Origin of the sequence: Sedimentibacter sp., from assembly GCF_033447055.1 — a bacterium.
Taxonomy (GTDB): domain Bacteria; phylum Bacillota; class Clostridia; order Tissierellales; family Sedimentibacteraceae; genus Sedimentibacter.
In genome coordinates this window covers 1-42,981 of record NZ_JAWQJF010000153.1, presented here as the reverse complement: position 1 = coordinate 42,981, position 42,981 = coordinate 1, and the positions used below count along the sequence as shown (strand labels likewise).

Sequence of the window (42,981 nt, the reverse complement as noted above, 5' to 3'; positions counted from 1 at the left end):
CAACTTTGCAAATGGCAAATTATATAGCAACTATTGCTAACGGCGGTTACAGAAACAATGTAAGCATAGTAAAGAATATAACAACTTATGATGGAAAAGAAACAGATTATGTACCATTAAGAGAATCTGAGCGTATTGAACTTTCTGATTATAGTTATTTAGATGTAGTTAAGGAAGGAATGAGACTTGTTTCATCAGATGACAGTGCAAAGCCCTATGTTAATTTTCCTGTGGAAGTAGGAAGTAAAACAGGAACAGCACAAAAGGAAGGTATAAATCCGGATACAGGTGAACAATATGATGATTTTGCGTGGTATGTGGCATTTGCGCCATATGATGACCCTCAGATTGCAGTTGCGTGTGTATTGTTTGAAGGTGGTTCCGGACGTTATCCAACGCCTATAGTGAGAGAAGTTATTGGTGAATATTTGAAAATAAACGGAATATCCCAGGATAATTAATTTCTTATTAAACATAAACAAATGGAGGGAATATGGGTAGTGTTGTATTAGTAAGTTCACAAAAACGTGATATAGGAAAGACCGTTTTAGCCACTAAGATGAGCATTGAAATGTCAAAAATCGGTAAAAATGTGCTGCTGATGGATTTATCTACCGGCAAAAAGAAAATTTCCGAATATCTTGGTGTCAATGAAGATATAATTTATGATATTAAGGATGTTTTAGATATGACTTGCTCATTAGAACAAGCAGTTATAGAAATTAATGATAAATTAAGCATACTTCCCAACCCAAGAATTGCTGGCAAATTAGGAGTAATAAAAAGTGAATTGTTTTTAAAAATGCTTGATGAAGCAAAGAGCAAATATGATGTGATTGTCGCTGATATTGATAAAATATCCTTAAGTTATATTGATTTCAAAAGTGTCCAGAGTGCTATAATAATGAATAATAATGATTTTTCATGCATTAAGGAATTGAACAACGAAAAAGATATTGCTAATAAATTTGGATTGAATAATATAATTGCTGTTATTAACAAATTTAATAAAAAAAATGCATCTAGTGGTACAATGATGAAGCTGAAGGATATACAAAAATTGACGGAAATTCAAAATATGAATATAATTGAAGATAATGCAATATATTTAAATGCTAACTGCGATGTTTTATTCAGCAATCAAGATAATTCTTTTAATATGGTCGTAAAAAAGATTATAAATAAAATATAACAATAAAGTTATAATAAAATAAAAAACTTTTGCTTTTTTAGCAAAAGTTTTTTATTTTGTAATAAAGCTTGTAATATTTTAATAAAATGTATAGAAGGGGTGGTGAAATGAATAAAACAACAAAAAAAAGGATTAACATAAGAAGGAAGGAATATTTTAATAAAAAATTAGCTTTGCAGGTAATTTTTAGCATAGTCTTAGTTTCAGCCGTAATAATTACAAAAAATATTAACTCAGGTGCGTCAATGCAGTTTATTAATGCGGCTGATGAAAAAATCAGTGAGAGCTTAAAACTTTCAGAAATAAAAAACTCAATTTTTGAATTTGCGTCAGAAGTAGAAGATAAAATACCATTTTTATCGAAAAAAACTGCTGAGTTTGAAGCTCCTGTAAATGGGAGCATATATCAGGAGTATGGTTTGAATAAAACTAAAAATAGTTCTTTTTACAACCATGGCTTAGATATAATATCTAATACGCAGTCAGTGAAATCCATATCAAATGGAAAAGTTGTTCAGGTTGGAAATAATGAAAAATTGTCAGATTATGTTGTTATTGAAAGTGGCGATAAAACAATTATTTATGGGAAAATAAAAGAGAGTTTAGTAAGTGAAGGAGATAGTATAGATGCAGGGGATGTTATTGCAGCTTTAAGTGAAGAAAATAAACTTTTACATATTGAGGTTTGGGAAGATGGAGAATCGGTTAATCCTTCCAAATTGTTTGAAATGAATGAATAACCCTGAGGGGAAATGCTTATACTAATTGCTTTATCAGCTCATGAGGCAGCTCACTTATTTTCTGCATTACTTTTAAATATTAAATTTGATAAAGTGAAAATTACATTATTTGGTTTTAATTTAAATGCTGATTTGGACAATACATATTTTATAAAAAAAATTATTTTATTTGTTTCAGGACCAGTATGTAATGCATTCCTTTATCTGGGATTTCGAAATACAGAATACAGTGATTTTGCGGATATCAATATTTTTTTGGCGTGTATTAATATGATTCCAATTGTACCATTAGATGGAGGAAATATTTGTAAAACTGTACTGGAAATTTTTTTGAATTTGAAATCTGTTTGCAGATATATTATTATGACAAATACATTTTTTGTTGTATGTTTTTTGATAATAATTTACATATATAGAAATTACTTATACTTTCTATTGATAATAATGGCATTAAAAGGTATAATTGAAGAAAATAAAAATTTGTTGGAAAAGAGCATTACAAACAACTACAGCAAATTGAAAATTTAAAGATACAATTGACTGTAAGGAGAATTATGAAAGACAATAAATATTTTGATTTACATCTAATGTCTATTCTAAAGGAAGATTATACAAATTAAATTTTTAAAAAAACAAAAAAGTAATTGAAAAAAATAAATTATAGGTTATAATAGAAGTACATTTGTAAATGAGAATTTATAAATGCCTCTTAAATTTTTTGCCTCAAGCCGTGGATATTTTCACGGCTTGCCCTTTTTTGTTTTATTATTTTAAAAATGAGAAAATTGCAATGATAATACAAAAAATAAATATAAAAACAAGAATATGATTTATTAATAATATAAATATTTTATTTATCATTTTAATCCCCCCATACAGTATATGTTTAAGTAATAATAAATTGCATTTTCATTTATGTGGAACAGCACAGTTTATTCAATAAGAGTGACAAAAAACAGAGAGAACAATAAGTTCTCTCTGTTTTTTGTCGTATATTTGGTGCGCTCGGAGGGATTTGAACCCCCACGAATATACATTCGCTAGCCCCTCAAGCTAGTGCGTCTGCCGTTCCGCCACAACCGCAAGCTGCTTTATAATTATAGTGGATGATTCGCATTTTGTAAAGAGTTATTTAGGAGTAAAATAATGGAAATCATATAGTTAATTGTTCTTGTAATAAAAACTTTATTATATTATAATTATGCTGATAAAATAAATACGAGGTGAGGTATGCAAGGTGCAGTTTTAAAATCCTTTACATATGAAAACAAAGGAGGAAATGGAGCTGGTGTAATTATACTTAACAGATATTTACCAACTAATGAAAAGCAAAAGATTGCAGAAAAAATTGGATTGTCTGAAACAGCTTTTGTTACGCAAATTAATGATGATAACTTTGACGTAAGCTTTTTCACACCCTTATGTGAAGTAAATTTGTGCGGTCATGCAACGATTGCTGCTTTTTATTATTTGGGAGTAATTGGACGGATTAAAGGATTAAATGAAACTAAAAAAGTTTATCAGAATACAAAAGTCGGAAAACTTGAAATTGAAATAACATTTAATGATGCAAATGAAAATAACGTCGAATATGTACTTATGCAACAAGGAAGTCCTAAAATTTATGATAAACTTGAAGGTATAGATAAAATTAAACTAGCAGATTCATTAAATATTAATAAAAATGACATTGGACTATACAATTATGAAATGTCGCCAACCATAGTATCTACTGGTTTGAAGGATATTTTGATTCCTGTTAAATCAAGGAAAATACTTAATAACATCAATCCAAATTTAAATATGATTAAAGAAATTTCTTTAGAAAAGAATGTAGTAGGTTATCATGTTTATGCAATTGATGAAAATAAATTATTTACAAGAAATTTTGCTCCTGCGGTTGGTATAGATGAAGAATGCGCAACAGGTACATCTAACGGAGCGCTTGGTTGTTTACTCTTTGAAAATGGAATAGTTTCAAATCAGATGGAAATTGTACAAGGCGAGTCGATGAATGAAAGAAGTCTTATTTTCGTAAAGGTTAATAATATAAATAATACAATTGATGTACGAGTCGGAGGAAAGTCTTTGATAAAGAGCAATATTTATCTATAAAAAGTCGCATTCGCGACTTTTTAGCTTTAATTTATTGATTTTTTTTAAAACACTTACAACGAGATTATTGATTTAAATACTTAATAAATTTTGCGAGATTATTTATGATTTGACAATATTATCAATGGAAAACATATCCTTTGCTTGTAATTTCACAAAATAAATAATAAATTTAATAAAAATAAGAAAAAATGTGTTTAAAAGTTTAATGTAATCTGTTATAATCGATGTGTTTGAGAATTAAATATCCTTTTATATAATTTTTTATATAAAACAATTAAAACAAGAGGTGATAGTTATGAGCACAAAATTGTTCACATTTAAAGGTGGAATTCATCCTCCTCAAAACAAAACGCTAACCCAAAATGTGCCGATAGAAGATGCAGTTGATCCTAAGATTGTTGTTATCCCATTATCACAGCACATAGGAGCACCATGTGATCCATTGGTGGCTGTAGGAGATACAGTGAAAGTTGGACAAAAAATAGGCGAATCAAAAGCCTTTGTTTCTGCACCGGTACATTCAAGTGTATCTGGAACAGTAAAGAAAATCGAACAACGTCAAGTACCAGGAGGTTCTAAAGTCAATAGCATTATTATAGAATCTGACGGAAAATTTGAAGTTGATTCTTCTGTTCAGCCAAAAGGAAATATTGAAGATCTGACAAAAGAACAAATTTTAGCAATTATTAAAGAAGCTGGTATGGCAGGTATGGGCGGAGCAGCATTCCCGACACATGTTAAATTAAGTCCTCCAAAAGATAAAACTATGGATGTTTTATTGGTAAATGGAGCTGAATGCGAACCTTTCTTGACAGCAGATCACAGAATCATGCTTGAAAAGCCAGAACTTGTAATTTTGGGAGTTAAAGCAATAAAAAAAGCTCTGGGCGTTGACAAATGTTATATTGCAATTGAAAAAAATAAGCCGGATGCAATTGAAACTTTACAAAAATTAGTTGCTGATGAAGAAGGTATTGAAGTAGCACCTATGGAAGTTAAATATCCGCAAGGTGATGAAAAAAGAATTATCAATGCAATTACTGGACGAATAGTTCCTTCAGGTGGACTTCCTATGGAAGTAGGTTGTGTAGTTGAAAATGTTGGTACAGTTGCTACAATCGGTAACGTACTTAAAACTGGAATGCCTTTAATTCAAAGGGTTGTTACTGTATCGGGAAGTGCAGTTAAAGAGCCTAAAAATGTTTATGTAAGAATTGGTACATTGTTTAAAGACGTTATTGAACAATGTGGCGGTTATTCAGAGGAACCAGGAAAAATATTAAATGGCGGTCCTATGATGGGAATTGCCCAATTTACTGATGAAGTTCCGGTTGTAAAAGGAACATCAGGTATATTAGTACTAAACAAGAAAGATGCAGAAATCCCTGAGCCATCTAATTGTATTTTATGCGGCAGATGCATCGAAGCATGTCCTGTTAATTTGCAGCCATATAAAATCAGCAGATTTTCAATATTGAAAAATTTTGATGAAACTGATAATCTTCATGCAGCAGATTGTATTGAATGCGGTGCTTGTTCTTTTGTGTGCCCTGCTAAGAGGCCGTTGAAAGAAACAATTAGTATTGCAAAAAAAGAAATTTTAGCAAGACGCAAAAAGGCAAAATAGGAGGAAAAAACAGATGGAAAATAAATTGATTGGTTCATCGTCACCTCATATTAGATCCGATGAAACAACTCAAAAGTTAATGTTAGATGTTATTATTGCATTAACACCTGCATTAGCGGCAAGTATATTTTATTTTGGATTTAATTCACTAGTACTAGTGGTGGCTTCTGTTATATCTGCAGTTGTAACAGAATATTTATGTGAAAGAGCAATGAACAGACCTAGTTCGGTCACTGATTTAAGTGCAGTAGTTACAGGAATATTGTTAGCTTTTAATTTACCATCAACTGCACCATGGTGGATAGCTGTTGTTGGTTCTGTATTTGCTATAGCAGTTGTAAAACAGGTATTTGGAGGACTCGGTTTTAACTTTTTAAATCCAGCCTTAGCCGGAAGAGCATTTTTAGTAGCATCATGGTCATCACACATGACTAGCGGATTTATTAATCCAGCAACAGATGCAGTTGCTTCAGCAACACCGTTAGCAATAGTTAAAGGTTCAGCTACAGGAACTCTCCCTTCAATAATGGACATGTTTCTTGGAAATATACCTGGAGTTATTGGTGAAACTTCATCAATACTTCTCATTTTAGGTGGTATTTATTTAATATACAGAGGGACAATTAAATGGATAATCCTTATAGTTTATATTGGTACAGTTGCAGTTTTAGCTCTTGTTGTTGATGGAGGAAGCATGCTTTTATACCATGTGTTTGGTGGCGGACTAATACTTGGAGCGTTTTTTATGGCTACAGATTATGCAACAAGCCCAATTACTGATAAGGGTAAAATAATTTATGCTGTTGGGGCAGGTATACTAACAATGCTAATCAGAAAAGTTGGTGGTTATCCAGAAGGAGTAAGTTATTCAATACTTCTTATGAATATTATGACTCCTTTAATAGATAAATATGTTACACCTAAAGTTTTTGGGGTAGCAGGAGGTGTTAAAAATGAAAAATAGTTATGTTCGTCTAGGTGGTATTTTATTTTTAATTGCTGCAATATCAGCTGGTTCATTGGCATTTTTAAATGATGCAACTAAAGATTTAATCGCTAAGAATGAAGCAATGGCAAGTACTACTCCGGAAGTTTTAGAATCAGTAATGCCAGGATCAGTAATGTTCATTGATATAGAAGATACTGCATTAATTGATACTATAAAAGCTGAAAATGAAAAATTTGTAAATTTACAGGTGGCTGTAGATGCTTCAAACAATGAACTTGGACATGTCGTAAGAACATTTAGTACAGTTGCTGGTTATGGCGGAGATATGGAATTGTTTGTAGGTATTTCACCTGATGGAAAAATTACCGGAGTAAATGTTGTGTCGCACTCTGAAACTTCAGGACTTGGTTCAAGAACTACAGAACCCGAATTTATTTCTCAGTTCATAGGGAAAGATGCAAGTGAAGAAATTGTTGAATTTGACGCATTAGCAGGAGTTACAAAATCTTCAAATTCTTTTTTAAGCGCTGTTAATAATGCAATAAGCATTTATAATCAATATTTAAAATAGGAGGAAGAAATGAAAAAAATAGATATATTTAGAAATGGTATCACGAAAGAGAATCCTATTTTAGTTCAACAGGTTGGAATATGTGCAACTCTTGCAGTTACAACATCACTTTTAAATGGAATAGGAATGGGAATTGCCGTTATAGCAGTTTTGACAGGTTCAAATATTGTTATATCTCTTTTGAGAAAATATATACCAGATGAAGTTCGTATACCGGCTTTTGTCATAATAATAGCTGCATTTACAACAATAATTGATTTATTAATGCATGCATATACTTTTGCATTGTATCAAGCACTTGGTGTGTTTATACCTTTAATAGTTGTTAATTGTCTCATACTTGCCAGAGCGGAAGCTTTTGCTTTTAAAAACGGGTTAGTGGATTCAATTGTTGACGGTTTAGGTATGGGAGCAGGATATCTTGTGGCTATGGTATTGTTAAGTTCAGTGAGAGAAGTTTTAGGTAATGGAACTATTTTAGGTTTGAGTATTTTACCTGAAGCATATGAGCCGATGATGATAGCGATACAACCACCAGGAGCTTTCATTATCCTTGGATTATTAATAGGTCTTGTGAATTACCTATCTAGAAGAAAGAAAGCATAGGAGGTAAGCAGAATGGAATTAATTAGTTTATTTATCACAGCGTTTATAGTTAATAATATTATATTTTCTCAATTTTTAGGAACATGTCCATTTCTTGGGGTATCAAAAAAAATTGATACGGCTGCAGGTATGGGAGTTGCAGTAATTTTTGTCATAACATTAGCTTCTATAATAACTTACATTGTTCAGATAGCTATTTTGAATACTTTTGGGTTAGAATATTTGCAGACAATAGTATTTATCTTAATTATTGCAGCATTGGTACAATTTGTTGAAATGTTCTTGAAAAAATCAGCACCTGGATTGTATCAGGCGTTAGGAATCTATTTGCCTTTGATTACTACAAACTGTGCAGTTCTTGGTGTTGCCATAATAAATATAACAAAAGAATATAGCTTTATAAAGGCAATGGTTAACTCTGTTGGAACATCTGTAGGTTTCTTGCTTGCGATTGTATTGTTCGCAGGAGTAAGAGATAAAGTTGATAATGCTGATTTGCCAGAATCATTGAAGGGTTCACCTATTTCATTGGTTGCGGCTGGTCTTATGTCTATTGCATTCCTGGGTTTTGCTGGATTGCAATTATAGGGAGGTATAAATAATGGTTATAGTTAGTGCAGCGGCGGTAACTGGCGGTATCGGCATTGTATGCGGAGTTTTACTGGCAGTTGCAGCTAAGCTATTTGAAGTGGAAGTTGATCAAAAGGTAATAGACATTAGAAACGCTTTGCCGGGAGCAAATTGCGGTGCATGCGGATTTGCAGGATGTGATGCTATGGCTAATGCAATAGCAAGTGGAAAGGCACCTGCAAATGGATGTCCTGTTGCAAATAAAGAAGCTCATGAAAAAATTGCTGCGATTATGGGTGTTAAGGCAGAGACATCAGAGAAGAAAGTTGCACATGTTATGTGTCAAGGCTGCGATAGTCTAGCAACTAAAAAATATGATTTCAGTGGAGTTCATGATTGTAAAGCTGCGGCAGCAATTGCAGGCGGAGACAAATCTTGTCAATGGGGATGTCTGGGCTATGGAAATTGCGTTGCAGTATGTGCTTTTGATGCAATTAAAATTGTTGACGGAGTAGCTGTAATAGACAAAGAAAAATGTACAGCTTGCGGAAAGTGTATTGAAGAATGTCCAAAAGGTGTAATTGAACTTGTTCCATATAAAAATAGTGTAATAGTTGGATGCCACAATAAAGATTTTGGTAAAGCTGTTAAAGATGTATGCTCAGTAGGTTGCATCGGATGTAAAATATGTGAAAAGAACTGTGCTTTTGATGCAATACATGTAATAGATAATTTGGCAAGAATTGATTATGACAAATGTACTCATTGCATGGTTTGCGTAGAAAAATGTCCTACAAAAGCAATTCAAGGAGATTTATCTATTATAGAAAAATCAGATAAATAAAATTTTTCAAATATTAAAAACTGTGTTATAAAGGCACAGTTTTTTTTAATTTTGACAAATATTGAAATTAACATTATAATAGATATAATAATTTTGTGTCAAAATAAATATAAAGGAATGTAATTATGGATGTGTTAGAAACAATAGAAAATGAGTTAAAAGGAAATACAATTGGACTGTTATCGCTAGATAAAGAAAAAACAGCTTTATTTATTGTTGATATGGTAAATGGATTCGTTTACTCAGGACCGTTGTCATCTCCAAGAGTTGCAGCTATTTCGAAGAATGTTGCAGAATTAAATAATAGAACTTCGGATTATAAAAAAGTGTTTTTTTTAGACAGTCATGGTAAACAATCAATAGAATTCAGCAGTTTTCCATTGCATTGCATAAAGGGCAGTATGGAAGCAGAATTAATTCCGGAGTTAAAAACAATAGCTTCAAATGGACCAGAAATGTTTTATATTGAAAAAAACAGTACGAATGGTTTTTTTAGCAAGGAATTTCATAAATGGCTAGTTAAATATGAAGATGAGGTTGACAATTATATTATAACCGGTTGTGTAACTGATATTTGTGTACTTCAATTTGCTTTAAGCTTAAAAGCATATTTTAATGAAACGAATAAAAGCAAGAGGATTATTGTACCTAAGAACTGTGTTGAAACGTATGATGGTGGTTCTCACGACGGATATCTCATGAATTTATTTGCGCTTTATAACATGCATATAAGCGGCATAGAGATAGTAGACAAAATAAACTAATAGGAGAATATTAATGTATTATAATAATTTTGGTGACAGAAAATTATCTATGCTTATGGACTTTTATGAGCTTACTATGGCAAATGGATATTTTTCAAATGGAATGAAAGATGATATAGTTTATTTTGATATGTTTTTTAGAAAAAATCCTGATGGAGCAGGTTTTTCCATAGTTGCAGGTTTAGAGCAAGTTATACAATACATAAAAGAGTTGAAATTTACGGATGAAGATATAGAATATCTTAAAGGCAAAAAAATATTTAATGAAGAATTTTTAAAATATCTTAAGCATTTTAAATTTACAGGGGACATTTATGCCATTCCTGAAGGAACACCGGTTTTTCCAAATGAGCCATTAATAACCGTAAGAGCAAAATCAATTGATGCACAGCTTATAGAAACAATGCTTTTATTAACTATAAATCATCAAAGTTTAATTGCAACAAAGGCTAACAGAATTGTAAGAGCAGCTAAGGGAAAACCAATAATGGAATTTGGAGCAAGAAGAAGTCAAGGATATGATGGCGCAATATATGGGGCAAGAGCAGCTTATATAGGTGGAGTTGTTGGGACTGCAACAACATTGGCTGATGAGTTATTTGGAGTTCCTGCGCTTGGGACAATGGCTCATTCCTGGGTACAAATGTTTGAAAGCGAATATGAAGCATTTAAAGTATATGCAAAAAATTATCCTGACAGCTGTACATTGCTTATTGACACATATAATGTAATAAAAAGCGGAATACCTAATGCAATAAGAATTTCAAAAGAAATTTTAGAACCTATGGGTAAGAGGCTTAAAGGTGTAAGAATTGATAGTGGAGATATTGCATATCTAAGCAAAAAATGCAGAAAAATGTTGAATGAAGCAGGACTTCATGATTGCTCCATAGTTGCATCAAATAGTTTGGATGAATTTATTATTACCGATTTGTTAGATCAAGGGGCTAAATTAGATTCTTTTGGTGTTGGGGAGAGACTTATTACGGCTAAATCAGAACCTGTATTTGGCTGTGTATACAAGCTTGCAGCTATTGAAAAGAACGGTGAAATTATTCCAAAAATAAAAATATCAGAAAACGAAGAAAAAATAACAAATCCTGGCTATAAAAAAGTATGGCGCCTTTATGACAAAAAAGCTGATAACCCTATTGCAGATGTTGTAGCCATGAACAATGAAATTATTGATGATACAAAACCATATACAATTTTTGATGAAATACATGTTTGGAAAAAGAAAAAAGTCACCAGATTTTATGTAAGAAACCTTCAGGTTCCTGTTTTTATAAATGGGGAATGTGTTTATGAAAGCCCTAGTTTAGATGAAATTAAAGCATATTGTGCTAGGGAGGTTGATAATCTTTGGAATGAAGTTAAGAGATTTACCAATCCACACAGCTATTATGTTGATCTTTCGTCAGATTTATGGAAATGTAAGCAAGATTTAATAAGTCAATACAGCTTTAAATAAGAAAATATGCCTCCGTAAAGCGGGGGTATATTTATTGAAGTGTGCTTATTTTGAAAAGTTGTAAAAATATTACTATATGTGTATAATTTAATATGCTTGTTTGATTGTTTAAAAAAATAACTTTAACTTCTGCACCACTTTCTTTAATTAAATCTGAAAAATACTCAATATAATCTATTCCTGTAAAAACATGATGGGTATCTATAAAGGGATTTCTAAATTGTTTTCAGTGAACAAATCTGTCCATGGATTGATACTATCTAATTAGCATTTAGGTTAAAAAATTTATTATTGACATTAAGTTAATAATATTGTAATGTATGGTATTGTTATCATTAGACATAAAAACAAGGACAACTTCATAGTATTAATAAAAAGCGCTAGGAGGTTTTCTTGTGGGTGGAGCAGATATAGGTATAGTAATGGCTTATTCAGCAGGTATAATGTTGATATTTATGATTTCCTGGATTTTTTTAAAGCCACTTAAATTTCTAGGCAGATTAATACTAAATTCTATTTTAGGTGCATTGTTTTTAATAATATTTAATTATTTTGGGCAGTATACGGGTGTATATATAGGGGTCAATGAGATAACAGCTTTATTAATCGGCATATTAGGTATACCCGGATTCATTGCTATATTATTGATTAAATTGTTAATATAATGTATAATAATGATAATATTTGGGAATTCACAGATATTTTATTGTGTTTTTGAAGTTTTATTGGACAACGATATGTTGCTGTTATATAATATATCTATTATATGACAGAAGGTGATTGCATGTGGTTAGAATACATTGTTCTTTTTTCAATTGCAACGATGGTCTTTTCAATTATGCTTGTTTTAACCGTTGAAACTGTGCATACTACTAAAAGAATTTCAAAAAAAAGAAGCAATAACACAATTAAATAAATTGCTTAACAGCAATTATATTATAAAAAAAGGAGATGAGCACTAATCCCGATATACAAGACATAAGCTTATAATATTATGTACAAAGCATACATTTATTTAAGATTAGGTAATTTTACGGGAGATAAACAATGGAAAAATTGAACATTATTTCGGGGATTAAACAGTATCGAAGCGAGGTAGATACGAATTTTCACATGCCTGGTCATAAAGGTAAAAAAGGAATTTTAGATGAAATAGGAAACAATCTAAATTTTTATGACATAACAGAGACTTTAGGAACGGATAATTTACATTATCCAACAGGCTTTTTAAAAGACGCTATGAATTATATTTCAAAATCTTATGGCGCCAGAAAATCATATATGGTCGTCAACGGGACATCCTGTGGAATTATTTCGGCCATAATGGCATGTACAAACCCTGGAGATAAAATACTTGTGCAGCGAGATTGTCACAAGTCTGTTTATAATGCTTGTATATTAGGGGATTTAAAGTTATATTACTTATATCCTGAATTTAATAAAAAACATGGTTTGAATTTCAGCATTAGTTTGGAAAAACTTGAGCAAATGTTAATAGACAATCCTGAAATCAAAATGGTTGTATTAACATATCCTACATTCTACGGAATTTGTTTTGACATTAAGAAAGCTGCTGAAATAGCTCATAAATATGGAAAGATACTTATGATTGATGAAGCGCATGGTTCACACTTGCATTTTTGCAAAGATTATTTGCCTCCTTCTGCAGAGAGCTCAGGCGCTGATATTGTTGCTCAGAGTACTCACAAAACATTGCCTTGTATGACTCAAGGTTCAGTATTGCATATATTGTCTGACAAAGTTGATATTAATAATGTTGAAACAATGCTTAGAATGCTTCAAACAACATCACCGTCATATGTTTTAATGGCATCAATAGAAAATGCTATTAATTGGATGAATGAACATGGCGAAGAAAGATTAAAAAGAAATATTGAAGTATTTAAAAGAAGGACATTAGAACTTAGAAATATGGGTATTAATGTTTTAGAAGATGATTTCCTAATAAGTGAAGGGTGCTATGATTTTGATGCTACCAGAGCTGTTATCAGCATGAGTGAATTAGGGATAACAGGTACAGAACTTCAGGAAATTCTAAGATATAAATATAAAATACAAATGGAATTTGCTGATTTAATGTATACAGTAGGATATATCACAGCAACTGATGAAGTTGAAGATATCAATAGATTATTTGATGCAGTAAAAGAAATTTATTTAGAACAAAGCCAAAGCAATGAAAAAAGAGAAATTGTTCAAATTGAAGCATTTCCACAACTTCAACATGAGAGAAAAATGCGTAAGGCTTTTTATTCAGAAAACATGTTAGTTGATTTGGATGATTCAATAGGAAAAACAGCGGCCGAGTTTATTATTCCTTATCCACCGGGAATTCCACTGGTATGTCCAGGCGAAATAATAGTTCAAGAAACTATTGATTATGTAAAAGTAATGCTTGAAAATAGCATTAATGTTAATGGGGTTGACAAAAATAATAAGTTGAGAGTTGTAAAATGAAAGGTATATTTATAGTATTAGAGGGTCCTGATGGTTCCGGAAAAAGTACCATGGCTCACAAAATAGGTCAGCATTTTAGTGAAAAAGGAAGAGAAATTGAATTCACAAGAGAACCTGGCGGAACTGATATAAGTGAAAAAATAAGAGAACTTATACTGGACAGAAATAATACAAAAATGAATTATAGAACAGAAGCTTTGCTCTACGCTGCGGCTAGAGCACAGCTTGTTTCTGAAAAAATAATACCATGGCTTGAATCGGGCAAAATTGTAATTAGCGAAAGATTTGTATATTCAAGCCTTGTGTATCAAGGTTTAGGAAGAGGTTTAGGTATTGATGAAGTCAAGAAGATAAATGATTTTGGTATTGCTGGTCTGAAACCAGACATGGTTTTGCTTTTTGATATAAATCCAGAAAAAGCCTTAAACAGAAAACTGAATATTGATGGGGGAGACAGAATTGAAAATGAAAACATTTCTTTTCACAGGGATGTTTATGAAGGTTATAAAAAACTTGCTAAATTCTGTCCTGAAATCAAGACGATAAATGCTGAAAGAACAATTGAAGAAATTTTTGATGAAATTAAGGATATTATAAATTCAATATAATCTTGTTATAAGGAGGAGAATATGAAGTTAATAACTGCCATAGTGCAAAATGATGATGCAAAGAAATTAATATCATCTTTGAGAGAAAATGGTTATTCTTCAACTAAGATGTCATCAACCGGAGGCTTTTTAAGTTCTGGTAATACAACCATAATATCAGTGGTTGAAGATGACGATGTAGATCAAGAAATAGAAATCATCAGAAAAATATGTAAAGTTAAAAAGAAAATTACGGCAGCTATACCTCCGAGTTCATACAGTACAGTAGGAGGGTATTTGCCTCAGACAATTGAAGTGACAGTTGGAGGTGCTGTAGTCTTTGTAACTCCAATTGAAAGATTTGAGAAGATTTAAAGGGGGTCAACATGCTTTACAGCCAAGTAGCAGGACAGGAAGAAATAAAAATATCCTTAATTAAATCAATCAACAACAGTCAAGTGTCGCACTGCTATATATTTGAAGGACCTAAAGGCATGGGTAAATATGATTTAGCTCTTATATTTGCCCAGTCTTTACTTTGCTCAGACTTTCATGAAGAACCATGCAATGTGTGCAGCAACTGCATCAAGATGAATTCGATGAATCATCCTGATTTGCACATAGTTAATCAAGAGGAAAGCACTATTAAAAGAGAAAGTATCGATGAGCTTATAGAATCAATATATAAGAAATCATATGAATCAAATAGAAAAGTATATATAATAAAAGATGCCCATTTAATGACAACTCAGGCAGCTAACACATTTCTAAAAACTCTGGAGGAACCTCCGGGAGATTCTGTTATGATACTTTTAACAACCAATATTAATTTGCTTATTCCAACAATAACTTCAAGATGTCAAATAGTAAAATTCAGAAATATAAGCAAAGAAACAATTAAAACTTATTTAAATGAACACTTCAATACAGAAGAAGATATAGCGGACTTAGCAGCAAACTATTCTAAAGGAATATTAAATAAAGCAGTTAATATTGTTAATGGAAATGATAGCATATTAAAAAAACGAGAAGAAATAATAAAAGTTTTTGATAAAATAATCAATACTGATTCAGAAATAATATATGAAGTTGAAAATTACTTTGAAGAAAATAAAGATAATATAGATTTAATAATTGAAACAATAATGTTGTGGATAAGAGATATAATTTTTGTTCAAAACAACATGGAAGATTTAGTAATCAACAAAGATTTTGTAAATATTGCAAAACAATACAGCGAAAGTATGAGAGCTGATTCGGATATAATAGAGTATTTGCAAAACACAAGTGAAAATATAAAGAGTAATGTTAACTATAAATTAGCTATAGATAATATGCTTTTAAAGATTCAGGAGGTCTTTAAATGATAAAAGTAGTTGGCGTCAGATTCAAGAAGGCTGGGAAAATATACTATTTCGATCCTGATAAAAAATGGATAAAAGATGGGGATAATGTTATAGTAGAAACAATCAGAGGGATTGAGTATGGTCAAGTAGTTGTAGGACCAAAGATGGTAAAGGAAGAAGATATTGTTCAGCCTTTAAAAAAAGTTTTGAGACTTGCAACAGAAGAAGATATAAAATGCAACCAAGAAAACAAGGAAAAAGAACAACAAGCTTTTGATTTATGTTTGAAGAAAATCGAAGAACACGAATTGGAAATGAAGCTTGTTGACATAGAATACACATTTGACAACAATAAAGTTATTTTTTATTTTACAGCCGATGGCAGAATCGACTTTAGAGAGCTTGTTAAGGATCTTGCATCAATATTCAGAACAAGAATTGAATTAAGACAAATAGGAGTACGTGATGAAGCAAAAATGATAGGTGGTCTTGGACCGTGCGGAAGGCCTTTATGTTGTTCATCATTTCTAGGAGAGTTTTATCCTGTTTCTATAAAAATGGCAAAGGAACAAAAGTTATCCCTTAATCCTGCAAAAATTTCGGGCATATGTTCTAGACTTATGTGTTGTTTAAATTATGAACACCAGGTGTATGAAGATAACATAAAAGAATTGCCTGATGTTGGAGACAAAGTTTCTATTATAGGTACAAATAAAACTGGAATTGTATTAGATATAAATCCATTGTTTAAGACAGCTCGTTTAAATGTAAAAAAAGCTGATGGCACTTTAGAAATTGAAGAGTATAACGGAGATGAGATAAAAGTTATTGAAGAAAGTGTTTTAAAACAGAAACAAGAAGATATTGATTTGGAAGAATTGAAAGAGTTAGAAGATTAATTAAATAAAAAAGAAATACTCCTTATAATAAGGAGTATTTCTTTTTATTGGTAAGGATATTTATAATTTAGTTTTTCGCCGATTTTTAGTTGCTCATCATAATCCTGTAGTATTTCTTTAGAATCTTTAAATAATATGAATATTGCTATTAAGTTTGGTATAACCATGAAACCATTGAACATATCGGCTAAGCTCCATACAAAATCGACTTTTTGAAAAGAGCCGAGAACGATAAATATAAGAACTATGAACTGGTATATCTTTATAGCTTTTTTGTTTTTGAATAAAAAACGAACATTGTTCTCTCCAAAATAGTACCATCCGACTACGGTTGTAAAAGCAAAGAATGTCAGGCAAACTGCAAGAAATTTTTCTCCAATTGGACCAAATGCAATATTGAAAGCTTCTTGAGTTACTCCTACTCCTACTATATCTAAGTTATTTGCACCGGTAGTTAAGATTACAATTGCTGTTGCACTGCAAACCAATATTGTATCAATAAATACAGCAATCATAGCTGAAAGTCCTTGTTCAGCGGGATGTAAAACATCTGCGACAGCATGTGAATTTGGAGTAGAACCCATACCTGCTTCATTAGAGAACAAACCTCTTGCGATTCCAAATCGTATGGCTTGCTGAATACCAATTCCTGCAGCACCACCCATGACAGATTCAGGATTGAAAGCTGCCATAAATATATTCCTAAAAGTAGGAATAATACTTTCTCTGAATAGTATCATTACACCTATTGTTCCTAAAATATAAATGGCAGCCATTACAGGAACAACCATTTCAGCAAATGAAGCGATTCTTTTCATACCACCAACAAAAATTAGTCCTGCTATGATAGCTATTACAAATCCTATTGCTAATTGAGGAATATTAAATGCTCTGCTTACTGCATCAGCAATTGAGTTTGATTGTACCATATTTCCTATAAATCCTAATGCTATTATAAGAGCTATTGCAAAAAACGAAGCTAATCCTTTTGCTCCTAATCCATTTTTAATATAATATGCAGGTCCTCCGACTAATTGCCCATCCTTATCGGTTTCACGATATTTTTGAGCCAATGTTGCTTCAACAAATATAGTTGACATTCCTAAAAATGCGGATATCCACATCCAGAAAACCGCCCCTGGCCCTCCTAACGATATAGCTGTTGCTACTCCGGCAACATTGCCCGTACCTATCTGTGCTGCAATTGATGTTGCTAAAGCTTGAAAAGATGACATGCTGCCTTCTTTACTTTCTTTTTTATTAAATATTCCTCCAAAAACTCTTTTCAATGCTGGTATGAAACGTCTAATTTGAGGAAAACCTAAACAAATAGAAAGATACAAACCTATTCCTACAAGAGCTATTATGAGAACATAATCCCATAGGATGCCATTTACTGAATTAACAAACTTTTCTAATATTATCAAATTTTTGCCCCTCCATCAAGTTTGATAATATTATAACAACTTAATTTTAGCGTGTCAATTATAATGTTAAATATCATGCAATATTAAGTGGAAAACGCTAATATTCTAATTAAGTTAAGAAAATAGTTGTTTATAAACGCAAATTAGTAAGTGAATATTTAACAAATGATAATCAAAGAAAATTTCTTAATAAAAAAATTAATATTTAATTAGTAAAATATATAAAAATATAATCAACTGGTTAAAAATATAACAAATTATTTAAAATTATCAATGCTTTTAGAAAATATGCATTAATTAAATAAATTCTTTAATTTAATAAAAAATTTAGTAATTAATTAAAAAAGTACTTTTAAAAAAGTGAAAATGATGTTAGAATATTAGTGATGATATTGGGGGAGGTGAGATTCAATGGCTTACAAAATTACAGATGCATGTATAAGCTGTGGAGCATGCGAGGCAGAATGCCCAGTAGGCGCTATTAGTGCTGGTGATGATAAATATGTGATCGATGCTTCAATTTGTATAGATTGCGGAGCATGCGCTAGCGTATGTCCAGTAGAAGCTCCTCAACAGGATTAATAATTATTCTATGACATATACAAAGAGAACGGTTCATTATGAACCGTTCTCTTTGTATTAAAAATAAAAATAACATTGCAGTTGGTGAAACACTTATGTTATAATGTGCTTGAAGTTTAGCATATGAGGAAAGAAATATGAAAAATATAATAGTAGATGTTTTAAAAAACAGCATAGCTGAAGAGCTTGAATTAGAAGCCGGTGATGAGCTTATATCAGTAAATAATTGTATTATACAAGATTACATAGATTATAAATATCAAATATCTGATGATGAAATTCTCTTGGAAGTGAAGAAAAAAGATGGCGAAATATGGGAACTGGAAATAGAAAAAGAATATGATGAAGATATAGGAATAGTGTTTGAAAATCCGCTCATGGATAATATAAAAGTTTGTGCAAATAAATGTATTTTTTGCTTTATAGATCAAATGCCCAGAGGAATGAGAAAAACTCTTTACTTAAAAGATGACGATACTAGATTGTCTTTCCTTTACGGTAATTTTATAACTCTTACAAACTTGACTGATGATGAGATGGAAAGAATAATAAAATACAAAATAAGCCCTATTAAAGTTTCTGTTCATACAACGGATTCAGAATTGAGAAAGTACATGATGGGCAATTCAAAAGAATTAGATATTCTTGTTTATCTTAAAAAACTAGTTGATGCAGGAATTACTGTGGACTGCCAAATAGTTTTAGTAAGAGATGTGAATGATAAAGACCAATTGGAGAAAACTATAAGAGATTTATCATCGCTTCATCCCGGACTTAGAAGTGTTGCAGTTGTTCCTGTTGGTTTGACAAAATACAGAGATAAACTGACAGCACTAAAACCTTTTGACAAAGAAAGTTCTGCCGGAGTTGTAAAGCAGGTAACTTCTTTGCAGGAAGAATTATATAAAAAATTTGATACACGATTTATATTCATAGCAGATGAATTTTATATTTTAAGCGGAATAGATTTTCCATCTTATGAAAGCTATGAAGATTTCAATCAACTTGAAAACGGTATTGGAATGTGCAGATTATTCAAGCAGCAAATTGAAGATGAGTTAGAAGAATTAAAGTATACGAAATTATTATTAAAAGAAGTTACATTAGTAACAGGTGCAGCATCTTATGAACTTATGATGGATTTGTCGGAAAAAATAATGAATAAAGTACTTGTTAAAATTAATGTTGTTAAAATAAAAAATAATTTCTTTGGTGAACGAATAACAGTTTCCGGATTAATAACAGGAAAAGATATTATAGAGCAACTTAAGGATAAGAAATATACAAATATAATTTTACCAAGCAACATGATTAACGAGAATAATGTTATGCTTGATGATTTAACAATTGATGATTTAGTCAAAGAATTAAATACAGATGTAAAGATTTGTGACGTTGATGGTGAAGCGTTACTGAAACTAATCGTAAAATAGAGAAATTAAACGGAGGAAAAAATGGCAAGACCAATAGTCACAATAGTGGGCAGACCAAATGTAGGTAAATCAACACTTTTTAATAGAATAGCAGGCAAGAGAATATCTATAATAGAAGACAGGCCGGGAGTTACAAGGGACAGAATTTATGCAGAATGTGAATGGCTTGATAATTACTTTACTCTCATAGATACAGGAGGAATTGAAGTAGATACTGCAGATACTATATTTGCGCAAATGCGTGTTCAAGCAGAAATAGCAATTGACATGGCTGATATAGTATTGTTCATGGTTGATGGCAAGGAAGGCGTTACAGCTGCAGATATGGAAGTATCACAAATGTTGAGAAAAGCAAAAAAAGATATAATTCTTGTTGTTAACAAAATGGATAAGTTTGTTAACAATAACAATGTATATGAATTTTATAATTTAGGACTTGGAGAGCCAATATCCATATCTTCTTCTGAAGCATTGGGATTGGGTGATCTTCTTGATTTAATAATTTCAAAGTTTGATGATAGCATGGATATTGACGAAGAAGATGAAAGCATAAAAATAGCTGTTATAGGAAAGCCTAATGCCGGAAAATCTTCTATAGTCAATAAAATCATAGGTGAAGATAGAGTAATAGTAAGTGATATACCAGGAACTACAAGAGATGCAATTGACACAAAATTTGATAGAAACGGACAAAAGTATACTTTAATAGATACGGCAGGCATTAGAAAAAAAAGCAAAATTGATGAAACCGTTGAAAAGTACAGTGTTTTGAGAGCATTTACAGCAGTTGAGCGTGCGGATATATGTGTATTGGTAATTGATGCTGACAAGGGTGTAACAGACCAGGATATAAGAATTGCCGGATATTCTCATGACAACAACAAGGGATTGATAGTAGTAGTTAACAAATGGGATTTAATTGAAAAGGACAATAATACTTTTAAAGAATTTCATGATAATATAAGAAACAGTCTTGCGTATGCTTTATATGCACCTATTATTGCTGTGTCAGCACTTACGGGTCAAAGAGTAAACAAAATATTAGATACTGTTGATGAAGTATACAGCTTTAGAAATCTAAGAATTTCTACAGGTGTTCTTAATGATTTAATAACAGAAGCAGTTCTTATGAATCAGCCTCGCATAGTAAAAGGGAAAAAACTTAAAATATATTATGGAACGCAGGTAGCCGTAAATCCTCCAAAGTTTTTAATATTCGTTAACGACAGTGAAATTGTACATTTCTCATATGCGAGATATCTTGAAAATAAAATACGTGAGTCGTTCAAATATACAGGAACGCCAATAGTTATAGAATTCAGAAACAGAAGCGAAAAATAAAAGAACAATATAGCAATAGAAGTAACAATTGGATAAGCGATAATATTTATTGCTTATCCATTGCTTACCCTATCATTTAAAGGAGTTATGATGAAATACATTATTATCGCAATTATATCTTATTTGTTAGGTAACATATCGTTCGCTTACATTCTTGGCAAACTTTTTACTAAAAAAGATGTGAGGGATTACGGCAGCGGTAATGCAGGAACTACAAATGCCATAAGAACTTTCGGAAAAAAAATAGGCATTATGGTTTTTGTTGGAGACGTGCTAAAAGGTTTTATTGCAGTTCTTATTGGAAGAAGTTATGGAGGTGCAATTGGAAGTTATTTAGCAGGTGCCCTTGTAATTATTGGTCATAACTGGCCTGCATTATTAAATTTTAAAGGCGGAAAGGGTGTTGCAACTACTATTGGAGTTATGATAATTATAAATCCGCTTGTTACATTGGTTTGTTTAGTATTTGGAATGTTAGTAATTATTTTCACAAGGACAGTGTCACTTGGCTCAATAATTGGCATGGCGTTAGCTCCGATTGCAGTTATTATTGCAGCAAGACCATTTGACGTTAAACTTTTTATTTTTTGTATATTTATAGCAGGCATGTCTATTTACAGACATAAAGAAAATATAAAAAGACTTTTGCAAGGCAAAGAAAACAAATTGTAGGAGATGATGTTTTGAAAAGAAGAATAACATTGCTTGGAGGAGGAAGCTGGGGCACAGCGTTGTCAAAGCTGCTTTCTGAAAACGGTCATGAAGTTAAAGTGTGGCTGAGAGATGAAGAACAATGCATGGAGCTTAGCCAAAATAGAGTTAATAAAAAATATTTGCCGGAAGTAAAAATACCATTAAATATAGAATTTACTTCAAATATTAACGAAGCGGTCAAAGATGCTGAAATTTTATTAATTGTAACACCTACCCAAATGATAAGAAGTGTATTGAAGCAAATAAATGATAAATACAAAAAAGATAAAATAATAGTAAACGCATCTAAAGGGATAGAAATGGGAACTTTAAGTTTGGTTTCCGACATTATTGCAAAGGAAACAACAAACTGCTTTTTTGCTGTACTTACAGGACCTTCACATGCAGAAGAAGTTGGATTGAATTTGCCCACAGCCATTACAATAGCATGCGAAAATAAAGAAGTTGCTGAAATAATTCAAGATGTATTTATGTCTTCATATTTCAGAGTTTATACCAATGAAGATATAATAGGAGCAGAACTTGGAGGAGCGCTTAAAAATATAATTGCATTAGGTGCTGGAATATCAGACGGAATCGGGTACGGAGACAACGCAAAAGCAGCATTAATGAACAGAGGTATTGTTGAGATAGCTAGACTAGGAATAGCAATGGGTGCTGATATACATACGTTTTATGGGCTCTCAGGTATTGGCGACTTAATAGCAACGTGCACAAGCAGGCATTCTCGTAACAGAAATGCAGGATTCTTAATTGGTCAGGGATTATCTAAAGATGAAGCTGTGAAAAAAGTTGGAATGGTTGTTGAAGGAATTACAACAACTTATGCTGCATATGAACTTGCAAAAAAATTAAATGTGGAAATGCCTATTGTTGATGCAATGTATGATGTTTTAGAAAACAATGCTGATGTAAAAGAAACTGTAAACAAGTTAATGCTCAGAGATAAAAAAGAAGAAAAGTTGTAAAAATAAGAATAATAACCCAATAATATTATAGAAAGATATCGACAGCGATATCTTTTTTTGTTATTAATTTTCATTTTATTGTACTTTTTTTGGTATAAAGCAAGTTAACAAGGCATATAAATTAATTGTATACGAAAGTGCATATCAGGGGGAGGGATTATTATTACTAGTTTAAATATATATGAGGATATAGCAAAAAGAACAAAGGGAGAAATATATTTAGGCATTGTTGGACCAGTCAGAACAGGAAAATCTACATTTATCAGAAAGTTTTCTGAAAATGTTATGTTGCCAAATATAGAAGATGATTATATAAGGGAAAGAGCTAAGGATGAAATGCCTCAAAGCGGTACAGGCAAGACTGTTACAACAACTGAGCCGAAATTTGTACCGGGAAATGCTGTTAAAGTTACTTTTAAGAATAATATAAATGCCAAACTAAGGCTGATAGATTGTGTAGGATATATGATTCCTGGTGCAATAGGAAATATGGAAGGTGAAATTCCAAGGCTTGTAAGCACACCATGGAATGAAGAACCAATACCATTTGTAGAAGCAGCAGAAATAGGAACAAGAAAAGTTATTAGGGACCACTCGACTATTGGAGTATTGGTAACAACAGACGGAAGCATAACGGATATAAACAGAGACAATTATATAATGGCAGAAGAAAGAGTAGTAAAGGAACTTAAAGAAATTAATAAACCATTTGTTATTATATTAAATACCACACATCCTCAAAATGAAAATACAATTACGTTGGCTGCTCAACTTAATGAGAAGTACGATGCACCGGTTAAGGTTTTAGACTGTATGAATTTAAAAAATGATGATATAGAAAATGTTTTGGAAAATGTACTTTATGAATTTCCGATTAAAGAAATCAATGTAGATTTGCCAAAATGGTTTGATGGACTTACATATGATTATTCACTGAAACAAGATTTAATTAATACTTTAAAGGCAGATTTTGATGATTGCTTTAAATTGAGTGACTTTAATGCAGAAAATATTTTTTCGGCGGATAATGATTATGTAGAGGATTATTATGTAAAAGACATTGAACTCGGAACAGGATGCATTAATATGAAAATCGACCTTGATAATTCATATTACTATAAAGTAATTAGTGAATTGTCAGGTGAGGAAATTACCGGTGAACATCAAATATTGAAGCTTATAGGAGATTTGTCAAAATCAAAACTGAATTACAACCGTGTGGAAGCTGCAATTAATGATGCTAAAACAAAGGGTTATGGTTATATAACACCGTCAATTGGCGATATGATTTTAGATAAGCCGGAAGTGTTTAAGGAAGGCAGTAGGTATGGTATTAAAATAAAAGCACAAGCGCCTTCACTTCATATTTTTAATGCAGGCATAAATACTGAAGTGGCTCCTGTGATTGGGAGCAAATTGCAAAGTGAAGATTTAATCAATCATTTGGCAGAACGAATTAAGGATAATCCACAATGCATTTGGGAATCAGAGATATTTGGCAAAACAATTTATAGTCTAGTTGAAGAACAACTTGAGTCAAAGCTTACAGCTATGCCTGAAAATGCAAGAAAGAAATTGAAAAAGACGATTGAAAAAATTGTTAATGACGGTTCAGGAAGCATAATATTCTTAATAATATAATTTAGAACAAAGGGAACGACGATGTCGTTCCTTATTTTTTTATATAGTAGAGGAAAGTTCTCTTTCACGCCGAAGGGGACACAGGTCTCCCTGGCGGAGTTGCGGAGCAACTTTTTTGTAGCAAAACATATAATAATGTCATATGTGTTGATTATGTCAACAAATATTGTAATATTAATTGAAATTGAGCATATATAACTTGCAAAAATAATGATATTTATGTTATAATACAGGTATTATTCATTAGGTATAATAAAATTTTATAAAATTAAAATATTTATATTGATAAATTCGGAGCTTGAAAATGGCAAGAAAAAATTTTGGTTTGAAGAACTTTTTTCTTTCTTTTGCAATAGTATGCATCGCGCTGTATATATTTCAAAATATTAACGGCTCTGTTGATATTGGGGTTGCAGAGAATGGAAATTTGGAAGATGTCATTAGGGCTGACGGAATAATAGTTAAGGATGAAGAAGTATATGATGCAACCCTTGACGGCAGTGTTTCATATTATTATGATGATGGAACTAAAATAAAAGAAGGTCAATTGGTGGCAGATTTAAATACTGATACAAATTATGCACAAATAAATAAACAAATTTCTGAAATTCAAGTTGCTATTGATTTAAAAAATAATAGTGAGGGAAATGCAGTTGAAGTTTTATTAAAGGAGACACTTTCTTCTTGTGAAAATGAAATTCAAGCAAGTATTTTAAATGATGATTTGCACACGATGTATAATATCGTTGGACAAGTAGATAATAACGGCATGCATACATATTCTGACGGTGAATATGAAGGATATGATGTTAATCAGCTTGAAACGTTAAAGAGCAGTCTGCTAAGTAGCGTATCAACCAACAAAGTGCCTTATTATTCAAATCACGCAGGGATAATCACATATAAGATAGACGGATTGGAAGATGTGTATAAATTTGAAAATGTGTTGAATATAACACCAAGCAGCACTATTAAAAAAGAATACACCATAACTGATGAAAGTAAGGTTGAAACGGTTGTAAAAAATGAAAGTATTTTTAAAATGATAAAAAATTTTGAATACTATATAACAGCTACAGTAGATAATGAAAAAGCAAAGCTTTTTGAAGAAAGTAAATATATAAAAACAAGAATAATATCAGAAGGTTCTCAGCATGAAGTTTGGGGATATATTAAAAAAATAAACTATGGAAGTGAAGAATCTGTATTAATTCTATATTTTGACGATTATTTTTATAAGATATATGACAAACGTTATGTTGACCTAGAACTTATTACGGATGTGCATGAAGGATTAAAAATAAACACAATAGCATTGACAAAAGTAAATGGATTGACTGGTGTATATGTAGAAGATGCAAGCAATATAATTAAATTCTTTCCTGTAGAAATATTAGGACAAGATGAAAACAATGCAATTGTTTCAATAGGTGAATATGTTGGAGAAAACGAACGAAATCAAATATATGTTGCTGACAAAGGTTACTCTACAATAAAAATATTTGACAAAATAATATTAGAGCCTGAAAAGGTATATGAAGGTCAAATTGCAGATTAGGAGGGCAATGTGAATATTAAAGAAAATGTAGAACTGATTTTAAAAAGAACAGCTGATGCTGCAAGAAGATCAGGAAAAGAACCGGAAGATATTACGGTGATTGCAGTATCTAAAACTGTGGATTTTATAAGTGCGAGAGAAGCTGTTGAGAGTGGAATTTCAAATCTTGGAGAAAATAGAGTTCAGGAATTCGTGAACAAATATGAACAACTTTCCGATTTAAATATAAAATGGCATATGATTGGTCATTTACAAAAAAATAAAGTTAAATACATAATTGATAAGGCAGAACTTATTCATTCAGTAGAAAATTTGGAATTGGCTAAAGAAATAAACAAAAGGGCTGCACAATACAATTTGGTTGCTCATGTATTAATTGAATTGAATATTGGAGAAGAAGACAGCAAATTTGGAATTAATGAAGAAAATGTATATGATTTTGTTAAGTCCATGGAGCAATTTGACAATATTAAAGTCTTAGGATTTATGACTGTAGCACCATATTCTGAAAATCCTGAAAATATCAGATGGGTTTTTAGAAAAATGAAAGAAATATTTGACAAAACCGCATTAATGAATTTTAAAAATGCCGATATGAAATATTTATCAATGGGAATGACAAATGATTTTGAAATAGCGATTGAAGAAGGCTCCAATATAGTAAGAATAGGAACAGCTATATTTGGCGCAAGAAAATATAAGGAGGAAGAGTAAAATGGGAGTAATGGATAAAGTAAAGGATTTTATCGGTATTACTGATTTAGAAGATGATTATGAAGAGGAGGAAATTTCTGCTGAAGGAAAATATGAAAGCAGTAAGACAGAGAGAATGGAAACTTATTCGAAGAAAAACAATGTGATTAAGGTTCATTCAAACACTGATATGAAAGTCTTTATATGTGAGCCTCAAAAATACGAGGATTGTACAAAAGCTGTTGATGAACTTAAAAACAGAAAAGTTGTTGTTTTAAACATCGAAGAAATGGAATTAGAAGAGCAAAAGCAAGTATTTGAATTTATAAAAGGTGCAGTATATGCACTTGAATCAAGCATTCAGAAAATATCAAATGGAATATTCGTTATAGCTCCTAATAATGTACAAATTGATGGAAGACTCAGCGATAGATTTGAAAGAAATTTTCATTACAATAAATAAGGAGCGCAAGCGCGTATGTATACAATTAAATTAGCTCTTATTGTATTGCTGAGAATCATAGATTCTTTGATACTTGTGAGAGTTTTATTATCATTTTTCCCAACCCTACAATCTTCAAAAATTTCGTACTTTGTCTATCAAATGACCGAGCCTATAATGGCACCATGTAGGGCAATTTTAGATAAACTGGGATTAGGCATGGGAATGATTGATTTTTCGCCTATTTTGGCATTTTTGTTTGTAAATTTATTACAAAATTTAGTATATGCCATATAATGCGTGGAATTAAAAATGAAAGAAATGAAGGAACTAAAGGAACTAGAAAAGTATTACGATTTTATTAAAGATGAAGAAACAAAAAATTCAGTAAAAAAAATCGCAGATAAGGCTCTATATGTAAACAAGAATTATATTTCTGCTGTGACAGAATTTACAAATCCTTATGTATCAGAGTTAAGCATACCAATTATTCGAAATTATGATGTAAAATTTGAACTTTTCCCCTCATTTGAACATGGTGAGAGGAAAGTTTTCATTTTGTACCCTGATTATCTTGATGCTGTAGATGTGGATGATTATTTAACCGGACTTCGAATTCACAACAAATCAAAATTCAAAAAGCTTAATCACAAGGATTACTTAGGGTCCTTAATGTCTTTAGGGATTGACAGGAACAAAACCGGAGATATATATGTATATGATGATTATGCTGATGCAGTGTTGCACAGCGATATTTTTGATTATATAATTTACAATTTAGATAAAATAGGTAATAATAAAATAGAAGTTGAAAAAATAAAGATTGACCAGGTAAGTTTTAAAGAACAAGAACATATTGTTTTAAACATAAATAGTTCATCTATGCGTATTGACAATATAGTTAAACATCTCATAAATAAATCAAGAGAAGTAGCGTCGGATATGATAAGAGCTGGAAATGTAAGAGTTAACTGGCAGGTTGAAGAGAGAATTTCAACTGAAATAAAAGAAGGTTGCATGATTTCAATCAGCAAATACGGTCGTTTTAAAATTTCTAAATTGTTAGGCATAACAAAAAGCGGAAAAAATAAAATTGAAATTAAGCATTACGTTTAATGAGAGGAAAATATGAATATTATAATTGGAATTATTTTTGTGTTTTCCGTTTTATCAGATCAATTAACAAAAATATGGGCGGTTAATGTGCTGAAAAATGGGGAATCAATTAAATTAATAGGCAATTTTTTAAGATTTACTTATGCAGAAAATAAGGGAGCAGCTTTTAGTATACTGCAAAATCAATTGTGGTTTTTCATTATTATGACAATAGTTATGCTTGTAGTTTTAACTTATATATTTTTTAAAACAAAGAATATTACAAACTTGTCCAGGCTTTCAATAGCAATGATTGCCGGCGGTGCAATCGGTAATTTTATCGATAGGTTAAGATTTGGGTATGTTGTGGATTTTATAGATGTTAGATTTGGAAGTTTTTATAATTTTCCTATTTTCAATATTGCTGATAGCTTTGTTGTATGCGGCACAATATTGATGATTATTTTAATTCTTTTTAATAAGTTTGAAAAGAGTGAAATCAATGAATGATATTACAGATAATTATGATGAACAAGAAGATATCGAAGAGTGTGAAGATTGTGGAGAAAATGAAATTACAATTCTTGCAGATGCGGATAGTGAAAGAATAGATGTGTACATTTCCGGTCAATTACAAGACATGTCCAGAAATTCCGTGCAAAAGCTTATCACTGACGAAAGAATTAAAGTTAATGGCAAAAATATTAAGGCAAATTATAAGACAAAGAAAAATGATTTAATACAAATAAATATGCCTGAACCAGAACTTTTGGATGTTGTGGCAGAAAATATTGATATTGAAATAGTGTATGAGGATGACGATTTAGCAGTCATCAACAAGCCTCAGGGAATGGTTGTTCATCCTGCTCCGGGACATCATTCCGGAACATTAGTCAATGGTCTCATGTATCATCTCACAAACTTATCTTCCATAAATGGTGTAATGCGCCCTGGTATAGTCCATCGTCTTGACAAGAATACTTCAGGACTCATGTTGGTTGCAAAAAATGACAAATCCCATAATTTTTTAGCTGCATGTTTGAAAGAACATTCTATTGACAGAATTTATTATGCATTGGTTGAAGGCAATGTTAAAGATGATTCAGGAGTAATAGATGCACCTCTGGGCAGAAGCGACAAGGACAGGAAAAAACGTACAGTAACAACTAAAAACAGCAAAAATGCAGTTACAAATTACTGGGTTTTAAATAGATATGGTAATTATACTCTGTTAAAATTAAAGCTTGAAACCGGAAGAACTCATCAAATAAGGGTACATATGAAGTATATAGGACATCCCGTTGTAGGGGATGATGTTTATGGAATTAAATCAAATAAATTTGGACTTCAAGGGCAGCTCCTGCATTCAAAGACAGTTGGTTTTATTCATCCAACTAAAAAAGAATACATGGAGTTCGATAGTGAACTACCTGATTATTTTGAAAAAGTATTAAAAATAATTGAATCAAAATAGTTATATTATATTTATAGAAAGGGAAAAAACATGAAAGCAAAAGCTTTGATAATGGATGAAAAAGCAATTGAAAGAGCTATTTTTAGAATTGCACATGAAATTATAGAAAAGAACAAGGGTGTTGAAAATATTGTGCTTGTAGGAATAAAAACCAGGGGATTGCCGCTGGCGCTAAGATTTTCTAAAAAAATCGAAGAAATAGAAGGTTCCAAGGTTCCGGTTTTTCCTTTGGATATAACATACTACAGGGATGATTATGAAAAAGACGACATGGCGCCGATGTCTGTAAAAAGTTTTGATTTTGACATTAAGGATAAAACTGTAATATTAGTTGATGATGTATTGTATACAGGCAGGACGGTGAGAGCAGCTTTAGATGCAATTGTTGACAGAGGAAGGCCTAAAAATGTAGAGCTTGCTGTTTTAATTGACAGAGGTCACAGAGAATTGCCAATACGTGCAGATTTTATAGGCAAAAATGTTCCAACTTCAAGAAGCGAAAGAATAAGTGTACTTCTTGAGGAAACTGATGGTATAAGTCAAGTAATAATAAATGAATAAATAGTTTTGATTAAACTTTATAATATAAGAAATAGCGGGACTACATCTGAATTACAGACATAGTCCCATTGTTTTATTGTTTTATTGTTTTATCTTTATTCCTGTAATATCCGCTTCAACCAACATAGAATAATTTGTTTCATAAATTACAAAGCCTGGTTTTGAATTTGGTGGTTTTTTCAAATTGGATTTTCTGGTATAATCAATTTCAACAGAACCTGAATTTTTACCCTTGCTGTAAAATGCAGCAATTCGTGCTGCTTCAACATATTCATTATCAGATAATTCATCACCGTTTGTTTTGATTATTACGTGAGAGCCCGGCATATTCTTGGCGTGAAACCAGTAATCTTCTTTTTTTCCTATTTTAAATGTAAGCATATCATTTTGAAGATTATTCTTTCCAACTATTATTTCGTGCCCTTTGGATGAAATATAGGTCATAAATCTTGGTTTGTATTCTTTTGATTTTTTAATTTTTGATTTTCGTTTTATGAAACCTTCGGTTGTAAGTTCATTGTATATGTCATCTAAATCATCAGTAGTTTCGCATGATTCAATTGAATATAAAATATTTTCCAGGTACTCAATTTCACTTAATGATGAATCAATGAATTTTTGCAGTTCTTCTTCAGCTTTTTTAAGCTTGTTATATCTTTTGAAATACTTCTGTCCGTTTTGCGTCAAATTCAGTCTAGGGTCCAACGGTATTGTTATATCCTTTTGTTCAGGATCATAGTAATTTAATACTGTCAATTTGTGATTTTCAGGTGTTTTATGTAAGTTCGCAAGAATTAATTCTCCGTACATTTTATATTTTTCCCTGTCTTCAGCATTTAACAGTTCATTTCGTTGCTTATCAACCTTTTTTCTGTCTCTGTCTATTTTTGTGTTCATACTTTTTATAAGGCTTGAAACTCTTTGATTAATTTTATTTTTATTGTCTTGCTCGTAATAATAATTATCAAGCAATTCTCCTGGATTTTCATAATGCCTTTTATTATATGATTTCAAATATTCCATATCTAAACAATAAAAACCAAACAAATCTAAATTTTCATCCAAATAAATATTGAATGAATAATCATTGGATTTCACTTTATAGATTATAGCTGAAAAAACATGCCACAATTTTTCTGTTTGCTCAGAAGTAAGTTCTCCAATATAAGTGCTTTGGTTCATATTGCTCAAACAACAAATTTCTTTGCTTATAAAAGGACTGATTCCTAAAAAAATTTTATAGAAAAAATCATAGATGTACACACCGTCATTGCAATTCTCAGTTGTATTAAAAAACAATTCTTTTGATACTTCCAAAGGATTGATTTTATCAGCAGGGGGAGTGACGTAAGTTAAGCCGGGATATATTTGTCTAACGCTGCTAATATTTTCTGCAATTCTTTTTATTGCGTCTATTACAATTTTTGTTTTTGTATTTACAAAAATTATATTGCTGTGTTTACCCATTATTTCTATAATTAATGATTTGTGCACAGTTGTATCAAGCTCGTCCTTGCATTCGAATATAATTTCTAATATTCGGTCGAAATTTATTTGCTTTATTTCAATAACGTGAGCTCCTGTTAGATGCTTTCTTAAAAGCATGCAAAACATGGGTGGCTGTTCTGGATTTTTTCTTGTAACATTTGTTAAATGCAATCTCGGACTGCTGCTTGTGGCAGTCATTAAAAGCTTATGGTTTTCTCCGCCGCATCTGATTGAAATTATTATTTCATTTTTATCCGGTTGGTAGATTTTATCTACGCGGCCACCTATTAATTTATTATTCAAATTGTTATTTATACTATTTAAAAAAATACCATCTAGTGACATTTAATACCTCCTGTAAAATAGATTGCGCAGTTGATTTAGCTATTTGTTTTACAATTTAATCTATTGCCAACCTACCATTATATTGTACAGCAAAAAACTTTTTATGTCATGGAAAATATTTAATTTTTGTTTACTATTTGTATTTTAATGTTATAATGAAAAAAGAATATGATTATTGGAGATTAAAATGGCGAATATAATAAGCATGACCGGATACGGCAAAGGTGAATACAATGACGGCAAAAGGTGTATAACTGCAGAAATTAAAACTATCAATAACAGATATTGTGATATAAATATTAAAACTCCAAGACATTTGCGTTTTTTTGAAGATAATATAAGAAAAATCTTGAAAAATGGCATTCAAAGGGGTAGAATAGATGCATATATCAATATAGACTATATAAGTGAGTCTGATACGGTTATAGTTCCAAATTTATGTTTGGCAAAGCAATATAAAGATGCCATTGATGAAATAAAAAATGAATTAAACATAAATGGCAATGCTTCATTAGATACAATAATTAAGTTTCAGGATGTTCTTGTTTCAAGAGAATATAATGAAGATGAAGAGGAACTTCGTATATGTGTTGAAACTGCAATGAACAATGCAATAGAAAACCTTGTTGCAATGAGATTGGTTGAAGGAGATCAGCTCGAGTGTGATATTAGGTCAAGCATGATAAAAATTCTTGAGCTTATTGAAGAAATATCGAAAAATTCCGAGACAATTGTTCAAGATTATAAATTGAAATTTGAATCCAGAATCAAGGAATTATTAGGAAGCACATATGAATTGGATGAAAATAGATTATACAATGAAATAGTTATATATGCTGATAAAAGTGATATTAATGAAGAAATAGTAAGATTCAAGTCACACATGGTCCAGCTTGATAATGTTTTGAAAACAGGTGGGTCAATTGGCAGAAAATTAGATTTCATAATTCAGGAAGCAAATAGGGAAATAAATACAATAGGATCTAAGATTGGGAATCTTGATATAATACAAATGGTAATTGAAATTAAAAATTTATTGGAAAAAGTAAGGGAACAAATACAAAACATAGAATAGGAGATAATTATATGGCAAACAATACTATTAATATAGGATTTGGAAATATAGCATTATCAAATAGAATTATTGCAATTGTCAGTCCTGAATCAGCGCCTATTAAGAGAGTAATCCAAGAAACGCGCGAAAAGGGAAAGCTTATTGATGCAACCTATGGAAGAAAAACAAGAGCAGTAATTATTACTGACTGCGAATATGTGATATTATCAGCAATTCAGCCGGATACAATGGCGCAGAGGTTTGACAACAACAACCACAATATTAAGTAATGAGGTGTAATTATTAATATGGACAACGGATTATTGGTGGTAATATCAGGACCTTCCGGTGCTGGAAAAGGTACGATTTGCAAGAGGCTTAAGGAAGAAATAAAAGATTTAAAAGTCTCGGTATCAGCTACCACAAGAAAACCAAGAGAAGGTGAAATTGAAGGAACAAGTTATTATTTTATAAATGAAGAAGAATTTATAAAAAGAATAAATAATGAGGAATTTCTTGAATACGCTAAAGTGTATGGAAATTATTACGGCACTCCAAAACGAGAAGTGTTTAAAGAGCTACAAGATGGTAATGATATTATTCTGGAAATTGATATTCAAGGAGCATTGCAAGTCAAAAAAAACTATCCTAAAGGAGTATTCATTTTTATACTTCCGCCATCCCTGACAGAATTAAATAATAGAATTGAAAAAAGAGGAACGGACTCAAAAGAAGTTATACTCAAAAGAATGCAATGTGCATATGATGAGTTGGATTATGCTTTTGAATATGATTATGTGGTGGTAAATGACGAAGTTGAAGCCGCTGTTGAAAAAATTAAAATTATAATTCTTGCGGAAAAAAATCGTGCTATTAGGAAAAAAGCAATTATTAGCAAAATAAGAGAGGTGTAAGATGAGAAAAATTTCAGTAGATGAATTAATAGATATGGTTGATAGTAGATATTCACTTGTAACAATAATATCAAAAAGAGCAAGACAAATTATTGACGGTTCAGACATATTAATAAAAACACCGACAAACAAACCTGTTGCAATTGCAATAGAAGAATTTTACGACAGAAAGTACGAAGCGATTTATAATTTTGATCAATATAAAAAAAATGCTGAAAAAACGGCAGCAGATGAAGCGGACGATGCAAATTCGAAACATTCAACTGAGAATGAAGGATTAGAAGAACAGACGGAAGAATAGTAAAAAATATAATCAGTCAATTCGACTGATTATTTAATTTTACTAAAAGTTGCTTAAGTGCAACGAAATATGGGAGAGTTATGTATAGAATGTATGTACAGGTAATTTTAAATAATAATTCAAAAAGCACAGATCAACTTTACACATACGGAGTACCGCAAAAGCTTGAGAAAATAATTCAATCAGGAATGAGAGTAAAGGTGAATTTTGGTAATAACAAGCATATAATTGATGCTTTAATCGTATCTGTACTTTCATCCTGCGATTTTCCTGACAATAAAATAAAGACTATTATTGATATAATAGATGAAAAACCTATTGTTAAAGATGAAATGATAAAACTTAGTCTTTGGATTAGAGACAGATATTTATGTAAATATTCTGATGCTATAAGGCTTATGATACCTTCCATGATAAAATATGTACACAACATAATGATAAAAGCAAAAAACGATGAATTTGTTGAATTAAGTCTCAACGAAAAAGAGAATGTATTATTTAATATTATTAAAAATAATCCTATAGAGCTAGAAAAGTTGAGAAAACTTTATAATGGCAGTGATATTTATGTTCTGCTGGATAGTTTAAAGGAAAAAAATATTATTGAAGTTACAAATGTGGAACAGGGTAAAGGGAAAAGATCATATGAGAAAATTATTTCGTTGTCAGAAGACAAGCCGTTGGACGAATATGAGATAAATAAAACTCCAAGTCAAATAAAAATCATAAATTATCCGAAGGAAAATCAATCAGTTAATATAAAAAAATTAATTAATGAATTAAATGTTTCTTTAGCTGTTATTAACAATTTAATAAAAAAGAATATCTTAAGGGAAAAATCTGTTTTGTATGATTTTGATGATGCAGATGAAAATTTTATTACGGAGAAAAGCTTGTTATTAAATGAAGAACAAGAACATGCATGTAATGAAATTATTTCTTCGGAAAATAAAGTGTTTCTTCTTCACGGTGTTACCGGCAGCGGTAAAACTGAAGTATATATGAATGTTATTGAACAATACAGAAAATTAAATAAGCAATCTATAATGCTTGTGCCGGAAATTTCACTTACTGTTCAAACAATAGACAGGTTTGTGAAACGATTTGGAAACAGGATTGCGATATTTCATAGCAGATTGAGTAAAAAAGAAAAATTCATTCAGTGGAGTAAAGTATACAACAGGGAAGTTGATGTAATAATAGGTGCAAGGTCTGCTATTTTTGCTCCGGTTCAAGATTTAGGAGTAATAATAATTGATGAAGAACATGAAGACAGTTACAATTCTTCAACATCTCCTAAATACGATACTATTGAAGTTGCCATAAAAATGGCGTGTATTTTAAATGGTAAAGTTATATTAGGATCTGCAACTCCTTCTATCAATACTTACTACATGGCTATGAAAAATCAAATTAGAATTTTGGAATTAAAAAGACGTGTAAATAATGTACCGATGCCTGATACTAAAATAATAAACATGAGTAGTGAACTAGATAAAGGAAACAATACCATAATAAGCGAAGAATTATATGAAAGTATTAAAACTTCTCTTGGCAATAAGGAACAAACTATTTTATTCTTAAACAAGAGGGGTTATTCAGGCTATGTTTCCTGTAAAAAATGTGGATATGTAGCAAAATGTGATCGTTGTGATGTTTCTATGACATACCACATAAAAGGGAATTTACTTAAATGTCATTATTGCGGAAGAACAAAAAAAATGTATACGGTATGTCCTCAGTGCGGAAGTGATAAAATTGAACAATTTAGCGCAGGAACTCAGCAGGTTGAGGAACTTGTTAAACAGTTGTTTCCAAAAGCTGTTATTGAAAGAATGGATTTTGATTCAATGATTAATAAAGAAAGTTATGAAAACATATATAATAATTTCAAAAATCAAAAGATAGATATTTTAATAGGAACGCAGATGCTTGCAAAAGGTTTTGACTTCCCTAATGTTACAACTGTTGGGGTGTTATCAGCAGATGCATTGCTGAATTTGCCTTTTTACAATTCAAGTGAAAAAACATTTCAGCTTATAACTCAGGTAAGTGGAAGAGCTGGAAGAGGAGATAAAAAAGGCAAAGTATATATCCAAACATATGAACCGAATAATTTTACGGTAAATGCAGCTAAAAACAATGATTATGAATCATTTTTGCATGAAGAGCTTAAATTAAGAAAAGAATTTGCATTTCCACCATTTATTAATATAATAAATATATGCCTCATATCCAGAAATGAAGAATTAGTTATAAAAACTGCCACGGAAAAGTACAATGAACTTAAGTTATTGGTCCAAGATTTGTTTAAGGAGAGAAGTTTATTATTGTATAGACCTATACCTCACAGCATATATAAAATAAATGATGAGTATAGAATTAATTTATATATAAAGGTTTCAAACCACAGTATATCAGAACTTAAAAAATATATTCGTTCTGTGTACATGGATAAAGATATAGAAAATATTAAAATAAGTATCAATATTAATACAGATACAGTCTAGGAGGAAGATAAAATGGCATTAAGAAATTTAAGATTTAATGGGGATGAATTGCTTAGAAAAAAAAGCAAGGAAGTAACAACAATTGAAAATAAAATTAAAATATTGCTTGATGATATGCTTGAAACTATGTATGAAAATGACGGGGTTGGACTTGCGGCACCTCAGGTTGGAGTATTAAAACGTGTTGTAACAATAGATGTTGATGACGGAAATGTATACAGAATGATAAATCCTAAAATAATCAGTTCATCAGGAGAACAAACAGATCAGGAAGGATGCTTGAGCGTGCCTGAATTTAGGGGTGATGTGACTAGACCTATGAATGTAACTGCTGTTTACACAGATGAAAATGGCAAAGAGGTAACAATAGTAGCAGAAGGATTACTTGCAAGATGTATCTGCCATGAAATTGATCATTTAGAGGGTGTTTTATTCATCGACAGAGCAGTAAATATTGAAAAAAAATAGGTGGAAATATGAATATAATATTTATGGGTACGCCTGAATTTGCAGTGCCGACTTTACAAAGATTGTATGATTGCAAAAATGAAATAAAGCTTGTTGTAACACAGCCTGATAAACCATCCGGTAGAGGAAAAAAACTAAGAAAATCTGCTGTAAAAGAAAAAGCAGAAGAACTTGGTCTTGAAGTTTTTCAACCTGAAAAAATAAAGAGAAAAGAGAGTATTGAAGTTTTAAAATCATATAATCCTGATTTAATTGTTGTTGTAGCGTATGGACAAATTTTAAATAAAGAAATTCTTGAAATGCCTAAATTCGGATGCATTAATGTTCATGCATCACTTTTGCCAAAATTAAGAGGTGCAGCACCATTGAATTGGGCAATTATAAATGGTGATGATAAAACAGGTGTCACAACTATGATGATGGACGTTGGACTAGATACAGGTGATATTCTTTTAAAATCCGAAATTGGCATTGATGAAAATATGAATGTTGGTCAGCTTCATGATAAACTAATGATTGCTGGGGCGCAGCTTTTGATAGAAACTCTGAACAAAATAGAGGATAACAGCATAGTGCGCGTAAAACAGGATGATTCTATTTCAAGTTATGCACCAATGCTTAACAAGGAAACACAAAAGATTAATTGGCAGGACAGCGCAGGAAATATTCATAATTTAATCAGGGGACTTTCACCATGGCCAACCGCTTATTTTAATTTTGAAGATAAAACTGTGAAGGTTTATAATTCAAGCTTCTTTAATGAAGAAACTCACTATGAACCAGGATTTGTTATAAAAGTGAACAATGATGGTGTTTTTGTTGCTGCAATCAATGGTATTGTAGTAATTAAAGAAATTCAGATGCCAGGAAAAAACAAAATGACTGTTGAAGCATATTTAAGAGGCAATAATTTTCCTGAAAAAATTATTTTGAAATAAAATTCAGCTGAGGTAACTATGGATACTGGATACAGAGCTCAAGTTATAGAAACAATAAAAAAAATATTTAAAGATAAATCGTATTCGAACATAGTAATAAACAATAACATAAAAAATGTTGATGTTAGACATCAGGCATTGTTCAGAAAGTCCGTGTTTGGTGTTATTGAATATGTAATTTTTATTGACTGGATTATCGATGAAATGTCTAAAACAAAGACGAAAAAAATGGAGCTCGATGTATTGGCAGTTTTAAGGCTTGCAGTTTATCAAATATTCTTTCTAGACAATTCTTATGAGAACATTGTTGTAAATGAAAGCGTACAGTATATAAAAGATAAAGGAAATTTAAGAACATCCAAATTCATTAATGCTGTTCTACGAAATATTATAAGGAATAAGATAGAGTTATTATCAAGAATGAAAACTCTTTCTACAGATGAATATTTAAGTGTAAAGTATTCTTATCCAAAGGAACTCGTAAAAAAATGGAAAGAACAGTTTGGAAAAGATATAATTGAAGATGTATTAATTGCAAACAACTCAGAAGCTTCATTAGAAGTAAGAGTAAATGTTTTGAAAATATCAAGAGATGATCTTATCGAACTTTTTAATAAAAAAGGTATCGTTTCAAATAAATGCAAGTATTCAACTAAAGGATTAATAATTAGTAATTCTTTTGAAATAGATAAGACGGAAGAATACAAAAATGGTTTGTTTTCAATACAAAGTGAAAGTTCGATGCTTGCCGGTCAAATTTTAAATCCAAGGGAAAACAGCCTTATTATAGATATGTGTGCAGCACCTGGCGGCAAATCCTTAAATGCTGCAGAAATTATGAATAACACAGGAAAAATAATCAGCAGAGACATTTATCCGGGGAAATTATCACTCATTGAAAAAGAAAAGAAGAGGCTGGGAATAAAAAACTTAGTTGTTGAACCTTATGATGCCACTAAATTAGATGAATCATTAATTGAAAAAGCAGATTACTGCATAGTTGATGTACCGTGTACAGGACTTGGAATTATAAGAAGAAAACCTGAAATCAAATATAAAAAAACAGAAGAAGACAGAGGAATAGTTGACATTCAATATAAAATAATTGAAAATGCATCCAAGTATTTAAAGCATAATGGTGAACTTGTATATTCCACTTGTACTACAAATAAGGAAGAAAACATTGATATTGTAATGAAATTTATTAAGAATAATAAAGGTTTTGCATTATCTGATATTTCAGAAAATGTGGATGATATTTTTCCAACAGCAAAAGATGGATATATAGAAATATATCCGCATATTAATGGTATGGATGGCTTTTTTATTGCGAAAATGCAGAGGCTATGATATAATTGTCGAACATATAGCAGTATGACTAATTTTAGCCTAATTAAATAAGAAGGTAAAATCATGAAAAAAATAGACAATTTAAACTTTGAAGAGCTTGAGAAAGCTATGGTGGACATCGGTGAACCAAAATTTAGAACAAAACAAATTTTTGATTGGATACATAACAAGACTGTTGATAGTTTCGACGGTTTTGCTAACGTCTCTAAAAAATTAAAAGAAGAGTTGTTAAAAAATTACGAATTTACGAAAGCTTCAATTGAACTAAAGCTTGAGTCTGAACTTGATGAAACAAAAAAATACGTAATTATGTTTGAAGACAGAAATGTTGTAGAAAGTGTATTTTTAAAATATAAATATGGCAATACTGCATGTATTTCATCACAGGTGGGATGCAAGATGGGTTGTCATTTTTGCGCTTCAACTAAAAATGGTTTTTTAAGAAATTTAACAGCTGCTGAAATGCTCAGACAAATATATTTAATTCAAAAAGATACAGGAGAAAAAATATCTAATGTTGTAATAATGGGCTCAGGTGAGCCGCTTGATAATTATGACAATGTAGTTAAATTCTTAAAACTTATAAATGATGAAAGAGGTCAAAATATTTCCATGAGAAAAATAACTGTTTCTACGTGTGGAATTGTACCAAATATTTATAAGCTTGCTGATGAGAATATACCAATAACATTAGCCATTTCTCTTCATGCTCCGTCACAGGAAAAAAGAGAGGAAATTATGCCTATTGCAGCAAAATATAAGCTTCCCGAACTGTTGAAAGCGTGTGATTATTACATAAACAGTACAGGAAGAAGACTTACTTTTGAATATATTATGATAAAAGGCTTTAACGATAGCTTGGAAGATGCTGAACTTCTTTGTAAACTTTTAAAACATAAATTGGTAAATATGAATTTAATACCTTGCAATTACGTAAGGGAAGTTAATATTAAGCCTTCTGCAAATTTAGATATTGAAAAATTTAAGAAATTATTGACAGACAACGGAGTTAATGCAACTGTGAGAAGAGAGTTAGGCAGTGATATAAACGCTGCTTGTGGTCAACTTAGAAATGATTTTCTAAAAATATGAGGTCCGTTATGAAAGTGTACTATGATACGAACAAAGGGTTATTGAGGGAAAATAACGAAGATAATTTTATTGTAGAGGAAACTGAAAAATATAGCCTATATGCGGTTGCTGACGGTATGGGGGGACATAAAGCAGGAGAAGTTGCAAGTTCTATTGCAATTGACAGCATCAGAGAATTCTTTAAAGAAAAATGTGACCAGGAAAGTTTCCAAGCTCCGTCATTTATTATTAAAAGTGTTCAATTGGCAAATGATAAAATAAGAGAAGAAGCATCAAAAAAAGAAGAGTGCTCGGGAATGGGAACAACAATAACCATGGCTGTTATTGACCTTGATTTAAACATAGCTTACATAGGAAATGTAGGTGACAGCAGAGCATATATTTTGAAGAATAATGAAATAACACAAATTACTGATGACCATACATATGTAAATGAACTGTTAAAGGATTGCAAAATTACAAAAGGCGAGGCAATACATCATCCTAAAAGGAATGTTATAACAAGGGCTGTAGGAAGCGAAGAATATGTACATGCAGATATTTTTGAGATAGAAATTTTTGAAAATGATGTTATTTTACTATGTACTGACGGGCTTACAACGCATTTGTCGGATGAGAAAATTCTAGATACTATAATGGAATATGGTTCTTCAGATAGTGTGCAGAAATTAATTAAACTTGCTAATGATAATGGAGGAACTGATAATATTACGATAATTATTGTTGATAATATCACTAGAGGTGAAATTTATGATAGGTAAAATATTAGGCAACAGATATGAAATTATAGAAAAAATAGGCGGCGGAGGCATGTCTAATGTATATAAAGCAAAGTGCAATGTTTTAAATCGTTTTGTTGCAATAAAAATACTTAGAGATGATCTTATTTCAGATCCTGAATTCGTAGCAAAATTCAAGCAGGAATCACTTTCAGCAGCAAGTCTTGCTCACCCTAATATTGTGAACATATATGATACAGGGATTGATGGTGATGTTTATTATATTGTAATGGAATATGTAAAAGGTGAAACATTAAAAAAATACATAAACAGAAAAGGAAGATTAAGTGAAAATGAGTCTTTAAGAATTTCAAGGCAAATAGCTGAGGCTTTAAAGCATGCTCACACTAATAATATAGTTCACAGAGACATAAAACCTCATAATATTCTTATAACTGAAAATGGAATTGCCAAAGTAACTGATTTTGGAATCGCAAGAGCAGCTACAAGTTCTACAATTAACAACACATCTAATGTAATAGGTTCGGTTCATTATTTTTCGCCTGAACAAGCAAGAGGCGGGTATGTAGATGAAAAATCAGACATTTATTCTTTAGGTATTGTTATGTACGAAATGATAACTGGTGTCGTTCCTTTTGATGCAGACAATCATATTTCTGTTGCAATGAAGCAAATACAAGAAAAACCCATACCTCCTTCAAAAAAAGTCAAAAATATACAAATATCTATCGGCTTTGAAGATATTATAATGAAATGTTTGGAAAAACATCAAAGTTTCAGATTTCAAAACATAGATGAACTTCTAAAAAAACTTGATGCATTAAACGGGGTTAACGGTGCAGCGCGAAATGAAGGAGAAATGATAGATTCTCCAACAATTGTAATTCCTGCAATAAACTCAAATTTTGATGACAACAAAAACATAATTGACATAGATTTAGTGGATGAAAATTCTGATAGGGCGTTCAAAAATTTTTTTGGCGAAGATGTGGAACAAAACAACAATATAAGAGAAAACAGGAATAAAGAAAAAAATGTTGAAGATAAAAAACAAAAAAGTAAAAACTCAAAAATAACTGTAGCAGCTGTT

At 31.1% G+C, this 42,981-nt stretch carries 47 protein-coding genes and 1 tRNA gene; 45 read left to right on the top strand and 3 right to left on the bottom strand.

Going from position 1 to position 42,981, the window contains the following annotated elements; all coding sequences use genetic code 11:
- The 4 genes from SA378_RS10790 to SA378_RS10775 all read left to right on the top strand — a co-directional run.
- Window positions 1-461 (top strand): penicillin-binding transpeptidase domain-containing protein (locus SA378_RS10790; protein WP_318525994.1); only part of this gene is annotated, 461 nt, incomplete at its 5' end.
- Between the two features lie 32 nt (window positions 462-493).
- Window positions 494-1,192: a hypothetical protein gene (locus SA378_RS10785; protein WP_318525993.1), complete on the top strand. Its 699-nt coding sequence runs from the start codon at window positions 494-496 to the stop codon at window positions 1,190-1,192.
- Window positions 1,193-1,299: 107 nt separating this feature from the next.
- Window positions 1,300-1,932 (top strand): M23 family metallopeptidase, encoded by a 633-nt coding sequence (locus SA378_RS10780; protein WP_318525992.1) that lies wholly within the window; start codon window positions 1,300-1,302, stop codon window positions 1,930-1,932.
- 12 nt (window positions 1,933-1,944) lie between these two features.
- Window positions 1,945-2,460 (top strand): site-2 protease family protein, encoded by a 516-nt coding sequence (locus SA378_RS10775; protein WP_318525991.1) that lies wholly within the window; start codon window positions 1,945-1,947, stop codon window positions 2,458-2,460.
- Between the two features lie 469 nt (window positions 2,461-2,929).
- Here the strand turns inward: SA378_RS10775 and SA378_RS10770 are convergent.
- Window positions 2,930-3,015, bottom strand: a tRNA-Leu gene (locus tag SA378_RS10770).
- A 147-nt stretch (window positions 3,016-3,162) separates the two neighbouring features.
- On the opposite strand from SA378_RS10770, the gene SA378_RS10765 reads away from it, so the two are divergent.
- The 16 genes from SA378_RS10765 (at window position 3,163) to SA378_RS10690 (ending at window position 16,762) form a co-directional block, all read left to right on the top strand.
- Window positions 3,163-4,047 (top strand): PhzF family phenazine biosynthesis protein, encoded by an 885-nt coding sequence (locus SA378_RS10765; protein WP_318525990.1) that lies wholly within the window; start codon window positions 3,163-3,165, stop codon window positions 4,045-4,047.
- Window positions 4,048-4,345: 298 nt separating this feature from the next.
- Window positions 4,346-5,677, top strand: a complete 1,332-nt coding sequence (gene rsxC / locus SA378_RS10760; protein WP_318525989.1) for an electron transport complex subunit RsxC — start codon at window positions 4,346-4,348, stop codon at window positions 5,675-5,677.
- Between the two features lie 13 nt (window positions 5,678-5,690).
- On the top strand, window positions 5,691-6,641 hold the full coding sequence (locus SA378_RS10755) for an RnfABCDGE type electron transport complex subunit D (protein WP_318525988.1): 951 nt from the start codon (window positions 5,691-5,693) through the stop codon (window positions 6,639-6,641).
- Window positions 6,631-7,197, top strand: coding sequence for an FMN-binding protein (locus SA378_RS10750; protein WP_318525987.1), 567 nt, complete (start codon window positions 6,631-6,633; stop codon window positions 7,195-7,197). The genes SA378_RS10755 and SA378_RS10750 overlap by 11 nt, the downstream gene beginning before the upstream one ends.
- A 9-nt stretch (window positions 7,198-7,206) precedes the next feature.
- A complete protein-coding gene (locus SA378_RS10745) occupies window positions 7,207-7,803 on the top strand; it encodes an electron transport complex subunit E (protein ID WP_318525986.1) in 597 nt (198 codons plus the stop codon).
- Window positions 7,804-7,815: 12 nt separating this feature from the next.
- Window positions 7,816-8,391 (top strand): electron transport complex protein RnfA, encoded by a 576-nt coding sequence (locus tag SA378_RS10740; RefSeq protein WP_318525985.1) that lies wholly within the window; start codon window positions 7,816-7,818, stop codon window positions 8,389-8,391.
- 13 nt (window positions 8,392-8,404) lie between these two features.
- The gene (locus SA378_RS10735; RefSeq protein WP_318525984.1) at window positions 8,405-9,217 is read left to right on the top strand and encodes an RnfABCDGE type electron transport complex subunit B; all 813 of its coding nucleotides are present in this window, start codon (window positions 8,405-8,407) and stop codon (window positions 9,215-9,217) included.
- Between the two features lie 125 nt (window positions 9,218-9,342).
- On the top strand, window positions 9,343-9,981 hold the full coding sequence (locus tag SA378_RS10730) for an isochorismatase family cysteine hydrolase (RefSeq protein WP_318525983.1): 639 nt from the start codon (window positions 9,343-9,345) through the stop codon (window positions 9,979-9,981).
- Between the two features lie 13 nt (window positions 9,982-9,994).
- Window positions 9,995-11,452: a nicotinate phosphoribosyltransferase gene (locus tag SA378_RS10725; protein ID WP_318525982.1), complete on the top strand. Its 1,458-nt coding sequence runs from the start codon at window positions 9,995-9,997 to the stop codon at window positions 11,450-11,452.
- A 395-nt stretch (window positions 11,453-11,847) separates the two neighbouring features.
- The gene (locus tag SA378_RS10720) at window positions 11,848-12,117 is read left to right on the top strand and encodes a pro-sigmaK processing inhibitor BofA family protein (protein WP_318525981.1); all 270 of its coding nucleotides are present in this window, start codon (window positions 11,848-11,850) and stop codon (window positions 12,115-12,117) included.
- Window positions 12,118-12,236: 119 nt separating this feature from the next.
- Window positions 12,237-12,368: a hypothetical protein gene (locus SA378_RS10715; protein ID WP_318525980.1), complete on the top strand. Its 132-nt coding sequence runs from the start codon at window positions 12,237-12,239 to the stop codon at window positions 12,366-12,368.
- 131 nt (window positions 12,369-12,499) lie between these two features.
- The gene (locus SA378_RS10710) at window positions 12,500-13,930 is read left to right on the top strand and encodes an aminotransferase class I/II-fold pyridoxal phosphate-dependent enzyme (RefSeq protein WP_318525979.1); all 1,431 of its coding nucleotides are present in this window, start codon (window positions 12,500-12,502) and stop codon (window positions 13,928-13,930) included.
- On the top strand, window positions 13,927-14,538 hold the full coding sequence (gene tmk, locus SA378_RS10705; protein ID WP_318525978.1) for a dTMP kinase: 612 nt from the start codon (window positions 13,927-13,929) through the stop codon (window positions 14,536-14,538). Before SA378_RS10710 ends, tmk begins: the two co-directional genes overlap by 4 nt.
- Before the next feature lie 21 nt (window positions 14,539-14,559).
- Window positions 14,560-14,892, top strand: coding sequence for a cyclic-di-AMP receptor (locus tag SA378_RS10700; RefSeq protein ID WP_318525977.1), 333 nt, complete (start codon window positions 14,560-14,562; stop codon window positions 14,890-14,892).
- A gap of 11 nt (window positions 14,893-14,903) precedes the next feature.
- Window positions 14,904-15,884, top strand: coding sequence for a DNA polymerase III subunit delta' (holB, locus tag SA378_RS10695; protein ID WP_318525976.1), 981 nt, complete (start codon window positions 14,904-14,906; stop codon window positions 15,882-15,884).
- The gene (locus SA378_RS10690; RefSeq protein ID WP_318525975.1) at window positions 15,881-16,762 is read left to right on the top strand and encodes a stage 0 sporulation family protein; all 882 of its coding nucleotides are present in this window, start codon (window positions 15,881-15,883) and stop codon (window positions 16,760-16,762) included. The genes holB and SA378_RS10690 overlap by 4 nt, the downstream gene beginning before the upstream one ends.
- Window positions 16,763-16,806: 44 nt before the next feature.
- On the opposite strand, the gene SA378_RS10685 is transcribed toward SA378_RS10690, so the two are convergent.
- Complete coding sequence (locus SA378_RS10685; protein WP_318525974.1) at window positions 16,807-18,189, bottom strand: sodium:alanine symporter family protein; 1,383 nt, start codon at window positions 18,187-18,189, stop codon at window positions 16,807-16,809.
- Between the two features lie 411 nt (window positions 18,190-18,600).
- On the opposite strand from SA378_RS10685, the gene SA378_RS10680 reads away from it, so the two are divergent.
- The 14 genes from SA378_RS10680 to pyrR all read left to right on the top strand — a co-directional run bounded on the left by SA378_RS10680 (window position 18,601) and on the right by pyrR (window position 30,691).
- Window positions 18,601-18,771 (top strand): DUF362 domain-containing protein, encoded by a 171-nt coding sequence (locus SA378_RS10680; RefSeq protein ID WP_318525973.1) that lies wholly within the window; start codon window positions 18,601-18,603, stop codon window positions 18,769-18,771.
- Window positions 18,772-18,908: 137 nt separating this feature from the next.
- Window positions 18,909-20,204, top strand: a complete 1,296-nt coding sequence (locus SA378_RS10675; protein WP_318525972.1) for a DUF512 domain-containing protein — start codon at window positions 18,909-18,911, stop codon at window positions 20,202-20,204.
- Between the two features lie 21 nt (window positions 20,205-20,225).
- The gene (gene der / locus SA378_RS10670) at window positions 20,226-21,545 is read left to right on the top strand and encodes a ribosome biogenesis GTPase Der (RefSeq protein WP_318525971.1); all 1,320 of its coding nucleotides are present in this window, start codon (window positions 20,226-20,228) and stop codon (window positions 21,543-21,545) included.
- Window positions 21,546-21,635: 90 nt separating this feature from the next.
- Window positions 21,636-22,217 (top strand): glycerol-3-phosphate 1-O-acyltransferase PlsY, encoded by a 582-nt coding sequence (gene plsY / locus SA378_RS10665; protein WP_318525970.1) that lies wholly within the window; start codon window positions 21,636-21,638, stop codon window positions 22,215-22,217.
- 11 nt (window positions 22,218-22,228) lie between these two features.
- Window positions 22,229-23,227, top strand: coding sequence for an NAD(P)H-dependent glycerol-3-phosphate dehydrogenase (locus tag SA378_RS10660; protein WP_318525969.1), 999 nt, complete (start codon window positions 22,229-22,231; stop codon window positions 23,225-23,227).
- Between the two features lie 120 nt (window positions 23,228-23,347).
- The gene (spoIVA, locus tag SA378_RS10655) at window positions 23,348-24,868 is read left to right on the top strand and encodes a stage IV sporulation protein A (protein ID WP_318525995.1); all 1,521 of its coding nucleotides are present in this window, start codon (window positions 23,348-23,350) and stop codon (window positions 24,866-24,868) included.
- 304 nt (window positions 24,869-25,172) lie between these two features.
- Window positions 25,173-26,426, top strand: coding sequence for an HlyD family efflux transporter periplasmic adaptor subunit (locus SA378_RS10650; protein ID WP_318525968.1), 1,254 nt, complete (start codon window positions 25,173-25,175; stop codon window positions 26,424-26,426).
- A 9-nt stretch (window positions 26,427-26,435) separates the two neighbouring features.
- Window positions 26,436-27,140 carry a YggS family pyridoxal phosphate-dependent enzyme gene (locus SA378_RS10645; protein WP_318525967.1) on the top strand — a complete coding sequence of 235 codons (705 nt, stop codon included), beginning with the start codon at window positions 26,436-26,438 and terminating at the stop codon, window positions 27,138-27,140.
- Between the two features lies 1 nt (window position 27,141).
- On the top strand, window positions 27,142-27,582 hold the full coding sequence (locus SA378_RS10640) for a cell division protein SepF (protein ID WP_318525966.1): 441 nt from the start codon (window positions 27,142-27,144) through the stop codon (window positions 27,580-27,582).
- Between the two features lie 15 nt (window positions 27,583-27,597).
- Entirely contained in the window at window positions 27,598-27,858 is a 261-nt protein-coding gene (locus SA378_RS10635) for a YggT family protein (protein ID WP_318525965.1), read from the top strand.
- A 15-nt stretch (window positions 27,859-27,873) separates the two neighbouring features.
- Window positions 27,874-28,677 (top strand): RNA-binding protein, encoded by an 804-nt coding sequence (locus SA378_RS10630; protein ID WP_318525964.1) that lies wholly within the window; start codon window positions 27,874-27,876, stop codon window positions 28,675-28,677.
- Between the two features lie 12 nt (window positions 28,678-28,689).
- The gene (gene lspA, locus SA378_RS10625) at window positions 28,690-29,166 is read left to right on the top strand and encodes a signal peptidase II (RefSeq protein WP_318525963.1); all 477 of its coding nucleotides are present in this window, start codon (window positions 28,690-28,692) and stop codon (window positions 29,164-29,166) included.
- Window positions 29,159-30,130, top strand: a complete 972-nt coding sequence (locus SA378_RS10620) for an RluA family pseudouridine synthase (protein ID WP_318525962.1) — start codon at window positions 29,159-29,161, stop codon at window positions 30,128-30,130. The genes lspA and SA378_RS10620 overlap by 8 nt, the downstream gene beginning before the upstream one ends.
- A gap of 30 nt (window positions 30,131-30,160) precedes the next feature.
- Window positions 30,161-30,691, top strand: a complete 531-nt coding sequence (gene pyrR, locus SA378_RS10615; RefSeq protein WP_318525961.1) for a bifunctional pyr operon transcriptional regulator/uracil phosphoribosyltransferase PyrR — start codon at window positions 30,161-30,163, stop codon at window positions 30,689-30,691.
- 81 nt (window positions 30,692-30,772) lie between these two features.
- Here pyrR and SA378_RS10610 read toward each other — a convergent pair whose 3' ends face one another.
- Window positions 30,773-32,524, bottom strand: a complete 1,752-nt coding sequence (locus tag SA378_RS10610) for an NFACT family protein (protein WP_318525960.1) — start codon at window positions 32,522-32,524, stop codon at window positions 30,773-30,775.
- Between the two features lie 187 nt (window positions 32,525-32,711).
- On the opposite strand from SA378_RS10610, the gene SA378_RS10605 reads away from it, so the two are divergent.
- The 11 genes from SA378_RS10605 to SA378_RS10555 form a co-directional block, all read left to right on the top strand.
- Complete coding sequence (locus SA378_RS10605; protein ID WP_318525959.1) at window positions 32,712-33,599, top strand: YicC/YloC family endoribonuclease; 888 nt, start codon at window positions 32,712-32,714, stop codon at window positions 33,597-33,599.
- An 11-nt stretch (window positions 33,600-33,610) separates the two neighbouring features.
- Window positions 33,611-33,868 (top strand): DUF370 domain-containing protein, encoded by a 258-nt coding sequence (locus SA378_RS10600; protein WP_318525958.1) that lies wholly within the window; start codon window positions 33,611-33,613, stop codon window positions 33,866-33,868.
- Between the two features lie 18 nt (window positions 33,869-33,886).
- Window positions 33,887-34,492: a guanylate kinase gene (gmk, locus tag SA378_RS10595; RefSeq protein ID WP_318525957.1), complete on the top strand. Its 606-nt coding sequence runs from the start codon at window positions 33,887-33,889 to the stop codon at window positions 34,490-34,492.
- Window position 34,493: 1 nt separating this feature from the next.
- Window positions 34,494-34,793, top strand: coding sequence for a DNA-directed RNA polymerase subunit omega (gene rpoZ / locus SA378_RS11675; RefSeq protein WP_412178699.1), 300 nt, complete (start codon window positions 34,494-34,496; stop codon window positions 34,791-34,793).
- 80 nt (window positions 34,794-34,873) lie between these two features.
- On the top strand, window positions 34,874-37,303 hold the full coding sequence (gene priA / locus SA378_RS10585; protein ID WP_318525956.1) for a primosomal protein N': 2,430 nt from the start codon (window positions 34,874-34,876) through the stop codon (window positions 37,301-37,303).
- Between the two features lie 12 nt (window positions 37,304-37,315).
- Window positions 37,316-37,771, top strand: coding sequence for a peptide deformylase (def, locus tag SA378_RS10580; protein WP_318525955.1), 456 nt, complete (start codon window positions 37,316-37,318; stop codon window positions 37,769-37,771).
- An 8-nt stretch (window positions 37,772-37,779) separates the two neighbouring features.
- Window positions 37,780-38,709, top strand: coding sequence for a methionyl-tRNA formyltransferase (gene fmt / locus SA378_RS10575; RefSeq protein ID WP_318525954.1), 930 nt, complete (start codon window positions 37,780-37,782; stop codon window positions 38,707-38,709).
- An 18-nt stretch (window positions 38,710-38,727) separates the two neighbouring features.
- Window positions 38,728-40,059, top strand: coding sequence for a 16S rRNA (cytosine(967)-C(5))-methyltransferase RsmB (gene rsmB / locus SA378_RS10570; protein ID WP_318525953.1), 1,332 nt, complete (start codon window positions 38,728-38,730; stop codon window positions 40,057-40,059).
- 63 nt (window positions 40,060-40,122) lie between these two features.
- Complete coding sequence (gene rlmN / locus SA378_RS10565) at window positions 40,123-41,151, top strand: 23S rRNA (adenine(2503)-C(2))-methyltransferase RlmN (protein ID WP_318525952.1); 1,029 nt, start codon at window positions 40,123-40,125, stop codon at window positions 41,149-41,151.
- 8 nt (window positions 41,152-41,159) lie between these two features.
- Complete coding sequence (locus tag SA378_RS10560) at window positions 41,160-41,912, top strand: Stp1/IreP family PP2C-type Ser/Thr phosphatase (protein ID WP_318525951.1); 753 nt, start codon at window positions 41,160-41,162, stop codon at window positions 41,910-41,912.
- Window positions 41,902-42,981, top strand: a 1,080-nt coding sequence (locus SA378_RS10555) for a protein kinase domain-containing protein (RefSeq protein WP_318525950.1), incomplete at its 3' end; no start/stop codon positions are given. The genes SA378_RS10560 and SA378_RS10555, both read left to right, overlap by 11 nt.

Bases quoted from the DNA above. Each gene is read 5' to 3' on its own strand.
- SA378_RS10785 (WP_318525993.1), top strand. From the start codon at position 494: ATGGGTAGTGTTGTATTAGTAAGTTCACAAAAACGTGATATAGGAAAG.
- SA378_RS10780 (WP_318525992.1), top strand. From the start codon at position 1,300: ATGAATAAAACAACAAAAAAAAGGATTAACATAAGAAGGAAGGAATAT.
- SA378_RS10775 (WP_318525991.1), top strand. From the start codon at position 1,945: ATGCTTATACTAATTGCTTTATCAGCTCATGAGGCAGCTCACTTATTT.
- SA378_RS10765 (WP_318525990.1), top strand. From the start codon at position 3,163: ATGCAAGGTGCAGTTTTAAAATCCTTTACATATGAAAACAAAGGAGGA.
- rsxC (WP_318525989.1), top strand. From the start codon at position 4,346: ATGAGCACAAAATTGTTCACATTTAAAGGTGGAATTCATCCTCCTCAA.
- SA378_RS10755 (WP_318525988.1), top strand. From the start codon at position 5,691: ATGGAAAATAAATTGATTGGTTCATCGTCACCTCATATTAGATCCGAT.
- SA378_RS10750 (WP_318525987.1), top strand. From the start codon at position 6,631: ATGAAAAATAGTTATGTTCGTCTAGGTGGTATTTTATTTTTAATTGCT.
- SA378_RS10745 (WP_318525986.1), top strand. From the start codon at position 7,207: ATGAAAAAAATAGATATATTTAGAAATGGTATCACGAAAGAGAATCCT.
- SA378_RS10740 (WP_318525985.1), top strand. From the start codon at position 7,816: ATGGAATTAATTAGTTTATTTATCACAGCGTTTATAGTTAATAATATT.
- SA378_RS10735 (WP_318525984.1), top strand. From the start codon at position 8,405: ATGGTTATAGTTAGTGCAGCGGCGGTAACTGGCGGTATCGGCATTGTA.
- SA378_RS10730 (WP_318525983.1), top strand. From the start codon at position 9,343: ATGGATGTGTTAGAAACAATAGAAAATGAGTTAAAAGGAAATACAATT.
- SA378_RS10725 (WP_318525982.1), top strand. From the start codon at position 9,995: ATGTATTATAATAATTTTGGTGACAGAAAATTATCTATGCTTATGGAC.
- SA378_RS10715 (WP_318525980.1), top strand. From the start codon at position 12,237: ATGTGGTTAGAATACATTGTTCTTTTTTCAATTGCAACGATGGTCTTT.
- SA378_RS10710 (WP_318525979.1), top strand. From the start codon at position 12,500: ATGGAAAAATTGAACATTATTTCGGGGATTAAACAGTATCGAAGCGAG.
- tmk (WP_318525978.1), top strand. From the start codon at position 13,927: ATGAAAGGTATATTTATAGTATTAGAGGGTCCTGATGGTTCCGGAAAA.
- SA378_RS10700 (WP_318525977.1), top strand. From the start codon at position 14,560: ATGAAGTTAATAACTGCCATAGTGCAAAATGATGATGCAAAGAAATTA.
- holB (WP_318525976.1), top strand. From the start codon at position 14,904: ATGCTTTACAGCCAAGTAGCAGGACAGGAAGAAATAAAAATATCCTTA.
- SA378_RS10690 (WP_318525975.1), top strand. From the start codon at position 15,881: ATGATAAAAGTAGTTGGCGTCAGATTCAAGAAGGCTGGGAAAATATAC.
- SA378_RS10680 (WP_318525973.1), top strand. From the start codon at position 18,601: ATGGCTTACAAAATTACAGATGCATGTATAAGCTGTGGAGCATGCGAG.
- SA378_RS10675 (WP_318525972.1), top strand. From the start codon at position 18,909: ATGAAAAATATAATAGTAGATGTTTTAAAAAACAGCATAGCTGAAGAG.
- der (WP_318525971.1), top strand. From the start codon at position 20,226: ATGGCAAGACCAATAGTCACAATAGTGGGCAGACCAAATGTAGGTAAA.
- plsY (WP_318525970.1), top strand. From the start codon at position 21,636: ATGAAATACATTATTATCGCAATTATATCTTATTTGTTAGGTAACATA.
- SA378_RS10650 (WP_318525968.1), top strand. From the start codon at position 25,173: ATGGCAAGAAAAAATTTTGGTTTGAAGAACTTTTTTCTTTCTTTTGCA.
- SA378_RS10640 (WP_318525966.1), top strand. From the start codon at position 27,142: ATGGGAGTAATGGATAAAGTAAAGGATTTTATCGGTATTACTGATTTA.
- SA378_RS10635 (WP_318525965.1), top strand. From the start codon at position 27,598: ATGTATACAATTAAATTAGCTCTTATTGTATTGCTGAGAATCATAGAT.
- SA378_RS10630 (WP_318525964.1), top strand. From the start codon at position 27,874: ATGAAAGAAATGAAGGAACTAAAGGAACTAGAAAAGTATTACGATTTT.
- lspA (WP_318525963.1), top strand. From the start codon at position 28,690: ATGAATATTATAATTGGAATTATTTTTGTGTTTTCCGTTTTATCAGAT.
- SA378_RS10620 (WP_318525962.1), top strand. From the start codon at position 29,159: ATGAATGATATTACAGATAATTATGATGAACAAGAAGATATCGAAGAG.
- pyrR (WP_318525961.1), top strand. From the start codon at position 30,161: ATGAAAGCAAAAGCTTTGATAATGGATGAAAAAGCAATTGAAAGAGCT.
- SA378_RS10610 (WP_318525960.1), bottom strand. From the start codon at position 32,524: ATGTCACTAGATGGTATTTTTTTAAATAGTATAAATAACAATTTGAAT.
- SA378_RS10605 (WP_318525959.1), top strand. From the start codon at position 32,712: ATGGCGAATATAATAAGCATGACCGGATACGGCAAAGGTGAATACAAT.
- SA378_RS10600 (WP_318525958.1), top strand. From the start codon at position 33,611: ATGGCAAACAATACTATTAATATAGGATTTGGAAATATAGCATTATCA.
- gmk (WP_318525957.1), top strand. From the start codon at position 33,887: ATGGACAACGGATTATTGGTGGTAATATCAGGACCTTCCGGTGCTGGA.
- rpoZ (WP_412178699.1), top strand. From the start codon at position 34,494: ATGAGAAAAATTTCAGTAGATGAATTAATAGATATGGTTGATAGTAGA.
- priA (WP_318525956.1), top strand. From the start codon at position 34,874: ATGTATAGAATGTATGTACAGGTAATTTTAAATAATAATTCAAAAAGC.
- def (WP_318525955.1), top strand. From the start codon at position 37,316: ATGGCATTAAGAAATTTAAGATTTAATGGGGATGAATTGCTTAGAAAA.
- fmt (WP_318525954.1), top strand. From the start codon at position 37,780: ATGAATATAATATTTATGGGTACGCCTGAATTTGCAGTGCCGACTTTA.
- rsmB (WP_318525953.1), top strand. From the start codon at position 38,728: ATGGATACTGGATACAGAGCTCAAGTTATAGAAACAATAAAAAAAATA.
- rlmN (WP_318525952.1), top strand. From the start codon at position 40,123: ATGAAAAAAATAGACAATTTAAACTTTGAAGAGCTTGAGAAAGCTATG.
- SA378_RS10560 (WP_318525951.1), top strand. From the start codon at position 41,160: ATGAAAGTGTACTATGATACGAACAAAGGGTTATTGAGGGAAAATAAC.